Source organism: Streptomyces sp. NBC_01476 (assembly GCF_036227265.1).
Taxonomy (GTDB): domain Bacteria; phylum Actinomycetota; class Actinomycetes; order Streptomycetales; family Streptomycetaceae; genus Actinacidiphila.
In genome coordinates this window covers 8333660-8391330 of the sequence record NZ_CP109446.1, presented here as the reverse complement: position 1 = coordinate 8391330, position 57671 = coordinate 8333660, and the positions used below count along the sequence as shown (strand labels likewise).

At 70.3% G+C, this 57671-nt stretch carries 40 protein-coding genes and 4 pseudogenes (2 of these 44 running past the window's edge); 15 read left to right on the top strand and 29 right to left on the bottom strand.

What is annotated here, in order from left to right:
* On the bottom strand, positions 1-753 hold the 5' portion of the coding sequence (locus tag OG552_RS36345; protein ID WP_329140466.1) for a DEAD/DEAH box helicase. The gene continues 1683 nt to the left of window position 1, outside the view; the window shows 753 of its 2436 coding nt (coding positions 1-753); the start codon lies at positions 751-753; the stop codon falls past the left edge of the window.
* 195 nt (positions 754-948) lie between these two features.
* Here OG552_RS36345 and OG552_RS36340 point away from each other — a divergent pair, with 195 nt between their 5' ends.
* The 3 genes from OG552_RS36340 to OG552_RS36330 are packed head-to-tail and all read left to right on the top strand — an operon-like array spanning position 949 to position 4411.
* Positions 949-2079, top strand: coding sequence for an ABC-three component system protein (locus tag OG552_RS36340; RefSeq protein ID WP_329140464.1), 1131 nt, complete (start codon positions 949-951; stop codon positions 2077-2079).
* The gene (locus tag OG552_RS36335; protein WP_181785154.1) at positions 2076-2543 is read left to right on the top strand and encodes an ABC-three component system middle component 2; all 468 of its coding nucleotides are present in this window, start codon (positions 2076-2078) and stop codon (positions 2541-2543) included. Before OG552_RS36340 ends, OG552_RS36335 begins: the two co-directional genes overlap by 4 nt.
* A gap of 2 nt (positions 2544-2545) precedes the next feature.
* Complete coding sequence (locus OG552_RS36330; protein ID WP_329140458.1) at positions 2546-4411, top strand: hypothetical protein; 1866 nt, start codon at positions 2546-2548, stop codon at positions 4409-4411.
* Positions 4412-4574: 163 nt separating this feature from the next.
* Here the strand turns inward: OG552_RS36330 and OG552_RS36325 are convergent, their stop codons facing one another.
* From OG552_RS36325 to OG552_RS36300, 6 genes are all read right to left on the bottom strand, one after another.
* On the bottom strand, positions 4575-5492 hold the full coding sequence (locus OG552_RS36325; RefSeq protein ID WP_329140456.1) for a hypothetical protein: 918 nt from the start codon (positions 5490-5492) through the stop codon (positions 4575-4577).
* A gap of 87 nt (positions 5493-5579) precedes the next feature.
* Complete coding sequence (locus tag OG552_RS36320) at positions 5580-6866, bottom strand: DUF2399 domain-containing protein (RefSeq protein WP_329140454.1); 1287 nt, start codon at positions 6864-6866, stop codon at positions 5580-5582.
* Positions 6863-11107: an SbcC/MukB-like Walker B domain-containing protein gene (locus OG552_RS36315; RefSeq protein WP_329140452.1), complete on the bottom strand. Its 4245-nt coding sequence runs from the start codon at positions 11105-11107 to the stop codon at positions 6863-6865. The genes OG552_RS36320 and OG552_RS36315 overlap by 4 nt, the downstream gene beginning before the upstream one ends.
* Positions 11104-12498, bottom strand: a complete 1395-nt coding sequence (locus tag OG552_RS36310) for a DUF2398 family protein (protein ID WP_329140450.1) — start codon at positions 12496-12498, stop codon at positions 11104-11106. The genes OG552_RS36315 and OG552_RS36310 overlap by 4 nt, the downstream gene beginning before the upstream one ends.
* Positions 12495-14138: a DUF2397 family protein gene (locus OG552_RS36305; protein WP_329140448.1), complete on the bottom strand. Its 1644-nt coding sequence runs from the start codon at positions 14136-14138 to the stop codon at positions 12495-12497. Before OG552_RS36305 ends, OG552_RS36310 begins: the two co-directional genes overlap by 4 nt.
* Before the next feature lie 428 nt (positions 14139-14566).
* Positions 14567-15826 carry a site-specific integrase gene (locus OG552_RS36300; RefSeq protein ID WP_329128443.1) on the bottom strand — a complete coding sequence of 420 codons (1260 nt, stop codon included), beginning with the start codon at positions 15824-15826 and terminating at the stop codon, positions 14567-14569.
* A gap of 102 nt (positions 15827-15928) precedes the next feature.
* On the opposite strand from OG552_RS36300, the gene OG552_RS36295 reads away from it, so the two are divergent.
* Both OG552_RS36295 and OG552_RS36290 read left to right on the top strand, forming a co-directional pair.
* Positions 15929-16237: a transposase gene (locus OG552_RS36295; protein ID WP_329128445.1), complete on the top strand. Its 309-nt coding sequence runs from the start codon at positions 15929-15931 to the stop codon at positions 16235-16237.
* Positions 16234-17154: an IS3 family transposase gene (locus OG552_RS36290; RefSeq protein ID WP_329128447.1), complete on the top strand. Its 921-nt coding sequence runs from the start codon at positions 16234-16236 to the stop codon at positions 17152-17154. Before OG552_RS36295 ends, OG552_RS36290 begins: the two co-directional genes overlap by 4 nt.
* A gap of 61 nt (positions 17155-17215) precedes the next feature.
* Here the strand turns inward: OG552_RS36290 and OG552_RS36285 are convergent, their stop codons facing one another.
* The 4 genes from OG552_RS36285 to OG552_RS36270 all read right to left on the bottom strand — a co-directional run bounded on the left by OG552_RS36285 (position 17216) and on the right by OG552_RS36270 (position 24474).
* Positions 17216-22597 (bottom strand): ATP-binding protein, encoded by a 5382-nt coding sequence (locus tag OG552_RS36285; RefSeq protein WP_329128448.1) that lies wholly within the window; start codon positions 22595-22597, stop codon positions 17216-17218.
* Between the two features lie 395 nt (positions 22598-22992).
* Entirely contained in the window at positions 22993-23913 is a 921-nt protein-coding gene (locus OG552_RS36280; protein WP_329128447.1) for an IS3 family transposase, read from the bottom strand.
* A complete protein-coding gene (locus OG552_RS36275) occupies positions 23910-24218 on the bottom strand; it encodes a transposase (RefSeq protein WP_329128445.1) in 309 nt (102 codons plus the stop codon). The genes OG552_RS36280 and OG552_RS36275 overlap by 4 nt, the downstream gene beginning before the upstream one ends.
* Before the next feature lie 118 nt (positions 24219-24336).
* Positions 24337-24474, bottom strand: coding sequence for a hypothetical protein (locus tag OG552_RS36270; protein WP_329128449.1), 138 nt, complete (start codon positions 24472-24474; stop codon positions 24337-24339).
* A 380-nt stretch (positions 24475-24854) separates the two neighbouring features.
* On the opposite strand from OG552_RS36270, the gene OG552_RS36265 reads away from it, so the two are divergent.
* A complete protein-coding gene (locus OG552_RS36265; protein WP_329128450.1) occupies positions 24855-24995 on the top strand; it encodes a hypothetical protein in 141 nt (46 codons plus the stop codon).
* 474 nt (positions 24996-25469) lie between these two features.
* On the opposite strand, the gene OG552_RS36260 is transcribed toward OG552_RS36265, so the two are convergent.
* Both OG552_RS36260 and OG552_RS36255 read right to left on the bottom strand, forming a co-directional pair.
* Positions 25470-25658, bottom strand: a complete 189-nt coding sequence (locus tag OG552_RS36260; RefSeq protein ID WP_329128451.1) for a hypothetical protein — start codon at positions 25656-25658, stop codon at positions 25470-25472.
* A complete protein-coding gene (locus OG552_RS36255) occupies positions 25659-25928 on the bottom strand; it encodes a hypothetical protein (protein WP_329128453.1) in 270 nt (89 codons plus the stop codon).
* Positions 25929-26115: 187 nt separating this feature from the next.
* On the opposite strand from OG552_RS36255, the gene OG552_RS36250 reads away from it, so the two are divergent.
* Positions 26116-29424, top strand: a complete 3309-nt coding sequence (locus OG552_RS36250; protein WP_329128454.1) for an NACHT domain-containing protein — start codon at positions 26116-26118, stop codon at positions 29422-29424.
* Between the two features lie 88 nt (positions 29425-29512).
* Here OG552_RS36250 and OG552_RS36245 read toward each other — a convergent pair.
* Positions 29513-30463 (bottom strand): annotated as a pseudogene (locus tag OG552_RS36245) (IS481 family transposase); the annotation flags it as partial.
* Between the two features lie 151 nt (positions 30464-30614).
* On the bottom strand, positions 30615-34535 hold the full coding sequence (locus tag OG552_RS36240) for a Kelch repeat-containing protein (protein ID WP_329128455.1): 3921 nt from the start codon (positions 34533-34535) through the stop codon (positions 30615-30617).
* A 303-nt stretch (positions 34536-34838) separates the two neighbouring features.
* Here OG552_RS36240 and OG552_RS36235 point away from each other — a divergent pair.
* Positions 34839-35054: pseudogene (locus OG552_RS36235) on the top strand (transposase); the annotation flags it as partial.
* A gap of 104 nt (positions 35055-35158) precedes the next feature.
* On the opposite strand, the pseudogene OG552_RS36230 reads toward OG552_RS36235, so the two are convergent.
* Positions 35159-35918: pseudogene (locus OG552_RS36230) on the bottom strand (phosphotransferase family protein).
* A gap of 222 nt (positions 35919-36140) precedes the next feature.
* On the opposite strand from OG552_RS36230, the pseudogene OG552_RS36225 reads away from it, so the two are divergent.
* Positions 36141-36671: pseudogene (locus OG552_RS36225) on the top strand (IS5 family transposase); the annotation flags it as partial.
* Positions 36672-37610: 939 nt separating this feature from the next.
* The gene (locus tag OG552_RS36220; RefSeq protein WP_329140446.1) at positions 37611-37883 is read left to right on the top strand and encodes a hypothetical protein; all 273 of its coding nucleotides are present in this window, start codon (positions 37611-37613) and stop codon (positions 37881-37883) included.
* Positions 37884-38450: 567 nt separating this feature from the next.
* On the opposite strand, the gene OG552_RS36215 is transcribed toward OG552_RS36220, so the two are convergent.
* Positions 38451-38927 carry an RHS repeat-associated core domain-containing protein gene (locus OG552_RS36215; RefSeq protein WP_329140444.1) on the bottom strand — a complete coding sequence of 159 codons (477 nt, stop codon included), beginning with the start codon at positions 38925-38927 and terminating at the stop codon, positions 38451-38453.
* Positions 38928-39171: 244 nt separating this feature from the next.
* Here OG552_RS36215 and OG552_RS36210 point away from each other — a divergent pair, with 244 nt between their 5' ends.
* Complete coding sequence (locus OG552_RS36210) at positions 39172-39981, top strand: transposase family protein (RefSeq protein ID WP_329140442.1); 810 nt, start codon at positions 39172-39174, stop codon at positions 39979-39981.
* Positions 39982-40301: 320 nt separating this feature from the next.
* On the opposite strand, the gene OG552_RS36205 is transcribed toward OG552_RS36210, so the two are convergent.
* The 5 genes from OG552_RS36205 to OG552_RS36185 all read right to left on the bottom strand — a co-directional run bounded on the left by OG552_RS36205 (position 40302) and on the right by OG552_RS36185 (position 48104).
* Complete coding sequence (locus OG552_RS36205) at positions 40302-40991, bottom strand: VCBS domain-containing protein (RefSeq protein WP_329140439.1); 690 nt, start codon at positions 40989-40991, stop codon at positions 40302-40304.
* Positions 40992-41941: 950 nt separating this feature from the next.
* Positions 41942-44914, bottom strand: a complete 2973-nt coding sequence (locus OG552_RS36200) for an Ig-like domain-containing protein (RefSeq protein WP_329140437.1) — start codon at positions 44912-44914, stop codon at positions 41942-41944.
* Between the two features lie 453 nt (positions 44915-45367).
* Positions 45368-46606 carry a PP2C family protein-serine/threonine phosphatase gene (locus OG552_RS36195; protein WP_329140435.1) on the bottom strand — a complete coding sequence of 413 codons (1239 nt, stop codon included), beginning with the start codon at positions 46604-46606 and terminating at the stop codon, positions 45368-45370.
* 284 nt (positions 46607-46890) lie between these two features.
* Positions 46891-47541, bottom strand: coding sequence for a vitamin K epoxide reductase family protein (locus OG552_RS36190; RefSeq protein WP_329140433.1), 651 nt, complete (start codon positions 47539-47541; stop codon positions 46891-46893).
* Complete coding sequence (locus OG552_RS36185; protein ID WP_443071123.1) at positions 47538-48104, bottom strand: hypothetical protein; 567 nt, start codon at positions 48102-48104, stop codon at positions 47538-47540. Before OG552_RS36185 ends, OG552_RS36190 begins: the two co-directional genes overlap by 4 nt.
* Before the next feature lie 265 nt (positions 48105-48369).
* On the opposite strand from OG552_RS36185, the gene OG552_RS36180 reads away from it, so the two are divergent.
* From OG552_RS36180 to OG552_RS36165, 4 genes are all read left to right on the top strand, one after another.
* Complete coding sequence (locus OG552_RS36180) at positions 48370-48891, top strand: pyridoxamine 5'-phosphate oxidase family protein (protein ID WP_443071122.1); 522 nt, start codon at positions 48370-48372, stop codon at positions 48889-48891.
* A gap of 205 nt (positions 48892-49096) precedes the next feature.
* Complete coding sequence (locus OG552_RS36175; protein WP_329140431.1) at positions 49097-49405, top strand: hypothetical protein; 309 nt, start codon at positions 49097-49099, stop codon at positions 49403-49405.
* Positions 49402-49785, top strand: coding sequence for a fic family toxin-antitoxin system, toxin component (locus OG552_RS36170; RefSeq protein WP_329140429.1), 384 nt, complete (start codon positions 49402-49404; stop codon positions 49783-49785). The genes OG552_RS36175 and OG552_RS36170 overlap by 4 nt, the downstream gene beginning before the upstream one ends.
* A 312-nt stretch (positions 49786-50097) precedes the next feature.
* Complete coding sequence (locus OG552_RS36165) at positions 50098-50316, top strand: hypothetical protein (RefSeq protein ID WP_329140427.1); 219 nt, start codon at positions 50098-50100, stop codon at positions 50314-50316.
* Positions 50317-50399: 83 nt separating this feature from the next.
* Here OG552_RS36165 and OG552_RS36160 read toward each other — a convergent pair whose 3' ends face one another.
* From OG552_RS36160 to tap, 7 genes are all read right to left on the bottom strand, one after another.
* A complete protein-coding gene (locus tag OG552_RS36160; protein ID WP_329140426.1) occupies positions 50400-51176 on the bottom strand; it encodes a nucleotidyltransferase domain-containing protein in 777 nt (258 codons plus the stop codon).
* Positions 51177-51359: 183 nt separating this feature from the next.
* A complete protein-coding gene (locus OG552_RS36155; protein WP_329140424.1) occupies positions 51360-52991 on the bottom strand; it encodes a M48 family metallopeptidase in 1632 nt (543 codons plus the stop codon).
* 376 nt (positions 52992-53367) lie between these two features.
* Complete coding sequence (locus OG552_RS36150) at positions 53368-54285, bottom strand: RNA polymerase sigma-70 factor (RefSeq protein ID WP_329140422.1); 918 nt, start codon at positions 54283-54285, stop codon at positions 53368-53370.
* Complete coding sequence (locus tag OG552_RS36145) at positions 54282-55208, bottom strand: NAD-dependent epimerase/dehydratase family protein (RefSeq protein ID WP_329140420.1); 927 nt, start codon at positions 55206-55208, stop codon at positions 54282-54284. Before OG552_RS36145 ends, OG552_RS36150 begins: the two co-directional genes overlap by 4 nt.
* A 171-nt stretch (positions 55209-55379) precedes the next feature.
* Positions 55380-56474: a hypothetical protein gene (locus OG552_RS36140; protein WP_329140418.1), complete on the bottom strand. Its 1095-nt coding sequence runs from the start codon at positions 56472-56474 to the stop codon at positions 55380-55382.
* Between the two features lie 287 nt (positions 56475-56761).
* Entirely contained in the window at positions 56762-57319 is a 558-nt protein-coding gene (gene tpg, locus OG552_RS36135) for a telomere-protecting terminal protein Tpg (RefSeq protein ID WP_329140416.1), read from the bottom strand.
* 6 nt (positions 57320-57325) lie between these two features.
* Positions 57326-57671: the final stretch of a telomere-associated protein Tap gene (tap, locus tag OG552_RS36130; RefSeq protein WP_329140414.1), read on the bottom strand. The gene runs 1892 nt beyond the window's last position; only the last 346 of its 2238 coding nucleotides appear in the window; the start codon falls outside the window, past its right edge; it ends in the stop codon at positions 57326-57328.

Sequence of the window (57671 nt, the reverse complement as noted above, 5' to 3'; positions counted from 1 at the left end):
TGCCAGCGGGTATTCGAAGACTTTTCGGCCGTAGACGGCCTCGTTGTCCATGGAGTTCGCGCTGGCATCGCTGCTGGGCGTGTCGGCGCTGCGGCGGGGGCGGCGGGGGTCGGCGGAGCCGGCGAGGTCGGGCGCGGCGAAGCTGCGCGGAGTGGCCGTCATGTACAGGCGGCGGGCTGCGCGGATGCGGGCCGCGTCGTTGATAGTGGCCCACTTCTTATCGGCCCGGCCGGCGATCCGGTGGGCCTCGTCCATGACGGCGAGATCGAAAGCGGGGACGTGGTGGGGGGTGTGCTGGGTGTCTTCGATCTTGTCCAGCGAGTCGTAGGTGCAGATCACCGTCAGGCGGGGAAGCCGGTCTGGTCCCTCCCCCACGGCCGCCATCAGTTCCGCGAGGGCCTGCGGACTGCTGGTCGACCCGATGCGGCGGGCGGCGAGGGCGCCGTGGGCGCTTGCGTCCATCGAGGACACGATCAGCATCTGCTCGGTGTGGCCGTCACGGCGCCAGGCGAGTGCGGTCTGTGTGGCCAGGTCGAGTGTGGGCACCGCCACCAGGACCAGGCGGGCATCAAGGGTATCCGCGGTGCGGATGGCCACCAGCGTCTTGCCCGTGCCGGTCGCCGATACCAGCAGCGCCCGCGTGTTAAGCCTTCGCAGGTGCCGCACCACCGCGTCCAAGGCTCTGGCCTGGTCCGGGCGCAGTACTGCCCTCCTGGGCAGATGGGCGGCGGGGACGTCGACCGGTGTGACCATGCCGCCCATCATCGCGCACCGGCGGGCCGCTCCTGGTTACATCCCGTCTGGCGCGGACGGACTGCCTGTGCTCCAGGGCCGACCGGCGGGCCACACTCCAAGGTGGTGGCTTTGGATAACTGCCGCCTGCGCCATGCCAGTCGATGGTATGACATCTGGGGCAGTGGTCTGGTTTGACGTACAACCGGGAGATCGATGAGCGCATCGGAGCAGTCCGGCGGGCTTCCGGGCAAACCTGTGTTCACCAGGTTGCCGAAGCCTTCACAGACCCCGGTGACAGTGGCCTCCCCCATGATGGCTATGCCGCCCGTGCTGACACCGAAGCAGCAGTTGGTACATCACTCGGCGGATGACTGGGAGGAGTTCATCTACGAGTGGGTTCTCGCACTCGAGGAGGCCGGGTACGTGGACGTGGTGGGCATGGGGGGATCCAACGACCGCGGGGTGGACATCGCCGCTTTCCTTACGCCGGACAAAACCGACGGTGACTGGCACGCCTACCAGTGCAAGCACTACGGCAGGGCTCTCGGAGGTGCCGCCGCCTTCCCCGAGATCCTCAAGATCCACTCTGCGGTGGCGGAGTCGCAGTACCGGACACTGCCAGAGCGCTACGTGTTCGTCGCGCCGAAGATAGGTGCTTCGCTCACGCAGGACCTGGCAAAGCCTTCAACGCTCAAGGCCAAGTTCTTCGACTGGACGGACAAGAATCAGGACAAGCTCACACTTGAGTATCCGGGGGGCATGCTGGAGCGTGCACTGGGCCTTGCACATGGAGAGGGGTTCTCCCGCTTCGAGGCGGGGAACCTGGACAAGATCCTCACACAGCACGCTGCAACTCCCCATCACGTCAGAAGATTCGGCACTCCCCTACCGGACCGGCCAGCCCGCCTGTCCGCACCGCCGGAGCACACTCCGGACGAAGCCCGGTACGTCCAGCAACTGCTGGACGTCTACGGCGAGAAGTGGGGATGCTCGACCACCTCCCCGCACGAGGCACGGGCGCACGCCAAGGCCGGTCCCAACCTGCAGCGGCAGCGCGAGGCGTTCTATTGCGCAGAGCAACTGCGCCTGTTCGCCCGCGACCACATCCCGCCGGGGACATTCGAAAGCCTCCAGGACGACGTGTTCAGCGGCGTCGCCGAAGTGGAGGAGCAGGACTTCGCAACCGGCTATGACCGGCTCAAGGCCGTTTTGGAGGCAGCACGGAACATGCAGTTGGGCACCAACATCCTGCTGGGGGTGGAGCGCCCGGACGACCGCAAGGGGATCTGCCACCAGTTGGCCAACGACGACCGTCTGATCTGGGTGCAGGGAGGGGAGCAGTGAATCCGCTCAACAGCCCACTTGAGGTCGGCATGCGCACGCTGGTGCTGTTGTCCGCGTCCTTCCCGAGGCCGCTGGATGTGGCGCAACTGGTTTACCTGGACCACGCGATGCTCCACAGCGGAGAGCTGCACGGCCCGCCCAGCTTGCATCCGAGGGTTCCGGCAGGCCCTGGCGAGCTGGCGATGAAACGGCACTTGATCGAGCAGGGCCTGATCGTCCTGATGCGGGCGGGCCTGGCAGACGTCGAAGCCGGCGAGGACGGCCTGGTTTACCGTGCGAGCGAGGAGGGGCCGGGCTTCGTGGACATCCTGGCGGCGCCCTACACCGATCAGCTCAAGCACCGTGCCGCTTGGGTGATCGCCACCCAGTCCTCACCCGGGCTGGACGTCCGCGCCGCGACCCGTGACATCACCGACCGGTGGGCCCGCGACTTCGCTTCCCACCAGCCCTTCCCCGGAGAGTGACCGTGCCCGGTCTGCGCCTTGTGCACCTGACGTTCGCCGGCGACGGCAAGGAAACGGCCCAGGTCGTCTTCGATCCGCGGCTGACCGTGATCTACGGCGCCTCCGACACCGGCAAGTCCTTCGTCACCGAGGCGATCGACTACATGCTCGGCGCCCGCAAGCTCAGCCTGATCCCCGAAGCCGACGGCTACACACAGATCCTGCTGGGTATTGAGCTGCCCGACGGGCAGGTCATCACCTTGATGCGCGGCCCCAACAGCGCCCGGGTCAACGTGTTCAACCAGGACCTGCGCGGCCTGATCTACCGTGCGGCCGACCTGGAGCTGACCGCGCAGCACCACGGCAGGACGTCCAAGAACCTCTCCCGCTACCTGCTGGAGCGCATCGGGCTGGACGGCGCGCTGATCGCCACCAACGACACCGGCGGGATCAAGGCGGTGGCGTTCCGGGACCTACTGCATCTGTGCCTGGTCAGCGAGACCCGGATGGTGGCCAAGACCCCGCCCGTACTGTTGTCCACCGGCGCCAGCGGGCAGACAGCCCGCAAATCGGTCCTGAATCTGCTGCTGACCGGCCAGGGCGAGCAGGCCTCCGCAGTGCAGCCCAACACGGGGCAACGACGGGTCCACAAGGGCAAGATCAGCCTGCTCGACGAGCTGGTCCTGGACCTCCAGCGGCAGCTGGACCCGCAGGGCGGCAACGAATCGGAGCTGGCCGAACAGCTACGGCGCATCCTGACCCACCAGGACGGCGCCGCGGTCTCCCTGCGCGGGGTCGCAGACCGCCACGCGCAGGCGATCGGGCGGCGGGCGGCGCTGTCGGTGGCACTGGGCCAGCACGACCAGCGCCTGACGGAAGTCGATGACCTGATGGGCCGCTTCGGGCTCCTAGGCAGCCAGTACGAATCCGATCTCGCACGCCTGGTGATGGTCGAGGAAGCCGGCAGCCTGCTGGGCTACTTCCGCATTGGAACATGCGTCTTCTGCGGCGCGGAGCCCGAGCACCAGAGCGCCGGCCACGACGCCCAGGAGACCACCGCCCTGCACACCGCCGTGCTCGCCGAGGACACCAAGACCCGACAGCTGCTGTCCGATCTGCACCTGACCATCGACGGCCTGCGCGAGCAGCGCGAAGAGATCGCCGGCCAGCGCGCCCGGAACCTGGAGGACTCCGCGGCGACCGACCGCGAGATCGCCGGGGTCGAAGAGGAACTGCGGCCACTCGAGAACCAGGCAGCCGAGCTGATGTCGGCCCGGTCCCGCGTCGAGGAACAGCTCGGCCTCCACCGCCGGATCCAGGAACTCGAGGACGTCCGTGCAGGGCTGGTTGCCGACGGGGCGGTTCCCGGAGGCCCTCCCAGCCGAGGCATCCCCGCCGGCACCCTCGCCGAATTCGACCGTGCCATCGCCCGCACCCTGGAGCAGTGGCAGGTCCGCGTCCATGACATGGCTTACGACCAGTACAGCGGCGAGCTGTATGTCGGTGACCACGCCCGCGCCGGCCATGGCAAGGGCATGCGAGCGGTCCTGCACTCCGCATTCGCCGTGTCTCTGGCCGATCACTGCCTGCGCAAGGAGCACCACCACCCCGGATTCGTCGTCCTGGACTCCCCGCTGGTCACCTATCGGCAGCCCGGGGTGCGCCGCACCGACGATCCCGACCTGCCCGACAGTGTCATCGACTACTTCTACCGCGACCTGCTCCAGCGTTTTGCCGGCCAGGCCGTCGTCGTGGAGAACACCGACCCGCCCGCGGACGTCGCCGCGCACGCGCAGGTGTACATGTTCAGCCGAGACCCCCAGGAACACCGCTTCGGGTTCTTCCCCGTCCGTCCCGACGAGCCCCCGGCAGACCCCGCAGACGGCTGACGGACGGGAACTGCCGTCTTGCGGCAGCCGGATGCGGCACCGCCGGACGGCATGTGCTCCGGGCGCGGGCGGTCTCCGTTCCGGCCGGTCTTGTGGCCCACCGCGACGGGGCACGCATGAGCGCAGCGCCTGGTGCCACACGGGGGGCGCCCGGATTTCCTGGTCAGCTCAGCAGTGCCGCGGTGCGGTTGCGCAGGCTCTGGAGTGGCTCGCGGGCGCCGAGCAGCGCGAAGAAGTCGCCGATGCCCCAGACGGACAGTGAGCCGGTCCGTGCGTGGTACCAGCCGACGCGGTCGAGGCGGTGCGTGTCGGGATAGTCCAGCAGGACGTAGCCGGCGAGCTGGTAAATGTCCTGGGCGGGAAGCTTGTCAGGGTCCTTGGTGGCTTTGACGTCCACCAGGAGGCGTCCTGCGATCCAGTCGGCGTCGGCTCCGCCGACGCCGCGACTTCCGGCGAAGGTCGGTGCGAGGGTCACCTCGTGGGGGGCGGTGGTCTCCCGGATGCCGGCCAGGCCCTCGTTGGCGCGGCCGGTCACGGCGGTGATGTCGGCCGCGGCGTATGCGGGCACTGCGGCCAGGAGCTCGTCCAGGGTGAAGGCGGGGTGTGCGCCCCCCAGCGGAGTGGTGGGCCAGACGCGTCCGGTGCGGAAGACCTCCTCGAACCAGGCCGCGGCGTAGCAGAGCCGGGCCAGGCGGTCCTCGACCGCGGACGAACGGCTGACGGGGCGGCTCCGGTCGTCGAGGCCGTGGGTGACGGCCAGTTTCTCCAAGTCGTCCAGCAGCGCGCTGCCGACGTGATGCAGAGCAGGTGCGTAGGTGCTGGCGATACGGATGCCCTGGCCGATCGAGCGGTCGCGCGCCACGGTGGCGCGCAGGGCGAGTCGCAGGCGGTGGTCGATGGCAGCACCGAGCGTGTGCCATGCGGGCCTGACGGCGTCACCCGCTACGGGAAGGAGCGCGGGGGCGCTACTTCGGTGGGTGGCGCGATAGGCCGCCCTGACAGCCGCGGCGTCGGGCAATTGCCCGGTCAGGAAGCGGCGTAAGGGGGAGTTCTTGTCGTCGATCATGGAGGTGAGGCTCACGGAAGGCTCCTGTCGTGGCAGGGGAGGATGCGATGCGTTGGGTCGGATATGGCCAGATGCACCGCGTGCGGGAAGTCGGGGCGTATTTCAGGCCAGTACCGTGGGCGGAGTATCCGGTGTGCCCGCTGCGATGTCTGCGAGCAGGATCGGCAGGAGATCCTCCTCGTAGGCGTGTGCGCGGCGCGCGTTCATGGCCGCTGCCAGGTGTGGGTCCCAGGGCGCGTCGGCTTCGTCCAGGTGCAGGTCGAGGGTGGCCTCGGTGGCGACGGCGAGGTAATCGGCGGCGCTCATCCGCCACGGGAGGGCTGCGGGTGCGGCAGCGAGCAGGGCGCGCATGTGTGCCAGTCCGGCGGGGTCGAAGTCGGCTCGTACCGCGACGTTCCAGCCCGCGTCGGACAGCGCGCCGACGGCCGCGCACTCCACGTGTGAGGGTGTGCCGGCCGTGCATACCACCCGCGGGGTGGTGGCGGCGTCAGCGGCGAGAGCCTGCGTGCTGGCCGCGGCGAGGACCGACGGGTTCTCGGTGACGAACACCCAGGCGCCCGCGGTCGGAGGGGGCGTCCACACGATCCGGGGCAGTTCTCTTGGTGGCAGGGTGAAGGTGGCGCCGGGCGGGATCTGCCAGTTGTGGGGGGTTACTCCGGTGATGATGAGGCCGCCGAGCAGGTCGTCGCAGTCCACTCCGAGGTGCGCCCAGCCCGAGCGGGGGGCGGTGGCGGAGTTGCCGGTCAGAGCAAGCACCAGGGCGGGCAGCGTTCCCGTGTCGAGCGCGTGGGGGTCTCCGGGGACCAGGACGCGGCGGTCGATGCGGGCGCCGGGTTCCGGCAGCCGCCCGACCACCTGCAGCGCCGCACCGAGCAGCACGGAGGGGTCTGATGTGTTGAGAATGCGGGCGATCCAGCCGGTGCTCCGCAGCCGGTCGAAGACAGTCTCCGGGGCCACGAGCGCGCGTACATGCTTCGGGAGGCCTGCGGCGCCGGTTTGGAGCTGCGTACGGAGTTGTTCGACGGCGCGCTCCTGGGCGGCGCGGGCGCGGGCTTTGGCCGCCAGGCGCCGGCCGCTGGCGTGGGCGGCGACTGCACCCGGGGTCAGGGCCGGGCCCCGGACGGCGAGCACGGCGGTCAGTTCGCCCAGGTCGATACGGCGACGCTGACCGGGAACAAGCGGTCGTCCGTTGATCAGGCCGGCTGCTGCGGCGCGCTGGGCAGGTGGGGCGGGAATCGTCACGGTGACTGCGGGTCCCTCGGTGAGAAGTGGGTCGCCACGCCGATCGGCGACTGCCGCGAGTTCGCTCCACAGCCAGGTGAGGTCCGGGTTCAGCAGGGGGCCGAGGTCGGCGCCTGCGCAGGCGCCAGCGCACAGCGGGCAGGTCATGCCGGCCCCTCATCGTCCAAGGCCGGGTCGGCCTCGTCGCCGGGCAGGGGTTGCAGTCCTCGGACCAGCATGGGGAAGGCGACGACGGTCCCGTCCTCGCCCGCTTCGAGGTCGTGTGCATCGATGCCGTCCCATGCTCCCGGTGCGCCGTCCCACAGGTAGGAGGTGCACAGCAGGTCGACATCGAGTTCTGCCAGGTAGCGGGCCAGGCCCTCGCGGCCGCGTTCGTCGACCTCGGCCGGGACTTCGTCGAGGGGGACCAGGCGCAGGCCCGTCGGGGTGAGGCGGTCGTAGTTGGCGGCGATCGCGGCGAGCATCGGCGCCAGGACGACAAGGCGCCGCTCACCGCCGGACAGACCGGTACGGGAACCCCAGCGGCGGGTGGCGGGCTCCCCGTCGGGTCCGGGGCGTTCGACGAGATAGTGGACGTCGACCCAGTCGCGGATGTCGACCGCGGCGGTGAGGCGTTCGGTCATGGTGGAGCCGTCCGCGGCGGCCAGCAGGGCCTGCAGTGCCTCTCCGACCTGGGCCTTCTGTTCGTCGGTGCGCAGCGCATCGCCCACCTTGCAGCACAGTTCGTACACGGTGCGGGTGGCGGGGTCGAGGTCGTCGCGCAGTTCGATCTGGACCTGGATTCCGACGCCGGAAGAGGCTCGTGCTGCGCGCATGTTCGTGTTGACCGTTCTCTTCCATGCCGTCAGGGCCGCCCAGGCGGTGCCGATGGCGGAGGGCAGGCGGCCGATGACGAAGTCGCGCAGGGCGGCTTCTTCGGCCGCGGCCAGCGCGTTCTTGGCTCTGGTGGCAAGGGCTTGTGCGCGGGCCGCGGCGTGGGGCGGGTCGTACTGGGTCTCGGTGTGGGTGAGGACGAAGGTCTCGAGTTCGTCGAGGCCGGCCGGCGGGTCGCTGCGGGCGATGGTCCAGGTCTGGGCGAGTTCGGCGCGGACGTCGTCGTAGTGCTCGCCCAGGGTCTTCTTGGAGGCGGTGGGACGGCGGGCGAGGAGTTCGGCGGCGCGATCGAGGAGTTGCGGTCCGGTGCCCAGACCGTCTGTGGTGAGGATGCCGCGGGCAGAGAGGAAGGCGTCGGCGTCCAGTGCCCGGCCGATGGGCTCCCATGCCAGGAGCCGTGCCAGGTGGGTGTGTGTGGATTCCTGCCGGGGACGTGCCGCATCGAGGCGGTTGCGGGCGGTGTCCAGTTCGCTCTCGCGGGTGCTGAGCAGCTTTTCGGCGTCCGTTGCTTCCCGGCGGGCGATTTCGAGTTCGGAGGAGAGCTTTCCGGCTCGGGTCTTGGCGGCTTCGAACCGCCGGGACGCGTCGTCCACGTCCCCGGCGAACTCGGCCTCGGCCAGTTCGGCCCCGGTCTCCAGTGCGGTGTCGTGTGCGCTCTGCGCGGCCTGCTCAAGTTCCGCCAGCCGGGCGGTCAGTGCGCTCTCGTCCGGAAGCGAACGCAGCACGCGGTCCAGTGTGATCAAAAGCCGGCCGGTGAGCTGCTTGGCGCACGACTCCAGTTTCTCGGCGCGTGTCCGGCTCGATTCGATCAGTTCGGTCAGCTCGTCGAGGGTGGTGGGCAGGCCGAGGTCGCGGGCACGCGCGATCCAGTCGGCGTGCAGGCGAGTGTGCTCTGCCGCGGCGGCGTCTGCTTGGCCGCGAAGGATCCGTGCGGCGTCTTCGAGCCGGTGCGCTGCCTTCGCGGTTCGGGCGCGCTCGGCCTCCGCATCGACCAGGGCGTCCCGCGGGGGGAAGGACCGTGCTGCGCTGCGGACGGCGTCGCGGCTCCGGCGGCGGTCCGCGGCCCCAGTGCGCTCGCCGGCGGCCTGCTCCTGGAGTGTCGCCGCGGCCTCGTCGAGCTCATCGGCCATGGCCCGAGCCCGGGCCAGGCGGGCGCGGGCTCCGATGTGCGAGGCGGCAGGCGGGACGGCCCCCGCTGGGGTCAGGGCAGCTGCAGGATTGGCGGTCAGCGGGCCGGCTGCGAAGGTGCCGTCGCAGCCAATGACCAGAGCGGCATCGTGGCGGGGGCTGGTCGCGGTGTCGCTCAGCGCGATACGGGCCAGGACGGTGCGGGCGAGGTCGGCCCGGGGGTGGTCGGGGTCGACGTCCAGCACCGCGCTCAGGTTGTGCTCTGCCGGCGAGCCGACGGGGCTGATGTGCCAAGCGCTGGTGGTGGCGCCGCCGGTATGCAGATGGGCGCTCAGGACACCGGCACAGGCGAGCGCGAACTCCAGCAGCGCCCGCTGGTCCTGCGCCACGCCGGAACGCCATTCCAGCAGCGATCCGAGCGCAGCGTCGTCATCACCCGGCCCGGCCCACTGGGGGCGCGGCAGCGGCAGAAGCTGTCCCCCGCGCAGATCGCGGGCCTGGGCGCGGTGCCCGGCGGCTTCGTCGTCGAGTTGTGCCGCAGTGGCCTGGTGGTTGCGGGCGGCATTCTCGTGCTGAGCGGCGAGTGCTTCACCAGCGTGCAGGGCCTGGAGCGCCCACGAGTTGAGCCGGTCACGCACGGCGGCCGGTTCTGCACCGGCGAGGGCGTCGATGTCGGAGGCCTCCCAGACCGGGTACTCGTCCAGCGACAGGAGATCGGGGTCGTGCAGGCCCCGTAGATCAGGGTGGCCTGGTGCCCACCGGGCAGCAGCAGCAAGAGTGTCGCGGGCGACTCCGCGGGCGTTGCTGCCGGCGCGGGCCGCCGCCTGGGCGGCTTTGTCATGATCGCTCTCAGCCCGGGAGGCATGGCCTTCTGCCGTCCTGGCGGTCCGAGCGGCTTCGGCGACCGCGGTGTGGTCTTTCTGGACGAGGGCGGCTTTGTCGGCGGTCCCACGGTACGCCTGCGCCGAGGCGATCCAGGCTGCAGCGAGGTTGAGCAGGCCGGTCCGGTCGTGGGTGAGCGTCAGACCGGGCCCCGGATCAACGGTGCGGTCGGCGACGTGGCGTGTGCTGCGGGCCCGGGGACGGTGGGCGAGCAAAGTGTCGAGCGCGGCCGGCAGGCCGCCCATGGACACGGCAACCTGGGCAAGCTCGGCAGCGACGTCGACGACCTCGTCCAGCGCTTCTCCGGCCGAGACGGTAGTGTCCCGGGCCTGCTCTGCCGCGATCTCGAGCGTACTGAAGGCGCCAGCTGCGGTGGTCTGCTCGGCTGTCAGGCGTTTACGCAGATCAGTGACGCGGCCATGCGCCTTATAGGCATCAGAGGTCTCGATGGCATGGGCCTCGGCCATCGCAGCGCGGTAGTCGGCGCCCAGCTGCCTGACCTCAGCATCCGCATCCTGGACGCCGTTTCTGGCCTGGGACAGGTAGCTCTCGGCCTTCCTCACCTGCTGACGGCCGGTATCCACGTCGGCTGCGGCCTCGTTTGCAGCATGGTGTGCGGCGCGGGTGATGTCGACGACATGCCCGGTCCACACCCGGGAGAACTCGCCCAGCACGTCTGCGGCATGCCCGTCGCGTTCGAAAGCCTCCCGGGTGGTGTGGGACTCAGCCAAAGCGTCCGCGGTAGCGGTCAGGACGTCGCCGGCGACTCCCGGGAGGGACTGCCGCAGCGCCGCGGCGGCCGCGGCCGGTGACACGTCCCCCAGCAGAGAGGGATTGCGGACCTCCCGCAGTCGCGAGGCGAGTTCACGTACCTCCTCGGCGGTGGTGGACCAGATCCGGGCGGCCAGGTGTTCGACGTAGGTGTCGGGGTCTTCGAAGACCTGTCCGCCCGCTTCCTGGATGCGGGCGCAGAAGTCGTCGTGCTCCCACGCCCCGCCGCCAGGTGCGCGCAGCGCCACCTCGTACAGCGGGCGGCCGGGCACAGTGAAGGGGATCACCGTGACGGACGGCGAGGCACTGGGCGAGTACTGGAGCCGGACCCCGAAACTCACCACCGATCCATCCGGCGCCGTCCCCGCTATCGGCTCTGTGTCAGGCGCGGCAAAACTCAGCCACAGATAACCGTATCGGCGGCCTTTGGCGGGAGCGCCTTCGCTCATGAGGAGCTTCAACGTGGTGGGGCGCGCCTTCCCGGCGGCGAGTTTGGCTGCGTTCAGGTCCAGCAGGTAGGGCCAGAGCGCCTCCAGGGCGGTGGTCTTGCCGGTGCCGTTGGGCCCCCGCAGCAGCAGCCGGCCCGAGGTGGCGGGAAGGTCCAGGTCTCCATAACGCCATACGTTCGACAGTCCGGCGCCGATCAGGCGCCAGCGGCCTCCGAACCGGCTGGCCTTGCCGGACGGCGCAAGTGGAGTCTGGGTGCTGAAGTCCAGGTCGAGGATGTCGCTCACCGCAGTTCCTTGTCTTTGTGCTGATCGGTCGCGAAGGTGCCGAACAAGTCCGGGTTCTGGCGAGCGGGTGTGGCTGGCCCGCCCGTGCCCGGGAGGCGTTGGGCCGCCGGCACTGCCGGAGAGCGGGGGCGGGTGGTTTTGGGGGCAGCGCTGCCTTCCTCTGCCCAACGGCCGGTGGCGGGAGCGAACCACCACAGCGGGCCGGCCGCGTCGTCGACGGGATGGTCGGCATGGACGAGGTGGACCAGGTTGGTGCCGGTCAGCAGGTCTGCGACCCGCTCCGCCAGCAGGGCCGGGTCGGATACGTACTCCGCGCCCCAACCGCCCTTGCCTAAGGCTTTGTTATCGGCGAAGTGCATCAGTGCGGCAACCACGTCCTGATGCGTCATGCCGCGCCATCCCGGTCCGGGACCGTTACCGGCGGCGCCGTGGACGGCGGCGTGGTCGATCAGGAGGAGCGCGGCGTGCGCAATCGTGCCGGGGACGGGAAAAGGCATCGGGCCGAGCTCGCGGAAGTGGCGGAAGGACTCGTCCGGCACGACGAAGGCCGCGCCTTCGCTGCGGCGCTCCAGGCTCAGCCCGAAGGCGGTCGCCAAGGGGGCGCCGTCGTCGCCCCGGACCCGCTGGCTCAGCCACTGCGCTTCGGCATCGTCCAGCAGCGCGGTGTGCACGCAGGTGTCGTCCACCAGCGCACGGCGCATCCGACGGGCTGCGTCCGGCTCCCGCTGCACCTGCTCGAGCCACCCGTGGGGGTCAGTCGCGGGATCGACAGTGCCGGGGTTGGCGACCACATGGGCCAGCCGGGTGTGGTGGATAGCAAGCAGGACCGGGGCCTGCTCATCGTGGAGGTATCCATCCAGGTTTCCGTCCAGACGCTCCACCACTCCGCGTTCGTCGAGCATGCGCAGCGCGGCCACGATCGCACGCCGCTCGCCCAGGTCGCCCCGCTGCGGCAGGCCGGCCTCGGCTGCCGCTGAGCGGGCGGCGGTGACCAACTGTCCGAGCCCGGTCCGGGGCGGCATCGACTCGGCTGCCGCAACCAGCAGGAAGAACCAGGAGCAGGCCGCCGGGCTCGGGCCCTGGCGCGCCCACACCGTCGGGCGCGGCGGAGCGCTCTTGCGCAGCCGCACCAGGTTCCGTTCGATGACCAGGACCCACCCCAGCCGGGCGACAGCGGAGCGCAGCGCACTCTCGTTGCGGCGCACCGCGGCGATCAGTTCGTCGTCGCGGCCGCCGACCAGCCAGGGTGTGGCCGCCAGACGGCGCAGCAGCGATGCTGCTTCGGTATCGGCCTCGGGCCTCCAGGCCCTGCGGCGCCGCGACGTGTCCGGCGAGCCCGTCGCGGGGTCGGTGGCAGATTCGGCGGATTCCCGGTGGGTCTCCTGGTTCATGCTGCGCCTTCCTGCGCCAGGCTGGTAGCGGGTGCTTGATGACTCCGTGGGTGATTCGGATGGCTCGAGCCCAGGTGGGGGGTGATCCGCAGCGTGGCGTGCACTGTCAGGTCGTCGGTTGCGGTGGCACCGGCGACCGCTTCCATGGCGGTCCGGGAGGGGCGGCGGCCGGGCTGGTGGAACAGGGGAATGCGGTCGGGCACAAGGACCCGCCAGGTGGGGGCCTGTATCGTGCCGGCGGTGGTGCCGGTGTGGACCAGGGTGCAGGCCAGTCCCCCGCTGGTTCCCGTGCGTGACGGGCCCGTTGCGCCTGCGCGGGCGGCAGCCATGAGGGCGGCCAGTGCCACCCGGGCTGCGGCCTCGTCCAGCAGCTGGCCGGGTACCGCAGCCAGCACCGCGGCCACTGCTGCCGAGTGCTCTGCCTGGCGCTGCGCCCGGGCTGCGGCGACCCGGGCCCTGACCGCCGTGTCATCGCGCGGAGCTCCGCCCCGCCCGCGCGGGCCGGAGCGGCCGGTGGTGCGCAGCAGCGTCGGCACCGGCACCTGGGGGCCACCACGCCAGGACGGGTTGCGGCCGGCTTCGTCCTCGTCGGCCTGGCCGTAGAGCTTGCGCCAGGCATGGTCGCCCACCGCGGCCTGGAAGATCTGCACCCCCACCTCGGGAGTCAGCACCGCCCGGGCCAGAGACAAGGCGCGGGTACGGCTGGAGGCCGTACCCGCGGACGAGTGCAGCCGGCGCAGGTTGGCGTGCATGCTCGGCAACGTCCGCACCAGGCGCAGCGAGAACCGTGCCGCCCGACCGGTACGGACGTCGAACCACGCCCGCAGGCCCTCCCAGTCCTCGGTGCGGCCGCCGCGGGAGGCGGTGAGCGCTCCGGCGGCGATGAGGTCACGGGCCTGGGAGGCATCCACCGACGCCTGGGACAACGGACCGAACCACCGCACGAGAACCGTCAGGGCCGCTGCGGCGCGGGCGGAACCGGAGTCGAGTTCGGCCGCGACACGGGTGGCATAGTCGACCAACAAACCCTTGAGGTCCCCGGTGCGTTCCTCGTCCAGGTCGAACCGGTCGGCCAGCGCCATCAGCGCATCCTCAGCACCGACCAGGGCAGCATCCAGGTCGTCATGGCTGGTGAACACCGCACCCACCGCATCCACGCACGCACGGTCCAGGCCGCCGATGACAGGCTCCCTCTCCCCCAGTGAGGCGGCGAGGGATTCCAGGTGGGTGACGATCCGGTTCAGCGACGCGATCGGGATCTCCCGCACCGTCGCCGTCCCGGCCAGGACCTGCCGGTAGAAGCGCTGGACGTGTCGGCCTGCGGGGCTGGCGGTGTAGCGCCAGTTCCGCGCCAGGATCTCCACATACCGGCGCGCGTTGCTGTGATCCGAACGCGGCGAGACCGCGCCCAGAGCGTGGAGCGCGTTCAGGCGCGTCTCCACCACACGCGTATCCAGGCGAACTCCCGCAGCCGACAGCGCTGCCGTCACCTCAGCTGCCGTCAGGTCGGTCACCGATCCTTCAAGCACATCCATGATCGCGATGTACTCGTCGGACTCGGGACGCACCAGATATCCCACAACCCGCCGCGCATCAGACACCACCTCAGCTCCGGCGAAATCCTGCTCTTCTTGCGTCACCACTCCCCCTCCGTACTGCCACGGGCCACATTCCCGGCCCGTATGTGGAAAGTAGACGCCGCCACTGACAACCGCCCCGAAAACTTAGGAAATCCAGGCTCACCCCTCTTCGTGCGTGACCTGAATTCGTCGGCGGCAGCCACCAGCCAACGGCCGCCATCGGCCCGCACCCTGCTCATCGCGTATGTGGAACAAGTGTCCCCAGCAGGGGCCTTGACCTGCCCGAACTGGTACCCGAACAAGATCTGAGGCCGCCAGGAGCGTTACGCCTGCGCGGCAACGATCGGTGCCGTACCGCAGACCGCTCATCACGCGAGATCCAGCCAGACTTACACGACAAGCAGCCGGCAGCAGATACGGAAGAAGCGCGTGCAAGCTTCAACTCCAGCACATTCGATAAAAAGTTCGAATATAGCTTCGCGTGGGAGTCACTCTTGGATGTCGCGCAGAGCGGCTGCAATGAGCTGGTTGGCATGGTGTTGGTGGCCTCGCAACGGCTTGGCGTAGATGCGGTAGAGCACTGTGAGGCTGTGTCCGGCCCGTCGAGCCACTTCGGCCGGGGGAACCCCGGCGGTGATCCACAAAGAGATTCCTGCGTGGCGCAGGCCGTAAGGGACCTGGGCGAACGGGGTCCCCACGTCGTCGGGAGGGAGGGCGTGTTGGCGGGCGACACGCCAGGTGCGGCTGTACTCGTTGGAACTCACGCGACCGCCTCGTACCGCGCGGAAGAGCCGACCGTCCGGTGCAGTGCCGTAGCACTCGATGTGGGTGCGCAGCAGGCGGACGAGATGAGGCGGGATGGGGACGGTGCGGGTGGCGTTGCGGGCACGTCGTTTGAGTCCCCGAGTGTCGTGGGGGTGACCGTCGTCGGTCCAGCCGGAGCCTGCTTCGGGATGGCTGCGGGCCAGGACGAGTTCGCCCCAGGCATGCGGACCTTCGCGCGTACTGGGCAGCAGGCAGTCCCGGTGGGTGAGCGCAGCGGCTTCGGCCGGCCGCACGGCAGCGTAGTAGAGACAGCCGAAGAACGCCTCCAGGTGCGCGCCACGCACCCCTTGCGCCCCTACGGCACTGATCAGGCCCCGGGCCAGAAGCGGGCCGGGCACGTAGCGGAAGTCGACCTCAATGTCGACCAACGGCAGTTGCCAGTCTGCCTTCGGCAGCGGGTTGGCCTCGAGCCGGTCGCAAGCGACCGCGTAGACCAGCGCGTTGTTGAAAATCATCCTCCTGCGCCGGACGGTGTTCTCCGCGGCCTCGCTTCCGTCGAGCTTCCGCGCGAGCGCCTCCAGGGCTCGGTGCAGGTTCTCCTGCCTGGCAACGTCTGCCAGCGGCATCGAGTGGCTCGCGATCCAGTCCAGGCAGCACGCCACGTCCCCAGGGGGCTCCTCCGCATCCCTGCGCGGCACCCACACCCCGTCTCCGCCCCGAGTCATGCGGAACGCCCACCCGTACAGCGCCGCGCGCAGGCCCGCCGGGGCCTGACGCAGTGTGGATGACGCGATGAGGGGGATCGTCACGGTGGCAAGGGCCTCGGCGATGCCCGCCCGGTGCTTGGCCGAGGCGCGCGGCCACTTCCTCCGTACATGCTCTACAGCGTGTTCGAACCAGGTGATCCTGTTTCTCGCGCGCAGTTCTGTGACCGGCAGCCCCGTGGCTGTGTCGAATTGCTCGCCCAGCCGTAGCGCCGCCATGAGTTCGGCCCGTCGCCCGTCAGCTTGCGCCTCTGAGGTTCCCCCGAGATGCGGGGAAGGGTGACAGCAGGTCAGATGGGTCTCATGAGAGGAGCCCTGACGATGCCTGCCCCGAGGAAGTACCCGCTGGAGTTGCGTGAGCGTGCGGTGCGGATGTACCGGGCGGCCGAGCCGAAGCCGGTGATCCGCCGCATGGCCGAGGATCTCGGTGTCCACCACGAGGCCCTGCGCAACTGGATCCGCCAGGCCGAGGCCGACGCCGGCGAACGGGAGGACGTGTTGACCACTGCCGAGCGCGAGGAGTTGGCCGCCCTGCGCAGGGAGAATGCCCAGCTCAAGCGGGCGAACGAGGTCCTGCGGACAGCCTCGGCTTTTTTCGCGGCCCAGCTCGACCCGACCCGGCCCAGGTGACCGCGCTCCTCGATGAGCACGCGCACCTGGGGGTCGAGCCCGTACTCCGGGAACTGCACATCCCCTCGTCCACCTATTACCGCTGGCGCCAGGCAGAAAAGGAGCCGTGTGAACGGCGCCGTCAGGACACGGAGCTGACCGGCCGGATCCGGCAGGTCCATGAGGAATCCGGCGGGGTCTACGGCTCGCCCCGTGTCCATGCCGTCTTGAAGCGCGGTGGAGTGCACGTCGGCCGCAAACGGGTCGAGCGCCTCATGCGCGAGGCCGGTCTCGTCGGCATCAGCCCCCGCCGCGGCAAGGGGTTCACCCGCCGCGATCCGGACGCCGATCTCGCCCCTGACCTCGTGCAACGCGACTTCACCGCGCCCGCGCCGAACCGGTTGTGGGTCACCGACCTCACCATGATCTCCACCGGGGAGGGGCCTTTGTGGCTGTCGGCGATCCGCGACGTGTTCTCCCGCCGCGTCGTGGCATGGGAGACCTCCGCCCGCGCGGACGCGGACCTGGTCCTGTCCTCGTTGGAGTATGCCCTGGCCAGCCGTGAGGTCGCCCCGGGCGAACTGGTCCACCATGCCGATCACGGCTGTCAATATACGAGTATCAAGCTGACGACGCGGCTGGTCAGAGCGGGTATCCGGGCGTCCATGGGCTCCGTCGGGGACTCCTTCGACAACGCCCTGGCGGAGAACCTGTGGATGATCATTAAGACCGAGTGCATCCGCGGCCGCGTCTTCGCGACCAGGGCCGAAGCCAATCTGGCGCTCTTCGAGTACATCGACGGCTTCTACAACCCCCGACGCATCCAAAAACGCCTCGGCTACCTCAGCCCGATCGAGTTCGAGGAGAAGCGCTACGCCGACCAGGCAGCGGCCGAACCGGTGAACCTGAAACCACGTCAACCCGCCCTGACCAGCTAGTCAGCCACTCCCGCACAGCGGGGGAACCTCAGGCACCGGCAGGGTCCCGATCTGCATGTGTTCACTCGGAGTACGGCGCGAGTCGGGACACTCCAGCAACGACGAGTGCGTCAACTACCCGCTGCCAGTCGGTGGTCATGCCTGCGTCGGCGACAGCCTGGCGAAGTTCGATCAGCCATGACGTGAGCAGGAATGTCCGGTTCGCAACCTGGCTGGGGTGGGCGAGGACAAGGTCCGCCACCCACTGAAGGCCGACGCGTGCCTGGTCGTCCGCTGGCAGGGGCTTGAGGAAGCCGACGAGCTGGTCCACGCACGTGGCGTGACCCTGGGCGTGGGGCAGCCATTGGGCGACGGTGTCCTGCCAGGCGAGCGGCTCCCACCAGACGATGGGCTGGTCGTGGACTTCCCGGTACAGGTAGGCGATTTCGGCGGCGGGGTTGGGCAGGAGCGCGGCGAGGGCGGAGTTGTACTCGTTCCTGCCGATGAAGGGTGTGTGCCCGGAGGCTTCCAGGGCGATCACATGGGCGATCACGGTGGGCCACATACTCCGTGCGGTGGCTGCCCTGTCCGCAGACTCCTCGGCAGCTGAGGACAGTGCACTCAGGAAGCTGCCGAGGAGTGTCGGGTGGTCAGCGTAGGCGTCGATGTGCTGGAAGACGGGTGCGTCCTGGCCTGTGCCTGCCACGGTGAGCACCGCCCGCGCCGCGATCAGGGCATGGGTGCCGCGATGGTCCATGTCGCGCTCCGAGGCCAGCAGGGCGCGTCGGTGCGTTGCAAGAAGCACGGTGAGGAGTTCGCCAGCCTGGGCGGAGATGCAGATTGATGCCGCCGCGGCTGGGCCGAGGGCCCTGATCGCCCCATCGAGGCGGTCCACCAAGATGGAGTCAGCAGCGGCCTCAGCGAGTGCGTCGGAGACCGGATCGTCGAGGGTGACGATGGCGCGCCGGCCGGTCTGCGGGTCCCAGGTGCCGAGGACGCAGTCGCGCATGGTTTCGACCGCCAGTTGGAGGGCTGTTGCGTGATGGCAGGTGCTGTCGCCGGCTGTGCAGGTTGCCTGCCAGACAGGGTCGAGGCCGCGGGCCAGGTGCACGCGTACCTCGTTGGCTAGGCCCCGCGCCAGCTTGCTCGCTGCGGCGGCGGCCTGACGGTATGCGGTGGAGCCGTCGCTGCCGTCGACATGGGCTCGCAGCGTGGCGGCGGCAGGCAGAAGGAGCAGCGGGAGTGCTCGTGCGGCGGTGCGGTCGGCCCCCTGCTCGTAATAGGCCTCCTCAGAGTCGAAGGGGTGCGGTGAGACCGCTCCCTCCCCGATCCGAAGAAGTGTCTGGGCGGCGAAGCGCAGGTCGTCGGTGGGCAGGTCAACACCGTTCACGAGGTGTGCTGTGAGTGCCGCCGCGGCGACCGCGGCGGGCGCTTCCCACCGGTCGTCGGAGTCGGAGGACGAGCTGTCGATGAGTTCCCGGGCTGCTGCCAGATCGCCGGCCAGGTCGTCAGCACTGAGATCTTCGGCCTTGCCGGTTCTGGGATGGACGTAGTAGCGGACGCTGAGCCGCAAGGCTTCGTGGACGCGTGCCAGGTCCGTGTTCTTGGCCTGCAGGGCTTCGACGACGTCGTCAGGGGGGTTGACCTGGATCTGCAGGCCCCCTTCCACGTGCTGCGCCTGGTAAGTGTCGCGGTCCAGGGCACTGGCCCAGGCGCGTACAGGGTGAAGCAGTTCCTGGACCCTTTCCTCACTGGTCTCGCCGAGGTCCCCCATGGCCAGCCGCCGGGCCGTTGCGACAAGCTCCTGCCCAACCAGCCGCAGCTCCTGCGCGCGCTGGTCGTCAGCACGCAGCACCGTCGCCATGGCCGTTTCCCGCAGCGACCAGCTCCGGCGCTCAGGAGCGGTCAGATCGTCGGCGGCCGCCCTCAGCCCGCTCGATTCGTGGACCGTGCGTGTGAACTCCAGCTTCCACACCATCGGTTCGGCAAAATAGCGGTCCAGCAGACGGTCGTCGTGTTCGAGATGGCGGATGAGCAGGCCGACGACGAAGCCGACCATCGCAAGGTTCTCGCAGTCCTCGAGCAGGACGGCAACCATGGCGGCCACGGAAATGTCAGCCTCGACCATGCGGTCGCACACCCGCTCCAGCGCTTGGAGTGCGCTCATGCAGGGATAGGGGCCGACACCGGTTCCGCGGTACCAGAGCCACACGTGCGGGTCTCCGACGTAGGTACGGCGAGCCCCTGCGACGTCGAGTTGTGTCCGGTAGGCGCTGACGTCGTGATCCGTGGACGGGGCGCCGTACTGGCCGAGGCCTGCCAGGGTGCGGGCGCGCGCCAGCGCGGCGTGGTTGAGCAAGCGGTTCAGCACCGCGACGCCGGTGCGGAAGTCCGTCTGGAACAGCGCCATGAACGGGCCGCGGTACCAGGCCGCAAGAGGGGCCACTCCGACCCCGTGAGCGGTGTGATGGCGGATGCCGTCCTCGTGGAACCCTGACCCGTCTTCGTCGTCGTTGAGGTAGTAGGCCTCGGTCAGCTCGGCCAGGAAACCACGCCGGTAGGTTGCCAGTGCCCGGCCGGTCAGCACCTCTTCGACGGCGGGGCCGGCCCATGCCGGTGCGTCCCTCGCTACCCGGCGCAGGACCGCCTCGCCGTCCTCACCGAGATCCGGTCCGAGCAAGGCCAGCAGCTCAACCATGAGTTTGTCGGAGATCTCGCGGGGGATCTCGGCGCGCGCACGACGGCGGGCACGCCGGCGCCCGTTTCCTGTCAAGCGCAGCAGCGGCTGCCGCGCGAAGTCGTCTTCGCCTTGGGCTTTGCGCGGCGGCCGTGCCGCCTGCTCGTCCTTCAGCTGGCGATCGGCTGCGCCGCAGGCAGCGAGTAGACGGTCGTGCAGCCTGATCCGCAGCGGATAACCGGCGGGGATATTCGCGAGGATGACCGCGTGGAGCCAGTCGCGCAGGATGCCTTGAACGTGCTTACCTTCCCGCCAGGGCTCCTCCTCGTCGAGCAGCAGGGCGATGAGCGGTTCGACTGCCACGATCCGCACCAGCCCCGCTTCGTCGTGCAACCGCTGGTCCACCAGACGAATCAGTCGCCGCAGGCCGGCGTCCGGTTCAGCACGCAGCACAGGCCATGCCTCGCGCAGCACCGGGTCGGGCGCTCCGAGCGTCAGGAGCGCTTCACCGGGCACGTCTCCCCAGCGCTCCCCGTGACCTGCCGCGACCAGATCGTCAAAGGCCTGCTGCAAGCGGGCGAACCTGCCGCGCGCAGGCGCCCTCTGGCTGTCGGGGGCGGCAAGGCGTGCCTGGCACGCAAGCCGTGCGGCACCCAGCGCCCAGCGCGGCACGCCGGCGTCGACCAATACCGCCGTGGGGTGGGGAGCCGACAAGAAGAGCCGGGCGATCGCATACCGGCGCACCTCGTCGTGTGCGAACTGCGGGCCGATAGCGAACGGGGCGTCGGTCTCTGTGCGCAGCAGACCGTCCTGGCGCAGTCCGGCAAGAGCCGTGGGATCGATCGCTCCCACGACATCCAGGGCATCTCCCTTGCCGAGTTCCAGAGCGGCCAGACGCAGAAGCGCGACGTTCCGGGCGTCCGGGGTCCCGCGTTCAGGGCGTCCTGGGCGGAGTACCAGTCCCGACCACGCCTGCTGCATGGCGTCGGCGTCGCTGAGGGGCGTGGCCTTCACGCCCCCTCGTACCAGCAGGTCCACCACGACGGGCCGTCGCAGCAGCTCCCGTGACCGCGGGTCGGCCGCGAGGGCCGACAACTCTTCGAAGACCGCGACAGCTTCGGTCACCTGGGCATCGGTCAGCAACGGGACCTCGAAGCCGGCTACCTCCCCGGCACAGCGGTCACTGATGGTGTCGTGGACGATTTGCTGGGCGTCGTTCGCGGTGATGGCGACGATTTTGACCTCGGCCTGGATGGCGGCGTCGATGAGGTAGAGGAGGGTTTCCAGCCTGCCCTCAGCGAGCGCGTCCGCCCCGTCGATGACAAGGATCCGCCGAGGGGCGCTCAGCTCCTTGAGGAGCGCTGCCAGCGAGGTACCAAGTACAGACTCCGCTTCCACGGTGGTGACGGGGAGATGCCGCAGGTTGATACACGCCACCTGCAGGCGGTCGGGGTCTTGTGCAGCGTCGGTGAGCGTACGGACGACCAGGGCGCTCTTGCCCACGCCGGATTCGCCGTGCACGACGACCGCAGTCGCCTGGGACTCCACCAGCTGAAGCAGCTGGTGTGCCGCATCGCTACGGTCAAGGTGCACCGTGCGGCTGCGGTCCTCGGTGGTGATCTCGTCGCGCACCCACGTGAGCGCGCGTTCGTGGAGGTGGCCGAGCATCCGCCATCCTCGCCGGTGACGGCGCACGGCCGAGTCGAGGACCTGGTGGGCGTCGCGCCGCAGAAGACTCAGGTCGACGGTGGCGGCCTTGGGCGAGTAGTCGTCGGCCAGAGCGACGAGCCGCTCCCGCAGTCGCGTGGCCCCGTAGAGGTCGGTGCCGCGGGCAACGCGGATGAGTGAGTTCGTTACGGGGGCCCAGTCCAGTTCGTCCGGGGTCTCGAGTCTGGGCATGAGCACGGTCAGCCGTGACAGCAGCTGCCAGGTGCGCTGCTCAACAAGCTGCGGGCTGGGATCGGTGGCCCCGAGTGCAGCCAGAGCGAGTTCGACGAGCTTTTCGATGTGGGTAAGGCGTGCCCGGACGTCAACGTGGAATTTCCGGTGCGTGCGCAGGAGGCCGAAGAAGTTGGGCGCGTCCTTTTGCACGGTGGCCTCGGCTGCAAGTACTGCCAGTTGCTCCGCGTGCTCCTGCCGGCCTGCGACGACCAGTGCCGCTCGGTGTTCAGGCCCGTCGCTGGGCGCGTCGACGACTTCCTGAACAAAGGTGCGGATGAGCTTTCTGCTCAACTCGTTGCTCTGCACGAGGTCGGGTGCGCGGCGCACAGCGACGGCGAGCACCAGGGACGGCTCCGGCTCATCGGCGCGGGCGGCATGGAGGACAAGGTCGTCGACCGCGTGCTCTGGTGCTTTCTGGAAGGCCACACTGACAACTGACCGGCTGTCGCCCAACTCATCGGCGCCGTCGCCAAGAAGCAGATGGGCAAGGTACTGCACAGCGACCTTGCGCTCGAAAGTGACGCCACCGCCGCCGGTCGCGTACGGGCTCATACCGGTAGGCGTCGCAGTGTCGGCGGCGCTCGCCCGGGTCTGCTCCAGCCATGTGCGCAGCGTGTCGCTGTCGGTGTTGAGATGCCACTGCTGGGAACGCCCGACCTGACTCGAGGCGGCGAGCCCGGCCTCTCGGAGCTTGTCCAGCGCCGCCGTTGCCGTGGTCGGGGACACCCCCAGGGCCGTTGCCACCTTCCGGCCTGACAGGGGCACGGTCGTGGCGGCCAGCGTTTCCAGGGCGCGGTATGCGTTCTCGCCCAGCATGCCCCGCAGCAACTCGACAGTTGAGGTCACGCCACCACGCTATCAGTGTCCTGATAATCTGGACACGTACATCACTTGCGCGGTCGTGAAGCCCTCGCACGTGAGCCAGACGGCGACACGGACCCAGTACTGGCAGCGACCATGCAGTCAGAAGGACTGGGCTCCAGAGGGGCCCGGGCCAGCGCCCGGCCCACCGCAGGGCAGTCGGCAGGCTCAACAGTCGGGATCGCGGCGCTTCTTGTGGGTGTCAGGTCAGCGTCGCGGTGAGCGAGACTCTTTCGAAGGGGTCATCGAAGAGCGCGGAGGAGATGAGCCGGGAATCGAGCGGGTTCTTCGACCACGCTTGGGCATCGGCGCCATGGGGGGTGTGGCCGAAGTCGGGTTCCTGGAAGACTGAGGTTCCCCCGCTGTGCGGGAGTGGCTGACTAGCTGGTCAGGGCGGGTTGACGTGGTTTCAGGTTCACCGGTTCGGCCGCTGCCTGGTCGGCGTAGCGCTTCTCCTCGAACTCGATCGGGCTGAGGTAGCCGAGGCGTTTTTGGATGCGTCGGGGGTTGTAGAAGCCGTCGATGTACTCGAAGAGCGCCAGATTGGCTTCGGCCCTGGTCGCGAAGACGCGGCCGCGGATGCACTCGGTCTTAATGATCATCCACAGGTTCTCCGCCAGGGCGTTGTCGAAGGAGTCCCCGACGGAGCCCATGGACGCCCGGATACCCGCTCTGACCAGCCGCGTCGTCAGCTTGATACTCGTATATTGACAGCCGTGATCGGCATGGTGGACCAGTTCGCCCGGGGCGACCTCACGGCTGGCCAGGGCATACTCCAACGAGGACAGGACCAGGTCCGCGTCCGCGCGGGCGGAGGTCTCCCATGCCACGACGCGGCGGGAGAACACGTCGCGGATCGCCGACAGCCACAAAGGCCCCTCCCCGGTGGAGATCATGGTGAGGTCGGTGACCCACAACCGGTTCGGCGCGGGCGCGGTGAAGTCGCGTTGCACGAGGTCAGGGGCGAGATCGGCGTCCGGATCGCGGCGGGTGAACCCCTTGCCGCGGCGGGGGCTGATGCCGACGAGACCGGCCTCGCGCATGAGGCGCTCGACCCGTTTGCGGCCGACGTGCACTCCACCGCGCTTCAAGACGGCATGGACACGGGGCGAGCCGTAGACCCCGCCGGATTCCTCATGGACCTGCCGGATCCGGCCGGTCAGCTCCGTGTCCTGACGGCGCCGTTCACACGGCTCCTTTTCTGCCTGGCGCCAGCGGTAATAGGTGGACGAGGGGATGTGCAGTTCCCGGAGTACGGGCTCGACCCCCAGGTGCGCGTGCTCATCGAGGAGCGCGGTCACCTGGGCCGGGTCGGGTCGAGCTGGGCCGCGAAAAAAGCCGAGGCTGTCCGCAGGACCTCGTTCGCCCGCTTGAGCTGGGCATTCTCCCTGCGCAGGGCGGCCAACTCCTCGCGCTCGGCAGTGGTCAACACGTCCTCCCGTTCGCCGGCGTCGGCCTCGGCCTGGCGGATCCAGTTGCGCAGGGCCTCGTGGTGGACACCGAGATCCTCGGCCATGCGGCGGATCACCGGCTTCGGCTCGGCCGCCCGGTACATCCGCACCGCACGCTCACGCAACTCCAGCGGGTACTTCCTCGGGGCAGGCATCGTCAGGGCTCCTCTCATGAGACCCATCTGACCTGCTGTCACCCTTCCCCGCATCTCGGGGGAACCTCAGGGCAACGTCAACCGCTGGGCAACCAGCGACCCTGTAACCGACGAGCAACTACGGATCTGGTACGTAGCCCTCACCCGCGCACGCCGCCTCGCTGCCCTGGCCGTACCCGAAGACGAGGCAGAGCCCCTCGTCCAGCTCCTCACCGCCCACCACGTGCCCGCCACGATCATCTGAGACCAAGCGCACTCGACCATCACCTCAGTGCAGCCACTACCCCCAGCCGAGAGTCGGGCGAAGCCGGCACGCCCTACGGGCAAGCCGCGAACCGCCGCCGGCCGGTGCGGGCCGTGCAGTTTGTCGGCTTGTGGCTACACACGCAGGCCAGGGCACTCCACCGATCAAGATCATTTACCCGAGACTCAGCGCCGATCTAAGCGCCACCTCAACGAGATTGAGTCCAAGGTCTCACAATTAGACTCCTCGCAGGTCAGACGTCATACCTACCCCAAGACAGCCCGCATCGCCGGAGGTCGGCACTCAATCTCAATATTTGAGTCCTCGCAGGTCAGAGACTCATACATGGCATGATCCGCACCATCCCAACTGAGACGACATAACCGAAGACGGTGGAGAAAGCCGTCGAAGGTACGCCGGACGCGCAGTGGCCAGCGGCGTGCCGCGCGGGCACGATCTGCGCGGGCCTGCTCGGCGGCCAGGTGCTGCCCGGTGACGGGGATGGGCGTTTCATCGCCGAGCGCCTGCAGTGAGCAGCCGTCGTAGATGCAGCTTGGAGCGCAGCCCTCCAAGCGGCGGTCAAGGGTGCCGGTGGTCAGTGATACAAATGCGCGCCGGTGTCAGCGATTCCTCCCGGCGCGGTCGTCATGGCCACGAACTGGGTCAGCTGCGCGGCTGCGGCGTTCGCAAGGAGAACACGAAGACGTTCTCCTTGCGACGCAGAGGGTGGTCATTGGGCAGGCCGGTGATGTACGCGGCCGCCCCGTGGCCGATCGCCGTACCCGCAGAATGCCCCGCGTGCGGACACACTGGTTTCGCAAGCGGCCGGGACAAGACGGGGGAATACGGGGAGGTCTGGTTCCTCCCCCGGCACTTCGGGTGCCGCCTGTGCGGTCTCACACTCACGATGTGGGAACTCGACCTCGCGGGAATCAAGGGCCAGATACCCAACGACGACGAAGAGCCCGACCCGGACTGGGAACCCGACTTCGAGATGTACTGAGGGCTCAGGCGGACGTCCTTCCGCCGCCCGTGCCCCATCGACCGAGGAACTCGGACAACGCGCGGCGCTGCTGTTCCTCGCGGGCGATCTGCTGCGCGGGGACGTCGCGGTCGATGTACGGGTCGACGGCGGCGAGGACCAGGCGCTGGAGTTCGTCCGCCTCCAGCGCCTCCACCTCCCGTGCACCGGGCACTCAATGTCGAAGCCGTAGGCGGGCGAAGGGCGGCCACCTCGGGCCGCCGCGCTTGCCCTCGGTCGCCAGGAGCCCGTACGCGCGCATCTGCTCATAGGTGAGCAGCACCCGGGTCACCGAGCTCCAGCAGCCGGTGCGCTCCACCCGGTCCCGCTCGATGTCCTCGCCCGAGCAGTCGAAGTCGCCGACCGCCAGGAGCACGGCGTCGCGGGGGTCGGCGGTGACTCGGTCGCGGACGACGTCGGCGTAGGATTGGGAGCCGAAACCCACAACACACCAGGCCAGCCGGCACCCCACACACCAACAAGCCCCCTCGAGCGTCACCCGCGGTCTGTCGGCTCCCGCCCGTACTACCTCCCGAGTCGCCGTGTGTCCCGAGCCGCCCGAACCCTAGGGTGGCGGCCCCCGCGGCATGGCAGGCTGCTGAGCCGCGGGCTCAAGGGGAGGGAGATCGGGCATGGCGGCGCGGCGGTTGATCGGGTACGGGGACGCGGTGGTGCTGCTGGGAGGCGACCCCGCGGGGCTGGCCGCGCTGGACGAGGCGCTCGGCAGTGCGCTGGGGCTGGCCACGGGCGGGGCGAGCGAGACCGTACTGAACCTGGCGGGGGCGCGGGGCCGGATCCTGCGGCTCGGCCGGGATATGGTTGGAAGCCTGCGCGAGCGGCTGGGAACGGCCGACCGGACGAGCCGCAGCGAACGTCTCGCGGCCGCCCACGCGGTGCTGGTGGTGACCGCGTACTTCGAGGAACTCGCGGTGACCGAGCTGCCCTTCGACTGGGCGGAGGTGCGGCTGACCCGCCGCGAACAGCTCGCCTTGGCGGGCGCGGCCGAGTCGACCGCGCGCGACTTCGTCCATGCCCTCACGGCCGCCGCCCCGCCGATGCCGGCGCCCCACATCCCGTACGAGCGGGTCCTCGATACCCTCGCGAGCTGGTATGGGGACCTGGGCGCGCGGCTGGAAAACTTCCTGTGCGGCCTCGCCCTGTGGGACCGCCTGAACGAGAACGGGCGGCGCGCGACCCGTGAACAGATCAGGGGAGCCGCGGGCGGAGCCCTGCGCCGCTACGAGGAGCTGTACACCCGCCTGGCTGGCGAGATCCCCGAATTCGCCTTCTGGACACACCAGATGGAGCACCAGACCACCCGCGCGACCGTACGCGAAGCCCTGGCCGGCGTGGCGTCGCTCCTCGCCGGGCTGTCGGCGGGTGCGCCCCCGGTGGACGTGGCCGCGGCCCTGTCCACCGCCGCCCGGGCCGCGCTCAGCCGCCCGATCCTCGCCGATGGCGACGTGCCGACCGGCGTGGGCCTGCCAACGGTCGCCGCCGGCTACCTCGACCCGCGCTTCCGGGTGCGGGCGGTGGGCGGCGACGGCGGCGGCCCGGCCGACGAGGCGTGGTGGACCCGCGCCGACGAGCGCGAGGACCTGAGCGAGTACCTGGCGGGCGCGTTAACCAGCCCAGGCGCCACGGCCGCGCCCTTGGTCGTCCTCGGCCAGCCCGGTGCCGGCAAGTCACTGCTGACGAAGGTCCTCGCTGCCCGCCTGCCCGCCGCGGGCTTCCTGCCGGTCCGTGTCGTACTGCGCGAGGTGCCCGCCGAGGCAGACGTCCAAGACCAGATCGAGTACGCGATCCGGTCAGGGACAGGCGAGCGCGCGACCTGGCCGGATCTCGTACGGGCGGCCCCCGGCCTGGTCCCGGTCATCCTCTTCGACGGCTTCGACGAACTCCTCCAGGCCACCGGCGTCAGCCAGTCCGACTTCTTGGAGCGGGCCGCCGCCTTCCAGCAGCGCGAGGCCGATCAGGGCCGGCCGGTCATCGCGCTGGTCACCACCAGGACCGCCGTCGCCGACCGGGCCCGCTTCCCCGAGGGCTCGGTCGCCTTACGCCTGGAACCCTTCAGCGACGAGCAGATCCGCACCTGGGTCGCGCTGTGGAACCGCACCAACGAGCGCTACTTCGCCGCGAACGGCCTCAGCCCCCTGCCCGCCTCCCTCGTCGAACAGCACCGCGACCTCGCCGGCCAGCCCCTGCTGCTGCTGATGCTCGCCCTCTATGACGCGACTGACAACGCCCTCCGGCGCAACGACGGCGTCCCGCTGGACGAAGCCGACCTGTACGAGGACCTGCTCACCGCCTTCGCCGCCCGCGAGGTCGGCAAGTCCGCCGTGGCCCCCCGGCCTGGCGAGGTGGCCGACCGGGTCCAGCAGGAGCTGGAACGCCTCTCCCTCGTCGCCTTCGCCATGCTCAACCGCCGCCGCCAGTGGGTCACCGCGGACGAACTCACGGCCGATCTCACCGCCCTCCTCGACCCCGGCCACCGCCCCGAATCCGGCTTCCGCGCCCCGCTCGACCAGGCCGAGATCGCCCTCGGCCGATTCTTCTTCGTCCAGCGCGCCCAAGCCGTCCGCGACGCGCGCCGCCTGGCCACGTACGAGTTCCTGCACGCCACCTTCGGCGAATACCTCGCAGTGCGCCTCGCCGTGAACCTCCTGTACGGCCTGCTCGACAGCCGCCCTGCCCTGCTCGTCTCCGGCCCCGCCCCGGTCGCCGACGACCTCCTCTACGCCCTGCTCTCGTACGTCCCCCTGTCCTCGCGTCAGATGCTCCGCTTCGTCCGCGCCCGTGTCGCCCACCTACCCGAGGCGGACCGCGAGGCGCTGGCGGACCTCGTCGTCCGGGTCATCGCCGCCAACGCGGTCCGCACCCGGCACGACCACGCCGACTACCGTCCCGCTCCGCAGAGCCCGACCTCCTCCCGGCACGGGCGGTACGAGGCAAATCTCATGCTGCTGATGCTCGCGCTGACCGGAGGTTTCACGGCGCGCCGCGTCTTTCCCGAGTCCGTCGACCCGCCGGGCACCTGGCACCGCCGCGCCCTGCTGTGGCGGTCGTCTCTCGACGAGGACGAATGGGCGGCCTTCGCGTTCTCGCTACACCTCAAGCACACCTGGGCGGGGACGCAACGGGAACTGGAGGTAGTGCCCGCGAGGGATCCGGCGGACGACCCGGAGCCTGTCGACCCGAACTGGCTGTACGGGAACCGGCCGGAGCGCGACGCGCCTGAACGGATGAGCTGGCGCAGGACCTACTGGAACGAACTGCCTCGGAAGATGGACGTCTCGGGCGGCACCAACGACTCCGTGGTCAGGCACGCCCTGGAGCCCGTGGTCGACCGCCTCGGGCCGGAGCTGATGACCTTCACCGCCCGCGCTGACGGCCGGGCGTCCTCGATCGCCCACGACGTGCTGCGGGTGCTGCTCGCCGGGCGGACGCGGTCGTCGGCGCGGCGGCTCGCTGACGCCTACCGGCTGTGTGCCGTCTGGCTGACGGACCCGTGGGCCGCCGGGGTGCGTCCGATGGTGCTCGGCCTGCTGGCCGACGACGCGGGCCGACTCCCCGCAGACCTGGTGGTGTCGCTGCTGCGGCCTTTGGACTCGGAAATCCTGCTCGAAGCCGCGGACACGGCGGAACTCGTACTGGTGGCAGCGGTGGCCGCCCTCGTCTCAGAGCCGCACCCCGCGGCCCGGGTCTCCCTGCTGGGCATCGCTCGCGACATCGTCTCGCTCCGTCAGACACATGACGTACGCGGGTGGCAAGCCTGGGTGACGGTCCACGATCACGGCTTGTCGGGCGCAGTCTTCGGTGGCCAAGCCTCCCAGTGGCTGCGCGGCCATGCGCTGGACGACCTGCCGCCCGCCCTTCGCCACCGGATCCACCGGATCGCCGCCGTCGACTACCCCGACGTCAGCTTCCCGTCTCCCTCGTAGCCCTGTCCCTTTGTCCTAAAAAAGCCATAGCAAACCGCACGAACAGTGACCACGGAAACGCTGAATGTGATGTGCTGGCCTGCGGCTGGGTGTATTGCCCGGTGAGGTTGGGGACGCGGGTGGCGGGTGGTTGGCCGCCCAGGGCGGTGTGTCCGCGGTGGTGGTTGTAGGTGTGGAGCCATCGTGGGAACGCCGCTCGGCGTTCGTCCTGTGAGCGGTAGGGCTGGGCGTAGGCCCGTTCGTCGAGGAGGGTGCGGTTGAGGCGTTCGACTTTGCCGTTGGTCTGGGGCCGGTAGGGCCGGGTTCGTTTGTGGGTGATCCCGGCCGCGGTGAGGGTGTCGCGCCAGAGCCGGGATTTGTAGCAGGATCCGTTGTCGGTCAGGACGCGTTCGACGGTGATGCCGACCGAGGCGAAGTAGGCCTGGGCGCGGGTCCAGAAGGCGGTGGCGGTCTCCTGCTTCTCGTCGGGGTGGATCTCGCTGTAGGCCAGGCGGGAGTGGTCGTCGACGGCGGTGTGGATGAAGCTGTAGCCGGCGCCGGAGCGGTTCTTGCGGCCGGCCTGGCGGCCGAGGACCTTGTGGCCGCCGCCGTCGGGGATGTTGCCGAGTTTCTTGATGCCGACGTGCACGAGTTCGCCGGGCCGGTCGCGTTCGTAGCGGCGTATGACGCGGCCGGTGGCGCGGTCCAGGCGGGCCAGGCGGGCCAGGCCGTAGCGGGTCAGGACCCGGTGGACGGTGGACGGGTTCAGCCCGAGCAGGTGCGCGATGCGGGCCGGGCCCCATCGGCGCGGGATGCGGACCTTGATGATGCGGCGTTCGGTGCGGGCCGGTGTCCGCCGCGGGCTGCGGTGCGGGCGGCTGGAGCGGTCGGTCATGCCGGCCTCGCCCGTGGTCCGGTAGCGGCTCGCCCACCGCTGGGCCGTGGTCGGTGAGACCTGGAAGCGCTCCGCGGCCCGTCGCAGCGGCCAGCCGTCGTCCACGACGCAGCGCGCCAGACGCAGACGACCGGTCTCGGTCAGGGGTGCATTACGGTGGGGCATGAGGGCCTTTCGCTCCGGTGGGACGTCGCAATCCACACCGAACCCGCAAGGCCCTCACCCGTTCAAGATCACCCGGCAGTGATCATCACCACTGTCCACAACCTCCCCGGACAGAACAGCTGAGGCGTCGACGGCCCCGGCACCGGGCACGTCAGCCCGCAGGGCTTCCAGGGTGGTGGGGCGGTGAGGTGACGTGGAGGGTCACCGCGGTTGGCGGAAGGGTGTACGGGGTGTCCGTGCCGAAGGTGAGGCGGGCCTCGTAGTTACCCGGGGCGGGCATCCGGGGGGTGTGCGCGTCCAGGGTCACCGTCAGCGTGGTGCTCGCCCCCGGCCGCAGGGTGAGCCGCTGGGTGCTCTCCCCCAGCCACGGCACGTCGGAAGCCGGGTCGACCGCGAAGCCCGGCAGATTCTCCACCGCCGAGGTCACGGCCAGCCCGCCGGTCCCGCCGCCGACCTTGTAGAACCCGAGCGCACCGCCACCGCGGTACGTGGCCGTGGCTGCGTTGGGCAGCGCGCTCCACGTATCCCTGTCCGGGTCGAAGGCAAAGCTCTGGTTGCTCAGGACGTCGCCGTCGACACCGCCGGCGACCACCAGCAGGCCGTTGGCCGCCGCGTACGCCGAGCCCCACAACGGCACCGGCATGTCCGCGAGCCGCGACCACGTCCCCAGCGCCGGGTCGTAGGCGTAAGTGTGGGCAATGTTCCCCGCGTTGGTGGCGCCGCCGGCGCAGTAGAGCTTCCCGGCGCTGGACGCGCAGGACGCCCAGGAAACCGGCTCCGGGTAGTCGGCGGCCCGGCTCCAGGTGTCGGTCACCGGGTCGTAGACATTGACGTCGGCCACGCCGCAGTCCACGTCGCAGCCCCCGACCAGGTACAGCTCGCCGCCGAGTACGGCCGAACCGGAACCCGCGTGCGGGCGCGGGTCGGGGGCACCCGTGGACCACGTACCGGAAACGGTGTCATACACCTCCAGCTTCGGGTCCGGGTTCTCCTCCGGGCCGCCCCAGCCGCCCGCGACATACAGCTTGTCCCCGATGAAGCCGTGCCCCGGCGCCTCACGGGCGTCGGCCGCGCCCGCGAGCTGCTTCCAGGTACCCAAATCCGGATCGAGGACGTAGAGGTCGTTGCTGTCACCTTCGCCGTTGACGGAGAACCCGGGGTCACCGAAGCCGGAGTAGACCTTCCCCTGGTGGCTGTCGGCAATGTTGTCCATCACAGCCGACGGCAGGCCGGGGGCACCCTGCCAGGCATTGACCGGGACCGGTGCCGTATGCCCGGCCGGCGAGGCACCGGCGGAGGCGGCGGGGACCCGGCCGAGGGGGTAGGTGCCCTTGACGCGCTGCAGGGGGGCTCCCTGCGCCGCGCCGGGGAGCATCGCGCCGGGCTGCTCCCCGAGCGTCAGCGTCGCGGTCGCCGTACCGGTGTTGGAAACCCTCAGCCGCCGCGTGACCTTGCTGCCGCGAGGCACGGTGGCGTCGATGCTGCCGGGTGTCACGGCGAGCCGGCCGGCTTTCAGGGAGTACGAGACCGCGGTGGTGCGGTCGGCCCGAACCGTCAACACCTCCGGGCGGTCGGTGTAGTTGCTCTTGACCGCGGTGAGAGTGTGCCTGCCGGGGCCGGGGACGAACAGCGAAAAGTACCCGTCATCGAGGGACAGGTCCTCGGGGGTGGCCATCGTCTGGGTGTGCACGGCCGCATCGCTGCCGTCACTGACCATCACACCCGCGGCCGCCAGACCGGTGTTGGCGTCCTTCGCGGTGCCCACGACCAGACCGCCGGGGGTGGGGGTGAAATCACGCTGCCCGACGAAGACGTCGTCAACGCCCCAGTACCACACGCCCGTTGCCGCGTAATGGAACCGCAGGCGCACGGCCTTGGCATTCGCGTAAGCGGTGAGCGGCACGACGACCGGTGTGGGTCCGGCGTAGTACACGTTGTCGTCAGGAGACCAGACCGCCGTCCAGGTGGCCCCTCCGTCGTCGGACGCCTCAACGCCGAAGTTCATCCGCGACGGGTTGTAGGTGTACATCGTGTCAAAGGCCAGTTCGGGGGTGTCCTGCCCGGTGAAGTCGTAGACAGGGCTGACCAGTTCGGAGTCCTGACGGGCATCCCAGCCGTAGTAGGTGCTGTCCACGATGGCGAAGGATCCCTGCCCGCCGGTGCTGTTGCCCTCGCCGGCCGGGTCGTCGAACTCCCAACCGCCCACGGCCCCAGCGGCGTTGGTGACCGTCCAGTCGTGCGGCGGGGCGGTGGACGAGTCGAACGTCTCGGTCCTGCCGGTCAGGTGGACGGCATAACCCGGAGCGGTGGCAACCCACGGGTCGGCGGTCGGCGAGAAGTCGGCGGTGAGTGGCTTCATACCGACGTGGATCCGCCGGGTGAGGGCCTGGTAACCGGGCGCGACCGCGGCCACGTCGAGCGTGAAGTCGGCGTTGCGCGGCAGGGTCACCTTGTAGACGCCGGTGACGGGGTCTGTCCAGATGGCCTCGGGATCACCGGCGACACCGATCCTGGCGCAGAGCGGCCAGCCGTGGCCCGAACCGTCGGTGACCTTGCCCGTGACCGTCGCACTGGGCACCGGGGTGACCGTGATGTTCCGGGTGACGGAGGCGCCGTCGGCGACCGGGACGTCCTTCAGGGTCCGGGTGGCGTACCCGAAAGCAGCCGCCGTGACCTCATGGCTGCCGGCCGGCAGCACCAGGGCGTAGTGCCCCGTGGCGTCGGTGTGGGCGGCATCCGTCCCGGAGGAGACCACGGCGCCGACGACGGGCTTGCCCGTAGTGCTGTCGAGAAGCGTTCCGGACAGCCGGCCGTGCGGCCCGGTGCGGAAGGACTGCAGGCCGTTCGGAGTGCCCAGGCCGGTGGGACCGTCGTAGCCCGCGGCGGCGCGGCACAAGTAGGCCGGGTCGCAGCCGCCGTTGCTCCCCGTGGTGACGTCGTTGAGCCCTTCACGGTCGGCATACGGGTAGGCGTTGGGGTACGTGCCCGGGACCGGGGTGGCCGCGTCCGCGTACACCGACGCGATGATCGGCGACGACACGCTGGTGCCACCGAAAACCGCCCAGCCGGTGCCGCCGTAGGTCTGGTAGACCGCGACACCCGTAGCCGGGTCGGCGACCGCGGAGACGTCCGCCACCGCGCGGTTGGCACATCCGGTGTCCTGCTGGAAGGCAGGCTTCGGCTCGTACAGGGAGCACCCGGAACCCGCCCGCCCCCAGGCCGCTTCGGACCAGCCCCGGGCGCTGTTCCCGTCACGGGCCAGCGAGGTGCCACCCACGGAAGTGACGAACTGTGAAGCCGCCGGATAGGCGACGCCGTAGGCGTAATCACCGGAGGAGGCCACGACGGCAACGCCCGGATGGTTGTAGTGGGCGTCGAGCGCGGTGGTCTCCGACGGGTCCTCGCCGCTGCCCGGGCCCGCCCGGTAGTCCGTACCGTAGGAATTGGACACGTACTTGGCGCCGAGCGCCACCGCGGTGTCAACGGCCGCGCCGAGGCTGTCGCCGCTCGGATCGTCCCCCTCCACCAGCAGGATGCGCGCGTTGGGCGCTATCGCCGAGACCATGTCGAGGTCGAGGGATATCTCCCCCGCCCAACCCGGATCCGGCTGCGGGTAGGAACTGCCCCCGCGCTGGTCGACCTTGGTGAAGCAGCCGCCGGCCGCAGTGCACGCCGGCAGCCCGAACTGCTCACGGTAGGCGGCGAGATCCGCTTCCGCCGCCGGGTCGTCGTACGCGTCGACGATCGCGACGGTCTGGCCGGCGCCGCCGTCAGACGGAAGGTTGTAGGCGCTGAGCAGGTCACCGGGGCCGTACCCGGCGGGCGCGGCGGCCCCAGGGGCCGCGGCAGGTCCGCGCAGGTTACGCGCCGCGGACACGTCCGTGCGGCGCAGCGCGAAGCAGGCGAACCGGCCTGGCTCCGGCGTGCCACACACCGGCTTGTAGGACCCCGCGGCGCCGCCGCCACCCGCCGGCGCCGGACGCGCGGACGCCGCCGGCGCCTGCAACCCCCAAACAGCCACCGCGACCGCGCCGAGCAGTGCGAGTACGCCCGGCACCCTCCGTCCCCTCAAGGGGGCCGGCCTTCCTTCTCTACGCACCAACCACTCCCACGGGGATTCGTCACAGAACGCCCCTCGCGCAACACGGGATCACAAGGAGCACTGAGGGCACACAGTGGAACCAGTGGACTAGACATGTCAATGGGGCCTGAGGGGGTGCCCGATCACGACGGTGCGGGAGCGTTGCCCGGGGCCGGGGGCGGGCAACTCGGCATCGTTCGCGGTACGTTCGGCTCGGCTGGGGTGCTGGGGGACGCGAAGGAAGCGGGGCATGGCGTGCGACGGGGGGCTGGGACGTGTCGCTGACCGCCGGGCCTGCTGTGGGAGATCTACGACGAGTCGTGGGCGCGCATCGAGCCGTTGCTGCCGGTCGTTCCGCGCAAGCCGCAGCGTTTCCGGGTCGCGAGCGTCCGGATCACCGCAAGGTGCTGGGTCGGGTCCTGTTCGTGTTGCACACCGGGATTCGCGGGGAGTTGCTGCCCCAGGAGCTGGGCTTCGGCTCGGGGGATGACCTGCGGGCGTCGGCTGCGCGCCGCACTTTGGCGGGAGTCGGAAGCGAGGGCAGGCGATGCACCTCAGGAGCCGGCCCGCTCGACGTGCCGGAACGCACTGAGCAGCGGCGGGCCTGCACGGGCTCACATCCGGGATCTCAGCACGCCGACCTCACAGCCCGCCGCGAACGGGTCGAAGCCGTGCTCGACCAGCCAGCGAACCCCCAGCAGGCTTCGCAACGACCACCACGCGCGAATCACGTCGAGGTCGACGTCAGTGCCATAGCCGGCGATAACGTCACCGAGGTGCTCCTCCTGTCCGAGCGTCAGGGTGGCGAGGTCGAACAGGGCATCGCCCGGGCCCGCCTCGGACCAGTCGATGATGCCGGTGATCTCGTCGCCGTCGATGAAGACGTGATCGATCTGAAGGTCGCCGTGCGTGAACATCGGAGTCCACGGCCGGAGCGCGGCCTCGGCGACCTGGCGGTTGCGGGTGACCAGGTCGGCGGGCAGGACGCCGTTCGCCACAAGCAATTCACACTCGCCGTCGAGTTCTGCCGCAAACTCGTCGCGACCTTGGCGACGCCGGCCGGGCCAGGGTGGCAACGGCGCGTCGTGCAACTTCCGGACGGCGGCACCCGCCGCGGCCCACGCCGCCGGGGACGCGGTCGACGGCTCGCCGAGGCGCCCGAGCGCAGTCCCCGGGACCGCGGGCGATCACGAGCACGGGCGGCTTACGCCACAGAACCTCCGGGGTCGGGATCGGAGCCAGGGCCATCGCCTCGACCTCGACCTCGACCTCGACCTCGAGGCGCTCCTGATCGGCGTCCACCTTCAGGAACACAGCGCCAACGCGAAGGGTCGCGCGCTCGGAATGGGCGACGACGACTTTGACCCCATCCATGGGCGCCCAGTATCCCGGGCATGACCGTCTCCGTCGTCGGGTTTGTCGCGTGCGAGGGCGCGCCTGACCCCGTGCGGCCCGGCTACCGGTGGCCTCGTGCACGGCACCGATCGATGACCAGGTCAGGCCCAGCACTTTTGTTGGGGGTCCTTACCGATCGTTTCAAAATGAGATCGGTGTGTCGGCTCGCGTTTGGTGATCCTCGTCGGCAGGCTCTGTGGGGTGTCTGCTGATCTTGTGCCGGATGAACTCTGTCGAGCTCATAGCGCCGTTGCTGCCGCCGGGCCCGGCGCGCAGGCATCGCCACCCCGGGCGGCTGCGGGTGTCCGACCGGGCGGCCCTGGCCGGCATCGTCTACGTGCTCCGCAAGGGTGTGGCCCGGCGTGACGTTCCTGCCCAGGTGGTGGGCCGTTCCGGGGTGACCAGCTGGCGCCGACTGCGCGACTGGACCGAAGCGGGCGTCTGGCCGGCTCTGCACCGGACGCTGCTCGCCGAGTTGCGTGGCGCGGGCCTGCTGGAGATGGACGACTGCGCGATCGACGGCTCCCACGTCCGGGCCCTCAAAGCGGGGACCACGTCGGGCCCTCACCCGTCGACCGCGGCCGCCCCGGCTCCAAGCACCATGTGATCGTCGACCGGCACGGCACCCCGATCGCCATCTCGGTGACCGGCGGCAACCGGCACGACGTCACCCAGCTCATACCTCTCCTGGACGCCGCCCCGCCGATACGAGAAATGCGGGGACGACCCCAGGTGGTTGCCTTGTCGGGGCAGGAGATCCACCTCGTCGGCCCGGACGGCGGTGGTGAGGTCGTGCTCGCCGGGCACCTGTTCGCCGGCCCGGGCTTCAGTGTCATCGGGGCCGAGGCGCCCCAGGCCGCACCGCAGTGGGGGCTGTTCGAGACCGCCCCCGCCGCGGCACGCGAGAAGGCGCTGGCGTGGCAGCGGCACGTGCGGGAAGTCGAATGCGGCCTGCCTGGCGGGCCCGGCAGCGAAGGAACGGTGCGACCGCAGTACACCCCGAAGCGGCACACGCTGGCCGAGCGGGAGCAGGCGAAGGCTGAGGAGCTGCCGCGCTCGGGTTCGGGAAGGTGTCGCGCACCACGGTGCCGCGCATGCGCCTGGCCTACCGCAAGCAGGGCCTGTGGGGGCTGCTGGACCATCGCACCACCCGCGTCGCCAACCCGACCGGGCGGGCCGACGAACGGGTCGTCGCCGCCGTGCGCGAGGCACTGCGCCGCCGCCGCGGCCGCTCCAAGGGCACCGTCAACGGCCTGTTCCCGCTGATCCACCAGATCCTTCAGGACCGGCACGGCCCCGGCACCGTGCCCGCCCCGTCGCAGGCCACGCTGTACCGTCTGGTCACCGCCCTCGCCCGGCCCGGCGAACTGCCCTCCGGGCCCGTGAGGCAGGTGCCCGCGAGTTTCGAGGGCCGGGCCTTCACCTCCGCCAGGGCGCTGCGGCCCGGCGAGCAGGTCCAGGTCGACACCACCCGCCTGGACGTCCTCGCCCTCTTCGACGACGGACGCCTGGCCCGGCCCGAACTCACCATCGCCGTCGATGTCGCCACCCGCGCCGTCCTCGCCGCCGTGCTGTGCCCGAGCGCGACCAAAGCCGTCGACGCCGCCCTGCTGCTGGCGGAGATGGCCGTCCCCCCACCCCGCCCGCCCGACCTGGCCGGACATCCTGCGCATGGACCACGCTCCCGCACTCCCCCACCGGCAGCTGGCCGCGCTGGACGAACGCCTGGCCGGCGCGGCCGCCAGGCCGGTCGCCAGGCCCGAGACGATCGTCGTCGACCGCGGCAAAGTCTTCGTCTCCGCGGCCCCCACCACGGCCCCGCTCCCGATGGCGTACGGCGAGCAACACGTCACCAGCGGCCGCTTCACCGGCGGCCTGGTGCCACTCATCGGACCGCCGCACACACAGCAGTGCACTTACCCCTCCACATCACCAGCGCGCTGACCCGCCCTAACCCTCCCCCGCCGCACGGGCGTTCCGCTGCCGTGTACTTCAGTGCACATCGACCCGGCGCGGGCCGCCGGTGTACCGCGGCCGGTTCCCGGGCGGACAAGGGGCCCGATGTGCCGGGTTTCTCCCCTTGTCCAGTGGCTTCGTGCCGAAACGGGCAGCCGACGCGTTCCACGATTCCATGGCGCCCTGTTTGTGTGATTCCCAGCCATTCCCAGATATTCCAAGACGATCCGAGTCGCGGCGACACCGAGAACGAGCGGGGAGAGGCACTAGCCACCGCGCCAGTCCCTGCTTTACTAGTCGTCCATCCTACCGGTGAAAAGCGCCCACAAGAGATACGTGGAGACAAGTGCGAAGCCAGCAGGCCAGACGTACCACAGGGCTCCTCCGGAATGCCGCAGGAATCCAAATATGCTCACGGCGGTACTGACTGCAAGCCCGGTCCAAAATGCGCCACGCTTATCCGGGTCGATCCGATTGTTCAATTTCATGGCCAACACCCCCCCTTCAGCAGGTTTCGGGTGCCGCGACGGCCTTGCCGTCGCGGCACCCATTATTCTACTTCAGTTTCGTGAACTGCATGCGGAAATAGGCCCAGGGGATCCATCTACAGGGCTTATAGACCCCGATTCTGACCTTGATTCCATTTTTCCCGACGTGGGCGAGAATAGCCGCTCCCAGACCTGCGGCACTGACCCCCAGGAAGTACAGAGCGTGCACCGCCCACCCTGGCAGCACAACGCCAGCAATATCCTGCAGTACCGCCGCTACGCTGCCACCCTTAATCAGTCGCTTGACAACCGCAATCACCGTCTTTTTGTTGAGTTTGAAAGTCTTCCTGAGAACCCAACTCCCCTTGCCGGTGAGGTCAAGGCAATTGATGCGGTCGGCGGTGCAGTAGTCGTAGGCGTTGGCGTTGCCACCGGGGATGGGGTCCGTGCCGAGGAAGCGGCCGGTGGCGGCGCCGTAGAGACGGACTCCCATGAGGACGGCACCGGTGACGGTTTCGATGAGCGCTGTTTGCCGCCGAGCCATCCGTAGCGGGTGGCGGAGGTGGGGGTTTCAGGGCTGCCGTATTCATCGCAGGCGAGGACGGCGGGTGACTGGCCGATATCGAGGGGCAGTGAGGTTTTCTCAGCGAAATGATCTTCGCGAAACGTTGTGAACCGCTCGCCCCTGGACGTATCGGGCGGACTCATCCTGGTTGTAGGCAGACGTAAAGCCCCTGGTAGGACAGGTCTCACCACAAGATCTCGTCCGAACCACCAGAGGCTTCACGTTGGTCACCCATGTTGCCACGCTCGATGTCCCACGCCACGTCGTGGACCACCTTTCACGACTGCTGGCCGCCCACCGCCGACGATTGCGCACTCCGCGGGGCTCACGGGCCCTGGGCCCGTTCCGCCAGGCCGTGCTGGTCCTGCGCTGGTTCCGCGAGCAGGCGTGCGTGCACTGCCTGGCCCGCGACGCCGGCATCTCCCAGGCCACCGGCTACCGCTACCTCCACGAAGGCATCGACGTCCCCGCCGACCGGGCCCCCGAGTTGCACGACGTCCTCAACCGCTGCCGACGGGAAGGAATGACACACGTCATCCTCGACGGCACCCTCATCGGATCCGACCGCCTGGCCGGCGTCCGCGAGAACGGCAACGACCTCTGGTTCAGCCAGAAGCACAAGGCGTTCGGCGGCAACGTGCAGTTCCTGTCCTCCCCGGACGGCACCCCGCTGTGGGTCTCCGACGTCGAGCCCGGCTCCACCCCGGACATCACCGCCGCCCGCATCCACGCCCTGCCTGCCCTCTACAAGGCCGCCGCCAACGGCCTACCGACACTCGCGGACAAGGGCTACATCGGCGCCGGCATCGGCATCCACGTCCCGGTCCGCCGCCCCGAGGGCAAGTCCGAAAAAGCCTTCCACGCCGACACCCGCACCACGAACACCCTGATCAGAGACCTGCGCGCTCTCGGCGAACGCGCTGCCGCCGAACTCAAGGAACGCTGGCGCACGCTCAAGCACGTCTCCCTCAGCCCCAGCCGGATCGGCGATATCGCCCGCGCCGCACTCGTCCTCAACGGAATCTGGAAATGATCTTCGCTGAGAAAACCTCAGTTGGACGCTGACCTCGCCGTGGAGGCCGGTCACCCGGAGGATGGTGCCGCCGGTTGCGGTGCTGGTTGCGTCAAGGTCCCCATCCAGTCCTTGAACGTTACGGGTGACGGTGCCGGCGGTCTGCTGGCGGACGAGATCCTTGGTGCAATAGCCGGTGGTGGCGCCGGAGGCCTGGGTGGTGGTGCGGCCGACGGCATCGTAGACGGTACCGGTGATCGTGAGGCGGCCGGCGCTGCCGTAGGTGTAGGTGGTGGTGGCCGGGGTCCGGCGGTGCCGCCCGGGTTGCCTGGTGGTAGTGGTCAGACCGGTGCGGTCGGTGTTGTCGTCGAAGCTGTACGCGCGGTGGCTGGTGGCGTCGGCTTGGGTGTGTCCACGCCAGTAAGACGGCCCGCCGCGTCGCAGGCGTACGCCTGCTCGGCCGTGCCAGAAATGCGGGCGGCCTGCTGGCCGTCAACGGTATCGGCGGCAGCGTCCTCGGCGACGGTCATGCCGTCGCGGGTGCAGGTGCGGGAGGTGTCCGCGCCGGTCTCATCGGTAGTGGTGGTCATGGTGCAGCCGCCCGGCAGGGCCTCGGTGGCCAGGTTGCTGTCCGCGTCGTAGGTGGCGCTGAAGGTGCCGGCCACCGAGTCGCTGCGGGAAGTCTCCAGGCCGCGGGGGTCAAGGCTGGTGTCGTAGGTGTAGGTGGTGGTGGAGGGTGCGGAGTCGGTGGTCTTGGCGGGCCGGTCCAGGGCGTCGTAGGCGGTGGTGACGGTGTTGCCAGCGCCGTCGTTGTAGGAGATCCGCCGGCCGAGAGTGTCGTAGACCTGGGTGATGGTGTGTCCGCCAGCGGTGGTGGTGGCCACCTGGCCGGTGGCCGGGCCGTAGGTGGTGCTGGTGTCCGGGACCGCGGCATCCCCTCCGCCGGCCACCGACACGGTGACAGCGCGCGCAGCCCCGCCGTCAGTGGCCGTGACGGTCAGCGTGGAACCGTCCCGCGCCCCTGATGACATGGACGGTGTCGCCGAACACGCCGTAGCCGGCCGTGGTGATGGGCATTCGACTGGAGTCGGTGCCGCCGCCGGGGGCGGAAGCCGACGGGAACGATGCGTCCGGCGACTCGTGCGCGCCGCGGACAGCAGGGGCCGTCCCAACAGGTAACAGCGCCGACGGCCGGCGCGGACGAAGAGGCACACGGGAGCCACGTGCTGCCGGCCGGTTCCCCCCACGGCCCGCAGCAGGAGCCGCCGCCCGTCCGCGAGCCCGGCCAGCGCCTCCGCCGCCGGCACGGCGGCGGAGGCGAGCCCCTTGAAGTAACGCTGCCAGGCGGACCAGCCGCACACGGTCTGCACGGCGGAGCACCGTCAGGCCCAGACCCGTACAGTCCTTCAGCGTCCACAGCCACCGGACGAGACGAAACGCCGTACTTCCGCGGGAAGCTGCCGCCGGCAGCCGGCTCCACCGTGTCACGCACCTTCCCTCCCACCCACGACATATCACCGGCACGGCCGCGCGGCCCGCCACCGCTGCACAGCACTGCCGGAAACCCGGGACATCACCGGATGAGCGGACGGACACAGCCACACCCCACCGGCCCTCACAGCACCCCCACAAGCACAGCCGGACCACCGACCCGGACACGGCAGTTCCCACCGCCCACCACCCGCACACGAGGCACGAACCGAAACCCCCGCCAAACCGTACCGACGCAACCAGCGGACCACCCGCGGCGGTGACACCCCCGTCGACCCGCGCCCCCAGCAACAGCACCGGATCGGAAACACGCCCCCGACCACACCGGCCAGCCTGATCCTCCAAGCCACCCCCGCGGAAGGGGCGGCAGCAGAAGGCAGCGAGCGACAGGCGGCGGAACGGCACCGGCCCCTGCGTGCGGCGGGGCAGCGCCGCCGCAGGAAGGGGTTGGGACCCCGGGCCGTCTGTCCGGACGGCCCGGGGAACGGGGCTACCGGGGTGCCACGTTGTCGATCTCGAAACCGTCGAAGGTCGCGTAGGAACCCGACAGTTTGGTCACCGTGACCGTGTGGACGCCCGCCGGGAGGGCCGTGCTGGTGTAGACCGGAACGTCCGCGTGGCGTGCGCCGTCGGCGGGCACCGTGTTCACCACGGTGGCCGGGGCGCCGTCGACGGAGACGCCGATGTCGCCCTGGTCGGTGTACTCCTCGCCGAACACGGTGATCCCGGTGCCGATGAAAGCGGCCGTGAAGGAACTGCCGTCGTCCGTCGCGTAGTGGACGTCGTCGTCGAGATCGCCGTAACCCCGGCTGTCCAGGTAGTCCCAGGTGCCGTACACGATCGACGGATCAGTGTCGTTGACACGGGCCGCGGCCGGCGGCGTGCCGACGTAGACCAGGACGGCCGCCGACGCCTTCGAAATGGTCCCGTTCCGGCCGGCCTGCGTCGCGGACAGGCTGTGCTGCCCGGCCGGGGAGCCGGTCAGGGTGCAGGACCAGGTGCCGTCGGCAGCCGCGGTCGCGGTGCAGCCCGCCTGACCCGTACCGTCGGTGACGGTGACCGTGTTGCCCGCCACCGCGGTGCCGGTGACCGGGAACGCCGCCGCAAGGCCCGTGGTCCCGCCGGCCGGAGCGGTGATCACCGGACGCGGCACATACGGACCCACCGTGACATCCGTGCCGTCAGCGCCGGCCGGCACCGTGGCGATCAGGAAACCGCCGGAAACCCACCGCACCGCACGCGCCCGGTGCCCGCCGAAATACACCGGCGTCCCCGCCGAGAAACCCGCACCCGCGATGAGCACCCGCTCCGCCCCCGACCCCCCAGACACCCGGACCGGCGCCGAGACATAAGCGGTCTCCAGCGGCACACCCGCGGCCAGCGACCGGAACCCGCCGGTGACACCCGCACCCGCCAGCACACTGACCGGGATGTCGTCCGGCCCGGGAGAAGCGGGGATGACGGTGTTGCCGCTGACGTTGGAGTCGACCGGCGCCGTACAGATGTAGCTGCCCGCGGGGTCAGAGAAGTAATTGCCGGTGACCCAGAAATGCCCCGTCGCCGAGCAGCCACCCTGCGCCCCCAGCGACGTCAGCGGATGGAACTCCACGTTGCCGCTGAAGCCGATCCACTCCGAACCGGCGTCGTCATAGAAGGCGTTGAAGCGCGAACCGTCGTTGTAGACGACGTTGCCGGTGACATGCAGGCCATGGGCGAGAGTGGACGCGGCGTCGATCGCGCCGTCCGGCCCGTAGACGTACCGCGCCTGGTGGCCCTCCATGTAGATCGCGCCGCCGTCGTCGAGTACCTGCATGACGTTGAAGATCAGGTTGTCGCTGATCGTGTTGTCGGCGTTGATGTTGGTGGAGTTCTGCGGATGTCCGGCCTCGTCCACATGGCCCTGGATGACGCCCGCGGTGATCCCGGTGTACGGCAGGTCGTACACCTCGTTGTGGCTGATCGTGGTGTGCCGGCTGAACAGCAGCGTGATTCCGCACGCCGAGCGGTAATCCGTACCCACCGCGTGGATCACATTGTCCGACACCGTGGTGTGGTCCAGGATCTCGTTCGCCCCGACCCGGTCACCGCGTACCACCGCCGGATCCGGCGTGCAGTGCGCCTCGATCACCGACGCCGGCGTGACGGACGGGGTCGGGTCGTACGTGCAGCCCAGCGACAGCGCCGTCGACGCGATCGCGGTGAACTCGTTGCCCTCGACGACGTTGTGCGTTCCCCCGTACATGAAACTCAGGCCCGCACCCCCGAGATCGACAAACCGGTCACCTGTGATCGTCACCCGGCTCGCACCGCTGAACGCGACATTCGCCAGCGGCTGCGTGAGAGCACCCCACGGGCAGCTCCCGGCAGGGTCGGAGAACGTGCACAACCCCTGATTCGTGGCACCGGTACGGTGCAGATTACTCTGCACATCAGCGAAACCCGCCGGACCGGACGGCGCATTCCACGTGGCGTAGGAGAACTGCAGACCCGCGAAAGTAACATCGTGCAAGGGAGCGGCCAGGCTTCCCGCACCCTGCACCAGCGCCTCCAGCCGCGGCAGTTCAACATCCAGACCGGACACCGGCCCGCCACCGGCAGGCGCGAAGAAGAGCGTGTCGGTGGACGTGTCCAACGACCACTGACCGCCGGTCAGGAGACTGCGGGCACCCTGGATCGTGGCGGGCAACTGCGACACCGGCATCGACGGGAGCCCGCCGGTGCCCTGACTGAACGGGGCGATGTCGGTGACATCGGACCAGCAGGGCTGATCCATCACCAGCACGCTCCCGGACATCCGGGCGACACCGCACTTCGAGTCCGTCCAGGCGCCGTTGCCCGCGGGGTAATCGAACTCGACCTGCGCCAACTCCGCGGGCGTCAGGCGGGCGAACCACGCCCTGGCCGCTGGGTCACCCGACAGGTCGTAACCGGTCGCCGAACCCGCCCAGTTGCCCGAGAAATGCAGCGCGGCCGGGGTCGCCTGGGCGATCGGGGCCTGCTTCCCGTCGACGTAAAGCTGCCGCGAGGCACTCCCGTGCGGCACCCGCGCCGCCCACACACCGCTGCTGCCGACCTGGTGCCAGCCGGTGACCCGAGTGGCACCGGAGATCACCGGGCGGGCGCCCGGCGCGGCCTCCCACACCACCGGGTGACCCGGCTTGCCCGAATCCTCCGCGCCGAACTTCCATGTCCTGCTCAACCGGTACGTGCCACCCAGGAGTTCCACCCGCACACCCGCCGGCGCCCGGCCGTGCTCCACCACGCGCACCTCGGCCTGCGCCGTGGTCAGCGAACAGGGATTCCGCGCGGTGCACGCGCCGCCGTGCCCGTCAGGTGCCGCCCACAGCACCGACGCGCCCGCCGCCTGCGCGGGAGCCGCCACCACCCCCAGCGCTCCCCCGCCGACCAACCCGAACGCCACCGCACCACCGAGAAACTTCCACGCCGACGCCACCCAGCCCATGACCCCTCCGGGAAACCACCGCCCTACGGGCACGCCCGCAGGAACCCCAAGACATCCGATGAATGCGCAGCCTGGCATCCACCTCATCGCAACGTCAACACGCAGTACGCAACAGACTTCCCCTCAGGCGCGGCCAGTTGGCGCGGAGGGATCGGATGTACAGGTGACGTGAGACGAAAGGGCGGGTGGCGCTGGCACGAACGGCGGAGGCCGGCGCCTGCGGCACTCCGATACACGGGAGGCAAGCCGGCGACCACTCCCGCCAGGCCGCTTCCGGCTTCTCACGATCCCGCCCGCCTCACGGGAACAGGACGATCCAAGGGCCACCTCACCACCGACGACCGCCCACCGCCCGATGACAGGCGCCGGCCCAACGCAGCAGCCCTGCCGGGCCACCACTTCAGCACCGACGAGCGCAGCCGCGGGGCGGTGCCGGGATCCGCGGGGGTGGAGTCATTGGACGGGAGGGGGAGGTTCTGTTCTCGACGGGCGGGAGGCGTCGGTGAGGTCGGCGCCGGTTGCGGCGTCGCGTTCGGAGTGGCCGACGCCGTGCCAGTCCAGGCACATGACGGTCGCGTCGTCCTCCAGGTGGCCGTGGCTGGCCTCGACGATCGCTCCGATGAGGGTGCGGGCGGCCTCGCGGGGGTGCAGGGCGCGGGTGCTGACGATCAGGTCCGACAGGTCGAGGCTCTTGGCGTTGCGCTCCAGCATGCCGTCGGTCAGCATCACCAGCCGGTCACCGGGCCGCAGGTCCAGTGACTGCACCCGGTAGGTGTGCGGGGCCTGGACGCCGAAGGGCAGGTCGATCTCCGGAACGAGCTCCCGTACCTCGCCGTCCCGCATCCGCAGCGGCCAGGGATGCCCGGCGTTGACGAACTCGGTCCCGCCGTCGAGCAGGCTGATACGCAGCAGCTGGCCGGTGACGTAGCCCCGGCGGCCGTGTTCCCGCAGGGCCAGGTCGGCCTGGCGGGCCTGTTCGTCGAGTCCGGCACCCGCCCGCCGAGCCCGCCGCAGGGCACCCACCAGGAGGGTGGCCAGCAGCGCGGCGTCGACGTCGTGGCCCATGGCGTCGGTCACGGAGAGCTGGACGGTGTCCCGGTCGATCACGTAGTCGAAGGTGTCGCCACCGACATGGTCCGCGGGCTCCAGCGCCCCGGCGACCGCGAACTGCGCCGCCTCGCAGGCCAGCGACGCCGGGAGCAGCCGGTGCTGGATCTCCGCGGCCAGGCTCAGCGGGATGGTGCGGCGGCTCCACTGGTACACATCGGTGAAGGAGCGGTTCGCGATGACGATGTACGCCAGCGCGTGCGCGGTCTCGCCGATCTCCCGCATCACCTCCGCGCCCGGCGTCGCGGGCAGGAACAGTTCGAGGAGCCCGATGGCGTCCCCGCGGTTGGTCACCGGGGCGACGACCCGCACCAGCGCATCCCCGCCCTTGTCCTCCACCCTCGGCCGCTGGCTGCGGATCACGTCGTCGTACACAGTGCCCCGCAGCGAGATGCGCTGGGCCGGCTCACCGGTCTCGACACTGCCCGCGGCCCCCAGCCGTACGACCGAACTGCCGGTGAAGTCCGTGATCAGGAACGACACCGACGCGGCACCGAGGTGCTCCCTGAGCATCCGCGCGACCACGTCGAGCGACTCGACAGGCGCCGCTGCCTCCGCCGCCTCCAGCGCCCCCGCCAGTGTCATTGCCCTGCCCCGGCGGCTTTCGCCCCCGGGAGGACGAGAGGCCCGTCCGCCGTCTCCGTCCGGCCTCCCTGCGGTCACCGCGACTCCTCATGCTCGATTCATGACTCCGTCCCGGATACGCGCGGGACCCGTACCGGGCCCGCCACAGGACAGGTCACATTGCACCACGGGTCCCCCGCGGGTGACGACGGCACGGGGGCGCGGCGCAGGAAGGGGACCCCTTCCGGGCCGACGGGTCCCGTGGCGTGCAGGTCCGGCGTGCGGGTCCAGTGTCCGGTGTCCGGTCAGAGGAGGGTCTGCCAGTAGAACCAGAAGCGGACGCCGATCAGCATCAGGATGCCCAGGTACCAGGTCACGGGCACGGCCCAGTGGAATTCCAGCACCCCGCTCACCAGCAGCCGTGGCGCGCGGATGATGCCGTGCTTGAGGTTGTGCACGGTGATGTACCAGAACATGAGGATGGTGACGGCCCAGGCCAGCGAGCACCACAGGCAGAGCGCTCCGATGGAGTACAGCGCCTGCGTCATGAGCCACATGCAAAAGCCCGCGCCGAAGAGCATGCCGAGGTTCAGGCCGATCCAGTACCAGCGGCGGTAGCGGGCACCGGCCAGCAGGCCGAAGCCGGTCGCGACGACCACCGCGTACGCGGCCAGCCCGATCAGGGGGTTGGGGAACCCGAACACCGACGCCTGGTCGCTGAGCATCACGTTGGTGCAGGACAGGACCGGGTTGATGCTGCACGAGGGGCGGAAGTCCGGGTTCTTCAGGAGTTCGAACTTGTCGACCGTGATGACGAAAGAGGACAGCAGGCCGAGCGAGCCGGTGACGATCAGCAGCCAGGGCAGGGCGCGCCCGGCGCCGGTCCGGCTGTCTCCCGTACCGCCGCGGTCGCTGTCCTCGTCCGTGCCGGCCTGGCCAAGTACCGTGCTGGTCATCGTGGTTGTCTCGTCTCGCGTCGTTCCGTCGGGGCCTTGACCCCCGCCGTGGTGTCACCTGATAAGTGCTCGTCCGGCCGACTGCCGGCGGGGCCGCGGGCCGCGCCGGCCGGCCACAGGACCTCGACCGGGATGCCACGGGCGCGGGCGAAGGCCACCAGATGTGCGGTGGCGTCGCGGCCGTTGGACGGTGAACCGTCCCAGACGGCCAGTACCTGCCGGCAGCACGCGATGAGCCGCTCGTCCGCGCTCACGCAGGCGTCGCGGTCGGCCGGGTCGAAGGGCAGCAGGCGTACGTGTTCGGCCAGCATCAGCAGTTCCCCCGCCACCGCCTGGTCGGGCGCGGGCAGGGCGGCGGGCACGGTCTCCTGGGACGGCAGGAGAACGACCAGTTTCCGGCCGGCCTCGCGTACCGCGTGACCGAACACCACCGGCAGCCCGGCCCCGGCGCGCACCAGGCCCGCGGCGCCCTCCGCCAGGTGGTCCAGTCGCGCGCGCAGCTCCGCCTCCAGCAATTCCAGCGTGCCCGCGGTCAGGTCCGCGTGCCCGACGGCCGTGATCACCGTGCCGCTCCGTTCGTCGCCATCCGTGCCTTCTCCGTCGTCGTTCTCACCGGCCAGTACGGGGTCCGCCGCAGACGGGGGTGCTGCGGCGGACCCGCAAGATCAGTGAACCCGGAGGTGATCGCCCGGCGAAAGAGGCCGAACGGCCCTAGCAGACGGTGGCCGATCAGCCGTGTACTGACGCGAGCGGGCCTGCTGAGGGCACGGGTTGCCGTCCTTGTGTTCCACCAGCAGGCCCGCCCAGCCCGAGAGGACACGAAGCGCAGTGAACGACGAAGCCACCCGGCGGATCATCAAGAACCTGCAGGCCCGGCCGGCCCCGCCCGGACCACGCCTGACGGTCGGACTGGAGCGCGCCGAGGCGCTGCGGCTGCTGGGCAGCGTCTCGATCGGCAGGATCGTCTTCACGCAGCACGCGCTGCCGGCGATCCGGCCGGTGAACCACGTCATGGACGACGGTGACATCGTCATCCGTACGCACGAGGGCGCCGCCCTGGCCACCCAGACCGGGCAGGCCGGCGACCCGGGCGTGGTCGTGGCTTACGAGGCCGACGCCATCGACCCCGTCACCCACCTGGGCTGGAGTGTCGTGGCCACCGGTTACGCCCACCTGATCACCGCTCCGGGCGACCTCGCCCGCTACGAGACGATGCTGCGCACCTGGGTGGACCAGAGGATGGACTACGCGGTCCGTATCCACCCGGAGGAGGTCACCGGTGTCCGGCTGATCCCCACGCCTGGCGCTGGGGAGCCTGCGGCGGAGGCAGGGCCGGGCCGCCGGTCCTGACCGTGAACCGGGCCGCCGGTGTCCGGCCTGCTCAGCCGGCCTGACCGACCCCCTCGGCCGCCCGCCACGGCATCGGCTCGGCTTCGCTCTGTCGGGGCTCCGCGAGCCCCTGGCGCCGCGGTCGATCGCGTACGCCCGTGTGGGCCAACCGGTCACTCGTAACCGACTCCACCATCCGAGTGGTATCAGTGCTACCGTCGCCACCATGAGTGCATCGGACAGCAAGCCCGGGGCGATGAGCCTGCGCTTCCCCGACCCCGGGCAGCGCTCGGCGATCGCGGCGGCGGCCAAAGCGGCGGGCGTGAGCATGCAGGAGTACATCCTGTCAGCGGCTTACGAACGTGCCACCGCGGTCGAGGCCAGGTTCCTGGAGGCCTTCGACGCCTCCCTGGCCCGCACCCGTGAAGCGTTCGCCGAAAGCGGGGGAATTCTCGACCCCAGCCCGGACCAGCGAGCCGCCGAGGCCGCGGCGCGCCAGGGCGGCACGGACACCGGGCAGGGTCACGCCGCGTGAGCCAGCCCGAACAGCCCACGCTGGACGTCTCGTTCCTGCTGCACGCCGCCGAACGCCTGCCCGGCGACCCCCAAGTCGATGACCTCGGCCCCCTGTTCGCGGCGGCCGCCCGCGTACAGGCACACGCCATGGAACGCGACGTCTACGGCTCGGTCCACCTCAAGGCTGCCGCCCTGCTCCACACCCTGGTCGCGCTCCCCCCGCTGGAGCACTCCAACGAACCGTTCGCGTGGGCCAGTTGCGAGGCGTACCTCGCACTGCACGGCATCGCGCTCGACTACGAGCCCAAGGAAGCGGTCGCTCTCGTACGCGACACCGGCACCCGCGTGGCCGGAATCGCCCAGATCGCCCGACAGCTCCGGACCTGGACGCGGGGGTGAGTGCCGGCTGGGGGCGGCGCGCGGGTGTCCCGGCGGGGCAGACCCCGACTGACCGGCCGGGCGTGGCTGGACTGACGTAGCAGCCGAGCTGCGTCGAGAGTGGTCGGCCGGTGGGGTGTGGCCGCCGGTGCCGGGCGGAACGCGGTGCTTAGGGCGGCATGGGGGTGGCGGCGCCGATTCCGTTGCCGGCTCCTGGGCGTGGGAGTACGCCGAGCTTCCGCCTCTACTCCGCCGAATTCGTTTGAGCCTTGATCAATATCGTGCGGGTGGGAGGATGTTGTCCTGCTTGACGTCGACGAGAGAGGCGTGTGCGTGCGATCTGAGAAGCCGGCCACTGGCTCTGACGTGGTCGAGACGTCGATGCCCGAGGTACTTGAGGCTCTGGCGAACAGGCTTGAAGGGGAGACCGCCGCTTCTCTGGAGGCATTGAGTCAGCAAGCGGTGCGGCTGCGGGAGGAGACGGCTGCGACGGTCGCCTCGCTGCGGGAGCAGGCGGCCCGGCTGCGTGATGAACGGGACTTCTCCCGCTGAGACACGCTGCGTGGGCCCGCTCGGGCGGTGCTGGTGTTGGTTCGGGCGGGGCGACTCTCAGGTTTTGAGGGCCGGGCCCGCCGTTATGCGCTGAGGTGTTCGTGGAGCATCTGCCAGGTTCCGGCGGTGTTGACGAGGACGTTGGTGCCGCGCCCGCTTCCTGATTGCGGCCGTCCGCCGACGGTTCCGGTCCAGCTGAACCGGTAGCGGCAAACGGCGTGGTGATCGCTGTGGGTGATCCACTCCAGCTCGTCGATCCGGTAGACCTCATCGCGGATCGTGGCGAACGTCTCGGCGATCGCAGCGAGAACGGCTTCACGGCCGCGATGCGATCCGTCGGAGAACCAGTAGACAGCCGCGGGAGCGATCAGTGGCACAAGCTGGGTGATGTCGTGGCTGTTGGTGGCCTGCTCGTAGGCGCGGACGAACTCGGTGAGCGCGGCGGTGGGTTTCGGCATCGGCTGATCGCTCCCTCTGTCGTGCGCTGAGCCGGCGATGCCTCCTCCGCCGGCGAGGGCCTCGGCGGGGAAAGTGGCGCCGTCGCTCACCGAGCCGTAGTGCATCGTTCCGTCGGGGAGCGGTTCGTACAGGTGCAGGTCGATTCGCCGCCGGGCGCCGTCGTGCAGGACGAAGTTCCACGGCCGGTCGTCCGGCCAGGGGAGGACGCGGTCGACGCCGTGTCCGGACAAGGCGACGAAGAGAGGTTCCAGGCGATCGGTCGGCAGCCACAGGTCGAGGTCGGCGTGCTCCCGGGTCTGCTCCCCCAGCAGCGCGTCCACGCCCCAACCTCCGCCGACGCAGGCGTCCACGCCGTGTTCTTGAAGACTGCCGAGCAGTGCGACTGCCTCCGTCGCGGTCATGACGTACCGGCTCATCTGACGTCCCCTCCCGGCTCGGCCGTGTCTGCGATCCGGATGCGGCTCCGGACACTGATCGCCTTCGCCTCACCGTGCGAGACGCACCCAGGCCGATATGGTCCGCCGGTCAGCCGGCCCCGGCGGGCACGTACGCACGTCCCGCGCCCGGCAGGGTTGTGGTGGCGGTCAGGCGGGCACCCGCTTCGTGCCCGCGAGCAGGGCGCGCAAGGGGGCGGTGTCCGGGGTGTCGGCTGTGGCCGCGTCGAGGGCATCGTCCATCGCCTTCTCCCATTCCTCGGGGAGGGCGAGGCCGGGTTGTCCTGACCAGGCGATGTCGGAGGTGGCCTGTCCGGCCGCGGCGAGGCGCAGGTGGATCATGCCCGCGAGTCCGTCGAAGATCCTGGGCCGGATGAAGTTGCGGGCGGACGGACCGACCAGCCGCGCCGCCTGCGGGGGCTTGGGCATGCGGTCGGCGACCGCCATCCACAGCAGGTCGCGGTCGAACGCGTCGAGCACCTCCTCCAGGCCGGGCAGTTCGGCATCCGCCACCTCCTCGGCAGCAGCACGCGGGCGCCGCCCCGACTCGTCCACGCCTTGCGCCGCGGAGCGCAGCGCCCTGGCGACGGCGAGCCGCAGCGGCCGGGACCACTGCTCGGCGTCGGCGAGCGCACGGGCCATGACGAGGTCGTCCCAGCCCATGCGCCGCAGCCGCGCCGCCTCGGGCCTCAGCGTGCGCGCCTCCAGTGCGGCGAAGACCTGGTCCTGGTCGTGCAGCAGGGTGAGCGCGGCCGGTTCGCCGACGCGGTCGTCGGCCGGCGCGTCCTTCCCGTCGCGGGACAGGTCACCGGCGGGGAGCTTCTCGATCAGGGCGATCCGTTCGGCCAACGGCGGGTGCGAGTCGTACCGGTGCGGACGCGGCGGGCGTTTCCCGGCGGAGAGCGCGGCGAGGCGTTCGCCCGGCCGGGCGGCGAGCATCCGCGGGAAGCCGCCGTGCACCTCGCCCACCGGCGGCAGCGACCCCAGCGGGCCGCCCATCCCGGCGTACGTCTCCAGGTAGTACGTGTAGGCGGCATCGAGGACCGGAAGGGCGCGCAACGCGGCGGCGGTCGCGTCACGGCCGGCGTGCCGGGCGGCCACCGCGTCGGCGGCGAGTTCCTGGTGCCGGGCCACGGACTGCGAGGTCCGCAGGAACATCCGGGCGTAGCCGACGTACAGGCCGCCGATGGTCTGGTGCAGCCGGGTGCTTCCCCCGCTGAAGACCTCGACCGTGTGCAGGACCGCCTCGCGGCCGCGCATGGTGATGCCGCCGAGCCGGGTGTCGAGGTTGCCGTAGTGCCCGAATTCGTGGGCGAGGACGGCGCGCAACTGCGGGACCGTCAGCCCGGCGAGCAGCGGCAGGCCGAGGAGCATACGGCGGCGGCCGGGCAGCAGCCCCAGCAGGCGGCTCTGTTCGGCGACGCCCGCGTTGACCTCGGCGACCAGGTACAGCTCGTCCGGCGGGCGTTCCCCCGTCACCTCGGCGGCGGCGCGTACCTGCTCCCACAGATCGGGCTGCTCCTGCGGTGTGACCGCCACCGCGTTCGGCACCGGGGCGAAGCGCCCGGCCCGCAGGAAAGCGAACATGCCCCGCAGGATCGCCGCCGCCAGCAGAACCGTGACGGTCAGCACCGTGCCTTCGAGCCAGGCCGCACTCGCGGTGAACAGCTTCGTCACCAGCAGCCAGTCGAGCGCCGCCATGGCCGCCAGCAGCACGGCACCCATCAGGTAGAAACCGGCCAGCAGCACGAGCGCGCGGACAGCGCGCAGCCGGAACGTCATCGGAAGGTCCCCCCACAGGACTCGGCCGGCCCGGGCGGACCAGCGCGGTTCGCGGATCTTACCCCCGACTGGTGGCAGCCGCCGCCCGAATAATGCCGGGCCGGTCCGGGGGTACCTGCCGCCGGTGTGCTCTTCACCGAGGGGGACCTGCGTTCTGCCGGGCGCGTCCCGGCGGACGGCTCCTGCTCGGGCGGGGCCCGCTCCAGGACCCGGCCGCTGGACGCGATCCATCGCGCCGGCCCGGTCGCCGGCATCGGTGACGCGGGAGCGGTCCTCGGCGCCGGCGCCCGGAGCCCGGCGCCCGGAGCCCCGGGGAGGCCGCCGCGCCGGACGCGCTGACCGTGGCGTCCGGCGCGGACCGTCAGCTCGCGGACCGTCACCTCGCGGACCGCAGCAGCGATCCGACGTCGGCGAGCGGTCCGAGGTGGGCCAGCTTGTCGGGGTTGACGATCGAGTTGATGGCGGTGATCCGGCCGTCGGCGGCGTCGAGTGCCCAGACGCCGAGCAGGAGTTCCTGCCCGTCGAGAAAGAGCGCTCCCGGGCCGCCGTTGACCTCGGCGGGCCGCAGGGACACCCCTGGCAGGCGGGTGCTCCCGCGCACCCACTTGATCAGCGTGCGCGCGACGCGGTCGCGCCCGCGCAGCGTCCGTGCCAGCGCGGGCACCTTGCCGCCGCCGTCGCCGGTCAGTTCCACGTCGTGGGCGAGGAGAGCCTCGAGCCCGGCGAGATCGCCCTGTTCGGCGGCGGCGAAGAAACGCCGGGCCAGTTCGTCGTGCTGCTCGCGCGTCGTACGGAAGCGGGGCCGGCGTTCCTCGACGTGGCGCCTGGCCCGGGAGGCGAGCTGACGGACGTTGTCCTCGCTCTTGCCGACGATCGTGGCGATCTCCGGATACCCGTAGGAGAACACGTCGTGCAGCAGCAGGACGGCCCGCTGCTCGGGCGAGAGGCTCTCCAGGAGCACCAGCAGGGCCAGCGAGAGCGAATCGGCGGTCTCGGCGTACCGGGCCGGGTCGTCGCGGCCACCGGTGATGATCGGTTCGGGCAGCCATTCGCCGACGTACCGCTCCCGGCGTACGCGCGCGGAGCGCAGTTCGTTGATCGCCAGCCGGGTGGTCACGGTGGCGACGAACGCGCGCGGCGACGCGATCCGCTCGCCGGCGTCGAGCGCCTGATGAACCCGTAGCAGCGCTTCCTGCACCACGTCCTCGGCCTCGGAGACGCTGCCGAGCATCCGGTAGGCGATGGCGAAGGAGGCGGGCCGCAGCTCGTCGAGCAACTGCTCGTGGGGGGTCATGCCGCGAACCCTTCGCGCCAGCTCGGATGTGCCGGGCGCCAGGGGAGTTCGCGTTTCGCCTTCGCGTTGGAGGCGCCACGCAGCTCGGTCATCATCACGGCGCCTGCTTCACCGGCGAACAGCCGCCCCACGAGACGGGGCACACGTACCGGCTTCTTGGCGTCGAGGGTCCGCGCGAGCGCCGGCAACCACGCGGCGACGGGGGCCGGATCGTCGTCCACAATGTTGTAGACGCCGTACTTGCCGTCCTCGACCGCTGCCACCGTCGCCTCCGCGGCGTCGGCGATGTGGATGAACGACCACACTCCGCCGCCGTCACCGACCAGCGGGAACTTGCGCTTGCGGACCAGTTCGGTCTGCTCCCCGCCCGGCGCCATCGAGGTGCCCGGGCCGTAGAACGCGCCGTAGCGGAGCACGATGCCCTCGGTCCACCGTGCGCCGAGAACCGCCTGTTCAAGGTGGCGGATCGCGGCCACCGTTCCGCGCATCTCCTTGGCGGGCGCCGGGTCGAACGGGTCTTCCTCGCTCTTCACCGCCGAGCCGGTGCGCGCGTAGCAGGCGAAGTAGCTCTGCGCGACGAACCGGCGCACCCCCACGGCCTGCCCGGCCGAGAGCAGGTGGTCGGTGCCCTCCGTCCGCAGCCGGTTGGTCGGCGCGAAGGCCCGGTCGAAGTGCCGCGTGTCCAGTGCTCCGATGGCGGTCAGCTGATGGACGATCACGTCCGGCTTGGCCCGGCCCACGGCTTCCGCGGCCTGATCGGGGTCGAGCGCGTCCGCGATCGCCGGCACCGCTCCGAGTGCGTGGAGCATCTCCCGTTTCGACTCGCTCCGTGTCATCCCGTGGACCTCATGACCCGCCTCGACCAGTCGTGGCACCAGTTGCCGTCCCATCGCCCCCGTCGCCCCTGCGACAAACACTCTCATCGTCAACCCTTTCAGCGAGGACCGCCTCCACTCAACAAGACAGGACGACGGCCCCGGCTGTGACACCTCCCGGCACGCCGGCGCGGGCGGGCGGTCACGCGGTGGCGGCGCCGGCCGTCCGGAACCGCGGCGCCCCAGGCGGCGCCGGCCGACCGGAGCCGCGGCACGCAGCTACGTGGCGAGACGGAGGAGGAGAACGAGTACCGCCAGAGCCACCAGGGCCGCGCCGGCGATCTGCACGGTGCGCTGGCGTGAAGGCAGGGCCCGGACCTGGGGTGTGTCGTGGCCCGGGAAGACGTAGTAGACCCAGTGGGGCTGCTGGAGCACGGTCACCCGGGCCACTGTCAGATGGCGCAGGGTGGCCTGCCGGGAGATCTCGTTCGTGTGCTCCTTGAGGCGGGGGGACAGGTCAGGGAACAGGGCGGTGAGCTCGGACGGCGGGGACTCGTGGTGGGTCAGGGAGGTCTCGTGCCAGTCGCCGGTCCTGCGGGCGAGCCGTCGGGCGATGAGGGGTACCCCGGTGGCGTAGAGCCGGACCCTGTTCGCCCGGGGTTTGCGGGTGACTGTCCCTTCGGTCCAGGTCACGGTGCCGCCGGTGCCTTCGCACTGTTCGTGGGTGACGGTGCCGGAGCTCTCGCACGGGGGGCACGCGCGTGTGCCCGTACCGTCGCAGATGGTGCAGGGCACCCGTCCCTTGCCGCGGCATCCGGGGCAGGCGGTGTCGGCGGTGCCGCACGACCGGCACCTGACGCGGTCATCGGCTTTGTTGGTACCCGCTGCCGACGCCTTTCCCCGGCGGCGGCCGGTGCCCTGGCACCACAGGCACGCGTCGATGCCGTGACAGGACGGGCAGGCGGTGGATGCCTCGCAGTTCAGCCGGCCCCCGCCGGTGCAGCGTGGGCAGGTGACTCTCCCGTTGCCGCAGAGGCACAGGCGCTCTTCCACCGAGTCCTGCTGGACGAGCGTCGTGGTGGTCGCGCTGAACGGGTACGGGGGTGGGCCGAGCCGATGGGTCTTGAGGGTGTGGTACGTGGGCCGGCCGGTCAGGTCGGTGGGGCCGTGCCGCTGTTGCTGGGTTTCGGTGCGGGTTTCGATGAGGCGCTCGATGGTCCCTTCGAGCAAGGGGTGCCAGGTGATGTCCGCGATGGCGGGCGGGGGCGCTGTGTGCTCTGCGGTGTCGTTCGCGGTGTTCTTCGCGGCGTGGGTGCCGCGGGTGCTGAGGTGTCGCTGGACGGCTTCGCGTACGTGATTCTCTTCGAGCGGCACGGTCCGGCCCCCTGCCAGCGTCACCGGGGCTGCCGCGGCGGACGGCCGGGGCCCCGGGTCAATGCCAGCACGCTAGCGGGACGGGCGGGCTGACGGCTGCGGTTCACGAAATCCCCATGGATTCCGGTGCTTTGGGCCACCCGGCGTCCCCCAGACTCCCGGCCGGATGCAGGTGCCGACGGAGTCAGCCAGGGCATCGGTGAGGGCCTTCCGGGAAGGTCCCCGCCGGCGTCGCAAGCCAGGCCCTCAGTGGGCCGGGGCTTGTTGCTGCCGGGGGGGAAGGGGGTTCAGAAGTCGAGTTCCAGGTAGTCGATGTCGGTGAATTCGACTTCGAGGCCGTCGGCACGGCGGCCGCGGTCCTTGAAGTAGATCTCCTGGAGGCCCTCGGCTGCGATGCGCTGCAGTTGCTGTTCGGTCGCCCCCGCGGCCTGCGCGTCGAAGAGGCGGGCGGCGTACGCCGGGGGCAGGTGCTGGGTGATGCGTCGCATCCGGCCGTCGTCGGTCGAGCCAGGCGCCGCGGTGAAGCCGAAGCGTGCGCGGGTCTCGATGACGATGCCGCCCGAGGACGCCGCGCGCTTCTTCGCGCGGCCCCGGACCCGCGGCTGCCAGTCCTTGCGGACCTCCCGTTCCAGCCGGGCCGCGAGTTCGGCGCGTGGCCGCCGCAGCTGGCCCTTCAGGTAGCGCTCCACCGTGCGCTGGGTGACGCCGAGCCGCCCGGCCACCGCGCGGGTGGAGCCCTTCTCCGATTTGACCAGGAACCGCATCTGCGCCGGTGCGGACTTCGGGATGGGGCGGGTCGCGGTGTTCGCCGCCGCCTTGTCGAGGCTGTCCCCGATGATGCCCATCGGCTGCTACTCCCCGTCGTCCTCGGTCTGGTCGCCCTTGATGTGCCGGGCCGGGTTGTGCCCCTGCTCCAGCAGTTCCACCGCCCAGAAGAGCGGCTGTGTGCCTTCGTGCTTGACCATGCCGGGCGACACCCCGAGCCGGAACGCGCCCGCCGCCGCCTTCCCGTCCGGACCGTACGGCAGGACGTCCAGCGGGGACGGTCCCGCGGACGGGAACACCGCGCAGTCCGAGAGCACCGCGACCGGCAGCAGCGCGTCCTCGCCGAACACCAGGCTGCCTGAGGGCGCCGGCGCGGTCTGCGTCGCGAGTGCGGTCCTGATCAGCTTACGGTGCATGTTGACCCGGGCGGCG

Coding starts and splice junctions, on each gene's coding strand:
- OG552_RS36215 (WP_329140444.1), bottom strand. CDS start 38,927: ATGGCTCGGCGGCAAACAGCGCTCATCGAAACCGTCACCGGTGCCGTC.
- OG552_RS36275 (WP_329128445.1), bottom strand. CDS start 24,218: ATGCCTGCCCCGAGGAAGTACCCGCTGGAGTTGCGTGAGCGTGCGGTG.
- OG552_RS36220 (WP_329140446.1), top strand. CDS start 37,611: ATGGACCACGCTCCCGCACTCCCCCACCGGCAGCTGGCCGCGCTGGAC.
- OG552_RS36200 (WP_329140437.1), bottom strand. CDS start 44,914: ATGGGCTGGGTGGCGTCGGCGTGGAAGTTTCTCGGTGGTGCGGTGGCG.
- OG552_RS36190 (WP_329140433.1), bottom strand. CDS start 47,541: ATGACCAGCACGGTACTTGGCCAGGCCGGCACGGACGAGGACAGCGAC.
- OG552_RS36310 (WP_329140450.1), bottom strand. CDS start 12,498: ATGAACCAGGAGACCCACCGGGAATCCGCCGAATCTGCCACCGACCCC.
- OG552_RS36320 (WP_329140454.1), bottom strand. CDS start 6,866: ATGACCTGCCCGCTGTGCGCTGGCGCCTGCGCAGGCGCCGACCTCGGC.
- OG552_RS36250 (WP_329128454.1), top strand. CDS start 26,116: ATGGCGGCGCGGCGGTTGATCGGGTACGGGGACGCGGTGGTGCTGCTG.
- tpg (WP_329140416.1), bottom strand. CDS start 57,319: ATGGGCATCATCGGGGACAGCCTCGACAAGGCGGCGGCGAACACCGCG.
- OG552_RS36160 (WP_329140426.1), bottom strand. CDS start 51,176: ATGACCGCGACGGAGGCAGTCGCACTGCTCGGCAGTCTTCAAGAACAC.
- OG552_RS36340 (WP_329140464.1), top strand. CDS start 949: ATGAGCGCATCGGAGCAGTCCGGCGGGCTTCCGGGCAAACCTGTGTTC.
- OG552_RS36205 (WP_329140439.1), bottom strand. CDS start 40,991: ATGTCATCAGGGGCGCGGGACGGTTCCACGCTGACCGTCACGGCCACT.
- OG552_RS36300 (WP_329128443.1), bottom strand. CDS start 15,826: ATGGCGGCGCTACGGCTGGGCGAGCAATTCGACACAGCCACGGGGCTG.
- OG552_RS36155 (WP_329140424.1), bottom strand. CDS start 52,991: ATGACGTTCCGGCTGCGCGCTGTCCGCGCGCTCGTGCTGCTGGCCGGT.
- OG552_RS36150 (WP_329140422.1), bottom strand. CDS start 54,285: ATGACCCCCCACGAGCAGTTGCTCGACGAGCTGCGGCCCGCCTCCTTC.
- OG552_RS36175 (WP_329140431.1), top strand. CDS start 49,097: ATGAGTGCATCGGACAGCAAGCCCGGGGCGATGAGCCTGCGCTTCCCC.
- OG552_RS36195 (WP_329140435.1), bottom strand. CDS start 46,606: ATGACACTGGCGGGGGCGCTGGAGGCGGCGGAGGCAGCGGCGCCTGTC.
- OG552_RS36295 (WP_329128445.1), top strand. CDS start 15,929: ATGCCTGCCCCGAGGAAGTACCCGCTGGAGTTGCGTGAGCGTGCGGTG.
- OG552_RS36145 (WP_329140420.1), bottom strand. CDS start 55,208: ATGAGAGTGTTTGTCGCAGGGGCGACGGGGGCGATGGGACGGCAACTG.